Genomic DNA, 57,671 nt, shown 5'->3' on the forward strand with positions numbered 1-57,671 from the left:
CTGAATGCCAGGGATGCAAGCCAAGGCTTCGATAGCCTGCTCGCGGAACTGGTCATTGCGGGAGCTCACGATCAGCTTGTCCCAATCCATCCGTACGCGGGCATCGTCGTCGAAGCGGCGCAGGACGTTGCGGATATTGCCCTGCAGGATCTTGATAAAGCGCTGGCGAACCGACTTGCTCTTGATGGTGATTTCCGGGAACAGCTTGATAATGAACTTCATGGGGGCTCTTTATAATTCCAGTAAAAACAGTGACTTAGGACGCTACTTTGGTAAGATTCTTAGAACGATTCGTACCATGACCAAACTCACATTATCTCACAGTGACCAGATTGTAGCTACCCTAGCCAAGCTCCCGATTAACACGTTTGGCACTCGTAGCACCCGAGACGTAGCCCTTGTGATCGCCAGTTGTCTAAATAAGGCGCAAGACTGGGCGATTACCTTATGCGTCAAAACCATTGCTGCCAAGTCGGCATACTCCCCCCGAACAGTCCAACGCGCACTGAAGAAGCTGGAAGAGATCGACTTCTTCAACGTCTTCCGGCGTAAGCACCCAGAGAACGAGCGATTCAACTTCCCGTCTGTGTATAAGTTGGGGCCTGCTGTGCGTTCTCTTTTTAGCCAACTTGTCACCACCTCCCGTCACGGCTGTCAGGGTAAGTCTTTAAATTCTTTAAATCCTTCAGATCTCTTACATAAACAGAACTACAAGAAAGATCCCGCGCGCGAGAATGTGAATAGTGACAAGAAGAAAAAATCACCAGTTGCAAAGGTCGATACCGCAAGACTGAACCGCACACCGGAGCAGTGGGAAGCTCGTAAGCAAGAGGCTATGGCCCACAACAGCAACGCCTTGGAGGTACTGAAGCGCAGACAGGAAGAGATTCAGCGTCAGGCCCCAGCGCCTATCCCAAAGCCTGCTGTAGCGTCCCCAGTAGCCCTAGAGACCAACCGCAACGCACTGGAAGAACTGAAGCGCAGACAAGCGGAGATACAGCGTCAATTTAATGACCCCTCCCCCGCTGCTGCCTACTGCAACCCGTTTGCGTTAGGTGGTCGGTGATGAACAGTCCCATGAACCCGTTCTATGAGCGCCTGATACGGGAAAAGAAGGCTCTACAGGAACACAGGGCCAAGAAGAGCAAGCAGGTATGGGCTGCCGTCTCCGAGTACCAGAGGCAAGCACTACGGGATGAACTGGATCGGATCGTCAGGCAGAGGGCTGAAGCTGGATTAAAACCACTGTCCAAGGCTGCCTATCAACGTGAGAAGCAGGCCATCGAAGAGAAGCTACGGCGACCTGAGTTTGTCCGACCCATCTTGGCTAGGGCTAATGCTGCCTTGAACGGGACAAGCCCACGGCCACTGTGGATGTTTGGTGAAGGGTTCAACGACAATTGAGAGGCAGTGTGATGAAAGGTGAGCTGGTGTGTGTCTGTGCAGGGCTTGGTATTGAAGCGGGCCAGGTATTTCCCGTGCTGGGAGAGAATGGGTCTGTCTGGGAGATTCTTGTCATTTTCAGAAGACGACTGCACCAGACAACGCGGTTTGAAGGCTGTTGTGCAGCCAGCTCCTGACAGTTCAATATCAGAAGTGATCTGCACCAATCTCGACTATGCTCAATACTCGTGTGCACCAAAGCGAGGTGAGCATGGCGACGGACACCCCACGGATTCCAGAACAAGGCGTGGCCACTCTGCCTGATGAGGCTTGGGAGCGTGCGCGCCGTCGTGCGGAGATCATCAGTCCGTTGGCGCAGTCGGAGACGGTCGGGCACGAAGCGGCCGATATGGCGGCTCAGGCGCTGGGCTTGTCTCGGCGCCAGGTATACGTTCTGATCCGGCGTGCCCGGCAAGGCAGCGGCCTCGTGACGGATCTGGTGCCCGGCCAGTCCGGTGGAGGTAAAGGTAAGGGGCGCTTGCCGGAACCGGTCGAGCGCGTCATCCACGAGCTACTGCAAAAGCGGTTCCTGACCAAGCAGAAGCGCAGCCTAGCGGCCTTTCACCGCGAAGTCACTCAGGTGTGCAAGGCTCAAAAACTGCGAGTGCCGGCGCGCAATACCGTGGCCTTACGGATCGCTAGCCTTGACCCGCGCAAGGTCATCCGCCGGCGGGAAGGCCAGGATGCCGCTCGTGACCTACAAGGTGTGGGCGGCGAGCCTCCTGCCGTGACCGCGCCGCTGGAGCAGGTGCAGATAGACCATACGGTCATCGACCTGATCGTGGTCGATGACCGCGACCGGCAACCTATTGGCCGCCCGTACCTGACCCTCGCCATCGACGTGTTCACCCGCTGCGTGCTCGGCATGGTCGTCACGCTGGAAGCGCCGTCTGCCGTTTCGGTTGGCCTGTGCCTCGTGCATGTCGCCTGCGACAAGCGCCCTTGGCTGGAAGGACTGAACGTGGAAATGGATTGGCAGATGAGCGGCAAGCCCTTGCTGCTCTACCTAGACAACGCGGCCGAGTTCAAGAGCGAGGCCCTGCGCCGGGGTTGCGAGCAGCATGGCATCCGGCTGGACTATCGCCCGCTGGGACAGCCGCACTATGGCGGCATCGTGGAACGGATCATCGGCACGGCGATGCAGATGATTCACGACGAACTGCCGGGAACGACCTTCTCCAACCCTGACCAGCGCGGCGACTACGATTCCGAAAACAAGGCCGCCCTGACGCTGCGCGAGCTAGAGCGCTGGCTCACATTGGCGGTCGGCACCTACCACGGTTCGGTGCACAACGGCCTGCTCCAACCGCCGGCCGCGCGCTGGGCCGAGGCCGTGGCGCGTGTCGGCGTACCGGCCGTCGTCACACGCGCTACTTCGTTCCTGGTCGATTTTCTGCCGATCCTCCGGCGCACGCTGACCCGCACCGGCTTTGTCATCGACCACATCCACTACTACGCCGATGCGCTCAAGCCGTGGATTGCACGGCGTGAACGCTGGCCGTCCTTTCTGATCCGGCGCGATCCGCGCGACATCAGCCGTATCTGGGTCCTGGAACCGGAGGGACAGCATTACCTGGAAATTCCCTACCGTACCTTGTCGCATCCGGCTGTCACCCTCTGGGAACAACGGCAGGCGCTGGCGAAACTGCGGCAGCAAGGGCGCGAACAGGTGGATGAGTCGGCGCTGTTCCGCATGATCGGCCAGATGCGTGAGATTGTGACCAGCGCGCAGAAGGCCACACGCAAGGCGCGGCGTGACGCGGATCGCCGCCAGCACCTCAAGACATCAGCTCGGCCGGACAAGCCCGTTCCGCCGGATACGGATATTGCCGACCCGCAGGCAGACAACTTGCCACCCGCCAAACCGTTCGACCAGATTGAGGAGTGGTAGCCGTGGACGAATATCCCATCATCGACCTGTCCCACCTGCTGCCGGCGGCCCAGGGCTTGGCCCGTCTTCCGGCGGACGAGCGCATCCAGCGCCTTCGCGCCGACCGCTGGATCGGCTATCCGCGCGCAGTCGAGGCGCTGAACCGGCTGGAAGCCCTTTATGCGTGGCCAAACAAGCAACGCATGCCCAACCTGCTGCTGGTTGGCCCGACCAACAATGGCAAGTCGATGATCGTCGAGAAGTTCCGCCGCACCCACCCGGCCAGCTCCGACGCCGACCAGGAGCACATCCCGGTGTTGGTCGTGCAGATGCCGTCCGAGCCGTCCGTGATCCGCTTCTACGTCGCGCTGCTCGCCGCGATGGGCGCGCCGCTGCGCCCACGCCCACGGTTGCCGGAAATGGAGCAACTGGCTCTGGCACTGCTGCGCAAGGTCGGCGTGCGCATGCTGGTGATCGACGAGCTGCACAACGTGCTGGCCGGCAACAGCGTCAACCGCCGGGAATTCCTCAACCTGCTGCGCTTCCTCGGCAACGAACTGCGCATCCCGTTGGTTGGGGTAGGCACGCGCGACGCCTACCTAGCCATCCGCTCCGATGACCAGTTGGAAAATCGCTTCGAGCCGATGATGCTGCCGGTATGGGAGGCCAACGACGATTGCTGCTCACTGCTGGCCAGCTTCGCCGCTTCGCTCCCGCTGCGCCGGCCTTCCCCAATTGCCACGCTGGACATGGCTCGCTACCTGCTCACACGCAGCGAGGGCACCATAGGGGAACTGGCGCACTTGCTGATGGCGGCGGCCATCGTCGCCGTGGAGAGCGGCGAGGAAGCGATCAACCATCGCACACTCAGCATGGCCGTTTACACCGGACCCAGCGAGCGGCGGCGGCAATTCGAGCGGGAACTGATGTGAAGCCTGCGCCGCGCTGGCCGCTGCATCCCGCCCCGAAAGAAGGCGAGGCGCTGTCCTCATGGCTCAACCGCGTGGCCCTTTGCTATCACATGGAGGAGCCCGACCTGCTGGAGCACGATCTTGGTCACGGCCAGGTCGATGACCTGGACACCGCGCCACCACTCTCGCTGCTGGCGTTGCTTTCCCAGCGGAGCGGCATCGAGCTGGACCGGCTGCGCTGTATGAGTTTCGCCGGATGGGTGCCTTGGCTACTGGACAGCCTTGATGACCAGATTCCAGACGCCTTGGAAACCTATGCGTTTCAGCTCTCGGTGTTGCTGCCAAGACTCCGCCGTAAGACGCGATCCATCACGAGCTGGCGTGCCTGGCTGCCCAGCCAGCCGATAAACCGCGCCTGTCCGCTCTGCCTGAGCGATCCGGAGAACCAAGCCGTACTGCTCGCGTGGAAGCTGCCCCTGATGCTGAGCTGCCCGCTGCATGGCTGCTGGCTGGAATCCTATTGGGGCGTGCCAGGGCGGTTTCTCGGCTGGGAGAACGCCGACGCCGAACCGCGCACCGCCAGCGACGCGATTGCGGCGATGGACCAGCGTACCTGGCAGGCACTGACAACCGGTCACGTGGAGCTGCCGCGCCGACGCATCCACGCCGGATTGTGGTTTCGACTTCTTCGCACGCTGCTCGATGAGCTGAACACCCCGCTTTCCGCGTGCGGAACCTGCGCGGGGTATCCCCGCCAAGTCTGGGAAGGCTGCGGGCATCCGCTGCGTGCTGGGCAAAGTCTGTGGCGACCGTATGAAACCCTGAATCCGATAGTACGGTTACAGATGCTGGAGGCGGCGGCAACGGCAATCAGCTTGATTGAGGTGAGGGACATCAGCCCGCCAGGCGAGCAGGCAAAGCTATTCTGGTCCGAGCCCCAAACCGGGTTCACCAGTGGCCTGCCGACGAAAGCGCCGAAGCCCGAGCCCATCAATCACTGGCAGCGTGCAGTCCAGGCCATCGACGAGGCCATCATTGAAGCGCGACACAACCCCGAGACGGCACGCTCGCTGTTCGCGTTGGCTTCCTATGGTCGGCGCGATCCCGCTTCCTTGGAACGGTTGCGCGCCACCTTCGTGAAGGAAGGCATCCCGCCGGAATTTCTGTCACATTACCTGCCTGATGCACCCTTTGCATGTCTTAAACAAAATGACGGGTTAAGTGACAAATTTTGACGGATAGAGCTTTCCGGCTCACACTGTCACATAATCGAACGTATACGTGACGGGTGAAAAGGTGCTGATCGGCTACATGCGGGTATCGAAGGCGGACGGATCCCAGTCCACCAATTTGCAACGCGATGCGCTCATCGCCGCTGGTGTGAGCCTTGCGCACCTTTACGAGGATCTGGCCTCGGGCAGGCGCGATGATCGCCCAGGGTTGGCTGCTTGCCTGAAGGCGCTTCGTGAAGGGGACACGCTGATCGTGTGGAAGCTCGATCGGCTTGGCCGTGATCTGCGCCACCTGATCAACACCGTGCACGACCTAACTGCGCGTAGCGTGGGCCTGAAGGTCCTGACCGGTCACGGTGCGGCGGTCGACACGACGACTGCCGCCGGCAAGCTTGTGTTCGGTATTTTTGCCGCGCTGGCCGAGTTCGAGCGTGAGTTGATTTCCGAGCGAACAGTCGCTGGACTTATCTCGGCGCGCGCTCGCGGCAGGAAAGGGGGGCGCCCCTTCAAGATGACCGCCGCCAAGCTACGCCTGGCGATGGCCAGCATGGGGCAACCGGAAACCAAGGTGGGCGATCTCTGCGAAGAACTCGGGATTACCCGGCAGACGCTCTACCGGCACGTGTCGCCCAAGGGCGAACTGCGGCCAGACGGCGTAAAGCTGCTCTCCCTCGGTTCAGCCGCATAAATGGAGGCGACCTGGAACGGGGCGCTGTTCAGTGCGGCAACGATCCGATTACCGGTGTCGACCCAGAGCAGCCGTAGAGCTTTTGGGAAAGCTGTCGTTCAACACCTGAGTTAAGCCGCGCCGCGAAGCGGCGTCGGCTTGGACGAATTGTTAGGCCGCATATCGCGACCTGAAAGCGGCACGCAAGACCTCAACCTTTTCCGCCCCGAGTGAGGTGCATGCGAGCCTGTAGGACTCTATGTGCTTTGTAGGCCAGTCCACTGGTGGTACTTCATCGGCATAGTAAAAGTAATCCCAGATGATCGCCTCCCAGCTGTTACAACGGACTGGCCGCCCGGCGATGACGCCCTCAGCCGCCTCTGGGCACGAGCCCTGCGGAGCCTCCGCGATTTCATACGCTTCGTCTGCCCACCAAGCAGGTTCGCAGTCAAGTAACTCATCCCCGATCTCCGCTAAGAATCCATAGTCCAACTCCTCCATGACGCGCCCGCCGAGCATTTCAACTATTGCCTCGAGCTCGCCGCGCCTCTCGCCGGGAAACGTCAGATCAATATCATCGTGCTTGCGTGTTACACGCCCTAGCCGTGCATCGATCGCCCAGCCCCCACCGATCCAGAGCGGCAGATTTCGCTCATCTGCCGCAGCTAGAATTTTGTGTATCAATGTGACCTGCGTTGTGTCCATGCGGCCTAACGGTTTGGGCTATGGGCAGTGGCGGTTTGCGTGAGCCTTTCCTGTCAAACCGAGAAAACGCTCGGGCGGGCTACCGACTTTGCAAATTGCACTTCAACCCGCCATTGCCTATGAGCCAGTGTTAGCGGTAGTTTTTTATTTATTCAAATAGTAATTCCACGTTATTTTTGCAATGTCTGAAATAATCTTTTCATTAATTTCCGAAGTTTCTTTGGACTCTGCAACAAATACGCTTATAAAAATTAATTGTCCATTCGGTAAAGTAATTACCCCAACATCATTAGTGGCTGCTGCAATTCCATTATTTATTCCGGAAGTCCCTGTTTTATGAGCAACAATTGTATTCTTTGGTAATTGTCCTTTTAATCGGTTACTTCCTGTTGTTGTTTCTCTCATAATTTTCCAAATAAAATCATAACTTTTTTTAGAAAGTAATTGGTTCTTATTATTATAAGTATCTATTAACAGTTTGTTCATCGCTGTTGGGGTTGCCCAATTTTGATATTGGGTATTCCAATCCTTGTGCATTTGTTCTTCGTTTGCTTTGATTGAAATATCAGTGAAATGATTAGCATTCAAGAATTTTTGAACAGAATCAGTTCCTCCGATTAATTTTAGCAAAATATCACAACCAATATTGTCGCTCTCTGATACTGTATAATTTAGTATTTGTTCAATCGTCAAAGTTGTTCCATTAGGGAATTCCTCTTTAATCGGACTCCACGTTTTAGGCAAAAGGTCTTGAGGGGTAATCTCTATTTTTTGTTCAAAAGAAAGATTCCCTTTATCTATCTCAGACAAAACGGCTAAAGCAATCGGAAATTTCATAACGCTTTGCATCGGGAAATGGAAGTCGTTATTAATCTTCAAAGTATCCTTCTCATTGCTGTTGAATATTGCTACTCCTATTCTGGCATTTTTTGCCTTTAAAACATTCTCAATTTTCAAAGTTAAGTTGTCAGTTTGAGCATTTGAATACACAATTGTAAAAAATAAACTTAACAATACTAATAATATCCTTTTTACGATTTTCATATGTCTGTACTCCTATCTGGTTAAATTACCGCTAACGTCGCTATCAATCGCGGAAAAGGCGTAGTGCGCGAAGCGAACGAAGCTTTTTGCCGTCGATTGCATAGCTTTGTTAACCCTTTTTCCAAATTTGATAGCAATAGTTAATGTTTGAAGTAAAGTGTTGCTCAAAAACAACTTCGAAGGTATTTGGAATACTCGGGAAGAAAACATCCCCCTCTGGCTCGATGTCGATCGTCGATAAGTGGAGCGTAGAGGCCATGGGTAATGTTTCTCGGTAAATTTCTCCGCCACCAGACACTATAACGTGACCGGTGAATTCAGCTAGCCTGTCCATGGCCTCTTCGATTGACTGAAATACAACTACATTGTCATCATTTGATGTCCAACCTGAGCGGGTAACGACCGCGTATTTCCTATTGGGGAGTGCGCCCATAGATTCAAACGTCTTGCGACCCACCAGAAGCCACTGATTGTAGGTCAATGCTTTAAAAAGTAGCTGCTCCCCTTTCGCGGACCAGGGTATGTCTGGACCGCAACCAATCACGCCGTTTTTCGCTTTCGCAGCCATCAATGATACTTTCAAGGTTCTCATCCTGGGTTAACGCTTGAGTTAAGCCGCGCCGCGAAGCGGCGTCGGCTTGAACGAATTGTTAGACATTATTTGCCGACTACCTTGGTGATCTCGCCTTTCACGTAGTGAACAAATTCTTCCAACTGATCTGCGCGCGAGGCCAAGCGATCTTCTTCTTGTCCAAGATAAGCCTGTCTAGCTTCAAGTATGACGGGCTGATACTGGGCCGGCAGGCGCTCCATTGCCCAGTCGGCAGCGACATCCTTCGGCGCGATTTTGCCGGTTACTGCGCTGTACCAAATGCGGGACAACGTAAGCACTACATTTCGCTCATCGCCAGCCCAGTCGGGCGGCGAGTTCCATAGCGTTAAGGTTTCATTTAGCGCCTCAAATAGATCCTGTTCAGGAACCGGATCAAAGAGTTCCTCCGCCGCTGGACCTACCAAGGCAACGCTATGTTCTCTTGCTTTTGTCAGCAAGATAGCCAGATCAATGTCGATCGTGGCTGGCTCGAAGATACCTGCAAGAATGTCATTGCGCTGCCATTCTCCAAATTGCAGTTCGCGCTTAGCTGGATAACGCCACGGAATGATGTCGTCGTGCACAACAATGGTGACTTCTACAGCGCGGAGAATCTCGCTCTCTCCAGGGGAAGCCGAAGTTTCCAAAAGGTCGTTGATCAAAGCTCGCCGCGTTGTTTCATCAAGCCTTACGGTCACCGTAACCAGCAAATCAATATCACTGTGTGGCTTCAGGCCGCCATCCACTGCGGAGCCGTACAAATGTACGGCCAGCAACGTCGGTTCGAGATGGCGCTCGATGACGCCAACTACCTCTGATAGTTGAGTCGATACTTCGGCGATCACCACTTCCCTCATGATGTTTAACTTTGTTTTAGCCACCAATGATGCCCTCACTTTCCATGATTTTGGTGGGAATGGATTTTCTTAGCGGCAACTTACTTTCGTTGTCTATATCCATGTTAAAGGCGAAAAAGTAAACCTCTGTCTCCTTCTCAACCCACCCAACCCACCATGCGACACCAGGATTTGACTCAGTTCCCACACCAGAAAAACCAGTTTTTGAATGCACTAGATATTCAGGTGCCGCCTCCGTTACCAAAGCCTCTTTTACTATTAGCTGGTTTTCTTTAGATGCTGACAATTTATTTAAATATAGAGACTCTAGAAACTCCACTTGATTAACTGCGGAAATTCTAAGCTGGCCTTCCAACCAGAATTTGTCAATGCCACCACTGATATTCTGGTTGCCATAGGAAAATTTTTTAAGGTATTTCTGCATTCTTACTTCGCCAACTTCTCTGGCGATTTGTTGAAATACGGGAACAGCTGAAACTTGTATTGCCCCTCTTAAGGTCAAGTCTCTTTCCCATTGCTTCATGGCTCTTGGCTTTCCGTCCCATTTGAAAACCTGATGCTCATTCTTTATGACACCAGTTTCTAGGCCGATAATTGCGTTGGGGATCTTAAATGTTGATGCTGGAAGATATTCCTTTGATGCACGAGCTAAGTCATTGGTAGCGCAGGATTTACTGCTACTTTTACAAAGCACGAAGACACCATTGACGGCTTCGGCAGAGAACTCTTTGTTCCAAGACGTATTTTCTGTAATTGAACCAGCTAATGCCGTACTCGAAAGACACGCGATAATTACATATGCGGCAAATGTTTTCATGGCACCTTCTTGGTGGCTAACGTTAATTCGACCTCAGAGGCGTTTAAGTCAAAATACCTCTGACGTCTAACATGATTAATCAAAGTCTGATTTTTTAACAAAATCAGAAAGATAGACGCGAAACTTTAAAACAAAGGCGTCAACACTTCAAGTAGCGATCTTTCGCTTCGGCGAGGCCTAACGCCTGAGCTCAGCCGACCGAAACCGCGTAGCGGTTTTGGGTCGGCTGCAGCGATTTGTTGGGCGATAGCTTGCCACATTCTCTCAACGATTGGGATTTGATGTACTTTCCGCACTTTGTAGCGCGACCACATCATGCTCCCCCTGGCCGCGAGAGCCCTTCACTCGGGAAACACAAGACAGACCGAGCACGACTGTTGCAAGGGTCAAACAGTACACGACAACCGGCCAAGCCGTGTTGCGCGGCAACAGCGAAATGATCAACGTTCCGATGCTTCCTAGCAGTACACCGCCCAAGCAGAAGTAGACTGCCGTGACCGTTCCAGCAACATGGTCGAATCCTCGAAGAGCGCCATTGGGCGACACAGATACCGCTGTGGCGACACCAATACCCACTAGCCACATTGGAGCAATAAAGCCTAACACGGACTGCGAAGCCCATATTTCGGTGATGGCAAGCAATACTGCTCCAGCTATCAGGCATCCCATTCCCATTCGCAAGACACTTGGGCTGCCCCACTTGGGTATCACACGCCCCATAAAACGAGCCGTAAACACCATGGCAATTGCCACTGTGGCGAACAGCAGGCTGAAGCCAAGCTGAGACACACCTTGCCTGCCCATCATTAGTCCGGGCGCAATGGAGAAAAAGACGAAGAAGCTACCCATTCCAGCGGCGTAACACAACGTGTACAACCAGAAGTTCAGGCACTTAACGGGGAGTAGCAGCTGCGACCATTGCAAGCCCGCAACTCGTTGCACCCGGGTTTCAGGCCAGAATCGCCACGCTGCTGCAGATGCAGCGATCATGCCCAAACCTAGAAACGCAAAGATAGCCCGCCACCCAAGCCACATGTCGACGAGCGCTCCGAGCAATGGGCCTACCGCCGGGACCATGGCCAGCATGGATCCGAGTATGCCGTAAATGACATTACTTTCCTCGCGACCTGCGTAAATGTCACGTACTGTTGCAAATGTGGAAACAAGGCACGCCGAGGCACCACAAGCCTGAAGAATCCGAAGCCCCAGAAAGACTTCAGCCGATGACGTAAGAGCGAGGCCCATTGACGCCACAACGTAGGCGAGGCCACCTCCCAGTAGAACGGGGCGGCGCCCCAGTCGGTCCGATAGCGGTCCAAACAAGAGCTGACCGGCACCAATCATGACCAAGTACGTTGTCAGCGTAAGCTGAATTGTGCTCGCTGTCGTACCAAGCGCGTTTGGCATAAACGGCACTGCTGGCAAGTACATGTCCATGCCGAGTGATGCCAATAAATCGAACGGTGATAACAACAACACCGTGGCGGCAAGGGAGTACCGCCAACTAAAGTTTTTTGAGCGCACGAAACCATCTCCTTGAACAAAGGATTTGGCGGCGCTCCCGTAGAGCAAAAGGATTCATGAGAACGCCGCAACAACCGAAAAATGAAGGTTGCTGCGGCTTACTTGTCTGCGTTCTTGGAAGTGCTCATCTGCTGACTATCTCATGATTGAATTTGAATCGTAACAACTTTCAAGCAACTCTGCGAGGAGCCTTATTGTGCGCCCAACGCCGCCATAAACGGCGACAGGGTGGCGCGCCTATTGCGCATAAAATGGCGAAGCCATGCGCAACAGGCGCGGAATCTCTGGCGTCCGGTTTGATGGCTTTGTTATGCAAAGGACTAGTCTTCAATGACGTGTAAACCACGGCGCTTTAAGTCCTCTAACGAATCCAACATTCCCCTTATTAATTCAACAGGATGCCCCTCCCAGTCTTCAACAACGCCAACAATTCTCAAGGGTTCGCAGGTTCTATAGGACTGTGTTGGATTACCGGGAAATTTTTTGTTCGTAAGATTCGGATCGTCTTCGAACGGTCCTGTTGGCTCAACTATGTATATGTAGCCGCGACCCTCGAGGCCAGACAGTGACATAGCAAGTTCAGCTCCCCAAACTGCTGGCTCCATCAAGGCTGAAAAGTAGATGTGCTTAAGAATACGACCGTCCTCGAAATGAGAGATGAACCCTGTGGTTAGCAAGTCACCAATCGCCAAATTGGCTTTGGTTCCATGATAGAACGGTCCTTGCACCTGCTTGTAATTATCATGAGAGATGGGAATCCAATCTTTTACCATTTTAAGACCCTTAATTGTTGGGATTTGGCTGCATAACACTTCGCTTAACCTGCGAAGGGCGTTGGCGCGATTTCTGCGTCCAGGATAACTAGCAGAAATCGTGACGGCGCCCTGAGTCAGGTTGAAGCGATTGTTGGGCTGTTCTTCCTAGCTAATATCTTTCCACATCCATATATCTGGTTTTCTTTTTCCATTAGCATTAGGGATTATTCCAACGATCATATAACCACATTTCTTATAAAACTCATATGGATGATTATTAACGTTCTTTATATTCCCGATTTCATCGAAGATATTTCGTTCGTTTATATCAATCATAGACAAACTAGTTTTCTGATATTCGTCATCAGTTCCAAGAGCTATTCCGATAATTCCCCTACTCTTCGCTCTCGTCTCTAGTTCTCTTAGTAGTACTTTCCCAAAACCCTTGCCTTGATATTCAGTTTTTATAACCATGGGATGAAGTTCCCAGGTCTTATCGTACATCGGCCTTAATCCGGTCCATCCAATCAGTTTATCATCCAGACATATTCCCAAGCATATATTTGGATGTTCTATACATTCTTCAACTTCTTCAATAGCATTTTTAATATCTCCCCATGATTCATTTCCAGCATCAAGAAAGCTTTTCTTAAGCATCTTTGCTGCTTCAAGGATTAATTCATTTGATTCAGCTATATCGCATATTGAATAGTTCAAAACAAACTCCAGATAGGTAATGCTAGAACAAACAAATCAATCAGCCCAACTTTGTTTTAGGGCGACTGCCCTGCTGCGTAACATCGTTGCTGCTCCATAACATCAAACATCGACCCACGGCGTAACGCGCTTGCTGCTTGGATGCCCGAGGCATAGACTGTACAAAAAAACAGTCATAACAAGCCATGAAAACCGCCACTGCGCCGTTACCACCGCTGCGTTCGGTCAAGGTTCTGGACCAGTTGCGTGAGCGCATACGCTACTTGCATTACAGCTTACGAACCGAACAGGCTTATGTCCACTGGGTTCGTGCCTTCATCCGTTTCCACGGTGTGCGTCACCCGGCAACCTTGGGCAGCAGCGAAGTCGAGGCATTTCTGTCCTGGCTGGCGAACGAGCGCAAGGTTTCGGTCTCCACGCATCGTCAGGCATTGGCGGCCTTGCTGTTCTTCTACGGCAAGGTGCTGTGCACGGATCTGCCCTGGCTTCAGGAGATCGGAAGACCTCGGCCGTCGCGGCGCTTGCCGGTGGTGCTGACCCCGGATGAAGTGGTTCGCATCCTCGGTTTTCTGGAAGGCGAGCATCGTTTGTTCGCCCAGCTTCTGTATGGAACGGGCATGCGGATCAGTGAGGGTTTGCAACTGCGGGTCAAGGATCTGGATTTCGATCACGGCACGATCATCGTGCGGGAGGGCAAGGGCTCCAAGGATCGGGCCTTGATGTTACCCGAGAGCTTGGCACCCAGCCTGCGCGAGCAGCTGTCGCGTGCACGGGCATGGTGGCTGAAGGACCAGGCCGAGGGCCGCAGCGGCGTTGCGCTTCCCGACGCCCTTGAGCGGAAGTATCCGCGCGCCGGGCATTCCTGGCCGTGGTTCTGGGTTTTTGCGCAGCACACGCATTCGACCGATCCACGGAGCGGTGTCGTGCGTCGCCATCACATGTATGACCAGACCTTTCAGCGCGCCTTCAAACGTGCCGTAGAACAAGCAGGCATCACGAAGCCCGCCACACCGCACACCCTCCGCCACTCGTTCGCGACGGCCTTGCTCCGCAGCGGTTACGACATTCGAACCGTGCAGGATCTGCTCGGCCATTCCGACGTCTCTACGACGATGATTTACACGCATGTGCTGAAAGTTGGCGGTGCCGGAGTGCGCTCACCGCTTGATGCGCTGCCGCCCCTCACTAGTGAGAGGTAGGGCAGCGCAAGTCAATCCTGGCGGATTCACTACCCCTGCGCGAAGGCCATCGGTGCCGCATCGAACGGCCGGTTGCGGAAAGTCCTCCCTGCGTCCGCTGATGGCCGGCAGCAGCCCGTCGTTGCCTGATGGATCCAACCCCTCCGCTGCTATAGTGCAGTCGGCTTCTGACGTTCAGTGCAGCCGTCTTCTGAAAACGACAATTGACCCGTCCATTAAGTGTCTATAAAGTCTGTCCACGTAGGGTCTTAGACTTCTGGTAGACAGTAGCGGGCCTTATGAATGGAGTGATGGCCTCCCCTAGCGCCAACTAGAGGAAGCCTGAGCGATACATCAACACGCTACCTGTGGGGTAAGTATGAAGATTGAAGCACTCGGGTTCGGAATCTACCGATTGTGGATGGACGGATCAAGCTACACCGTTCTGGGATGGAGTAATGTCTGGCGCTTTGCATGGTCAAGAGTTACGGATGGAAGTAATTAACATGATTGATTTGATGATTAAACTCCGGCGATTCAAGACGATGGAATCACTAGACACTGTAGCGGCTCGTATGCTCTCCAAGGCTTCCGCTGCGGGCATCCAAGAGGAATTGAAGGTCATAGCAGCCATAGATCACCGAAGGGCTGAGATAGCGTCTGGAAGGCGATTCGATGTGGGTAAGGTTCCCGCTGCTGCATGGGCTCTAGTGGATTGAGGTAAAGAGAAATGATTGTTGGTTATGCTCGCGTATCTTCTGTAGGTCAGTCGCTTGATGTTCAGCTTGAGAAGCTACATGAAGCTGGGGCTGAGAAGGTCTATCAAGAGAAGGTATCCGGTAAGAGCACCACGAACAGGGCACAGCTTCAGGCCATGCTTGAGTTTGTCCGAGAGGGTGACACCGTGATGATCACCAAGCTAGACCGGATGGGTCGATCACTGGCTGACCTGCTAGAGATTGTGAATGGTCTGGATAAGAAAGGCGTGAGCCTCCGTGTTCTGGATCAGCCATTTGACACAGGGAGCGCACAAGGCCGCCTGATGCTGTCCATGCTGGGAGCCTTTGCTGAGTTCGAGTTAGAGCTACGTCAAGAGAGACAAATGGAAGGGATCGCCAAGGCCAAGACTGATGGCAAGTACATAGGCAGACCAAGGACTCTGGATGAAGCTCCGATACGGGAAGCACTGCTGAAGGGATACAAGAGCCCATCACAGATAGCAAAGGATCTTGGGCTAGGCAGGTCTACGGTCTACAAGGTAGCCAAGGCCATGAGGGAAGCAGGCCAGCTAGAGTAGTAATGAGATAAGAAGTAATTGAGCCCTTGTACCAGCAGGGGCTTTCTTGTTTTTAATAATCTCCACGAAATGAACGAGAAGGCCCCTAGAAGCTCCTGTGAGATCGACTGTGACAAGGCAATGCAATGCCATTCATGCAGCCTAGGATGATCTGAGAGGCGCATAGGCGGGCTCTGGTGGCTGAATCTCTTGCTGTCCATCTGCAAGCCCCTGTTTGGTCAACTCGAAGCTCTCCAATAGTTACCAAGAAGCTCTCCAACCGCTCACCTATCAACAAGCCTTCCCGAGCACACTTTTCACCAGCACTGTCAGAAAGTGCGTTCCTCTTCCGTCCCTCCTCCTTCCGTCCCATCACCTGATTGACCTGGATGCTCCAATTTCCCCTGAGCAACCCGATAGACCAATCCAAGAACAAACCACATGACCGCACAACCAACCATTCAATCCAACATTCAACCCAGTACAACTCTCCATTCCCTTCCCGCACTCATCGAGCCAGCCAAAAGACCAAGAGGCCGTCCGCCTATCACCTTCAACAATACATTCGTTCGCCTCTGGCTACTCCGGCAGGTCAAGCAGGAAGAGATAGATGAAGACGATGCCTTGCCCCCTCTCAATTCCCGTCACTCAATCTACAGCTATGCAGGCTGGGTCAATGATGTGGTTACTGGTGCTGCACGGCTGAACAACTCAGAGAAATACACAGGGCTACCCATGAGCACCAGCCTTGTCCTCAAGATCCTGCTATCCCTTCCTACGATAACCAATGCAGCAGTAAAGCAATGGGTCGCACCTTGGATGGGAGGAACTGTTAGCAGGCAGTACGTGAACCAATTGACCAATGCGGCGATTGCTGCGGGTAAGTCCATTGACTATCAACTTGAGAAGCGGGAGGTCTGGGATGGTAATAATTGAGACTCGTATGAATTTTTGCTGACATTCTTTATAGAGGCCGCAGGACTCTCCTTTGGACAACCAAAAGATCTTTCCAAGAGATCTCCAAGATAATGAACATTGGTAATAACAATTAAAATAAAACAGGTAGAGATCTTGTAGACAGAATCAGACAACACAAAGGCCCGAGATCTTTGGGTAAACCTGATTGACATTCTCCAAGACCATTCCTTTTGTTTTATCAACATTATTAATAACCAAGATCATCCCCAGCAGAAGAAGCACAAGAGGCAAGATGGGTCTTAAAGAAGGTCAGCCAGATTTACCGTGCAGGTTATCTTGCTGATTGTCCCGCTGGGTTCACTTTGGCTACTCCATTTTTGGTCGTTGACCTTTTTTGGAGTAAACGAATGGGGCTCACCTATCAACAATTAAATAGGGATAAGAATGGAACGGCCAGAAATGGCGAGTCGCCAAAAATGGCCATCCCAAATGGAAATACCTGATCGCCTCTTAATAATTACAATTCAACCACCACTTTTTGAGTAGTAAATTCTATCCAAAATTTACCACTGAGGTTTTTTCTTATCATGGCAACTTATCACGATCGCTCTATTGCACCTCTGGCTATCAATAAAATCGACACCACTGCTGGTACTCAATACCGTGTAGCTACAGATAAAGAAGTAATTGAAGACATGGAGGATCTGATTGAACGTGGTGTCACGTTTAAGACCCCCATGAAGATTGCTCTTTTTGAGGGGCATTATTATCTGGTAGACGGGTTCCATCGTTACGCTGCCTACATGAATAAGCAGATTCCAGAGGTTCCCGCTGGTCAGTGGGAATGTATTGAAGTATCCACGTTTGAAGAGATCCGCTTGCTTGCAATGGGGGCCAATGTGGCTCACGGCAAGAGCAATACTGAAGCTGATTATTACTACATCATTAAGAAGTTGATGGAGCTGAAGTCTGATAAGTACATGAAGAATGTATTTGAACCTGATGTGAAGAAGATCGCTGAAGCTATCGGGGCTCCTGTTCCAAGAATCCGCGCTGGCTATAGTAATTATTTTGGTAAAGATAACGACAAGCACCAGTCACTATCCCAAGTATGTAAGGGGAAGCGTGATGCAGCAATAATGCAGGAGTATGAAGACGGCACCAGTGATGGGGAGATTGCACGACTGTTCAAAATGGAGCGGCAAACAGTGTCTAGGATTCGTGCGTTACTCGCACAAAATGGGGATTCCCCAAAATGTGCCACCCCAAACGACACCACTATTATCGAAACCCTCCCAACTTCTACCCCAGATGAAACCAAAATCGAAGATGCAGGCTCATACTTGTCTTCTATTACAGAGGAAGTGATGAATAAAGAACCTGTAGAAGAAGATGTAGAAGAGGAAGTTTATTTTTGGGAAGACCACGAAGAGGATTATGACCTTATTGATCCTAATGCTCCTGCCCCTATTGATTTGACTGGTCTTGATTACCAGCCTAATAAGCCACGCTCACAGGTAAAACCAGATGTAGAGAATCCAGAGCAGAAGACTCCCCCCTATTTTCTGGCTCAAGTCCAAGGCGAACATAAAGAGAAGCTGGATAAGCTGAAAATGGCTATGGTAACTGCTGGGTTCTCTGAGACAGAAGCAGCGATCTATGCGGGCCAAGTAGTGCAGCGCCAGACATTGAGCATTGCAGGAAAACAGAGTAGGGAATTCTTGAAGATCAACAAAGGGTGATAATCCTTGGGGTGGCTGGGAGTGGCCACCTCATTTGCTGCCCCATGCAAATTAACGACTCGCGATAATGTATGACCCCAGATGAAACATGGGACAAGAATGGGACATTCCCGATTTCCCCGATTCGGGATTTTCGGGCAGGCCAAACGACCCCTCATGCAAAATGCCATTTTGGCGGAATGCATGACCCCAGATGGCACTCACACCAAATCCCCAAAAGGGAAAATGTGTGGGGAGCAAACGACCCCTAGTGCAAATTAACGACTCGCGAAAATGCACCACCCCAGCCGAGCCTGTTGCAAAATGGGGAATCCCCAAAATGCAACACCTTCCCCATGCTCCATTCCCTCCCTAAACCACCAATAGAATAAACCCTGACTATAGAAGAGACGAACCTTTGCTCTCTCTTTCTAACCTTCTCTATCAATTTCCATCACCATCCTTGTAATAGAGTGAAAACATAATGCAATTCCTCAAGCGCCTATTCTCAACCAACACAGAAGAAAACCTCCAATCTGAAATAGATTCATTGAAAGATCGTCTGGCTCAAACAGAGCGTGAGAATGAGCGCCTACAAGCTCGCCTATCAACACAGCCTCTCACTCCTAATAAACGTTGGGAAGCATACAAAGAGCTGTCGAATGGTTCACCTAATTACCTTGTCCGTAAATACCTGAAAGAAACAGCAAGTAAGAACGGTGCATACTTTACAAAGAAACCACAAGTGCCTGTTAGCCGCTCCTATTACCCTGATGAAGTTCAGCGAGTTCTTGGTGAGCCTAACGCTTGGAATAATGTGGTCTACCTGCTTTTGTGGAACCTAGACATTATCCATGAAGCTGCTGTAACTGCTCTACTCAGGGAGATTAATGGTAAGGACTACAAACCTTATTACATTACGCACATTACCAGAGCAGCACGTTACGCAAGCATGGTTATCTACAAGTACATAAAGGTGAACAATTTGGATGAGTAATCGAGAGGTAGAGAACACAACAAACAAACCTTGAAGGGCTCACTGGATTCAGTGGGCCTTTTCTTTTACCTGCAATAATAAAGAAAATAAACATAACAACAATAAATAATAAGAAGAAAGAAAATTGAATAACTATAACAACGATAATTTCCCTATCCAACAAACACCAAGTTTCCCAGGTCAAAACAATGGAACTGGAGACACCCGATTTTTGTACCGTAAATTGTTCGCTGGTGAAGTGCTGACATGTTTCCAAGAACACTGCTTTGCTCTAAGCACTATTAACAAGCGTACCCTGCGAAATGGTAAATCATTTGACTTCCCGATGATTAGCTTTTCACGAGGAGCTAAGTATCACACTGTAGGTGAACTGATTAAAGCTGCTGAACTTAAACATACCACACGCTCAATTACTGTAGATGGTGTTCTTGCTTCCAATCTATTCGTTTCTGAGGTTGATTCTGACCTAAACCATTACGATGTTCGTGCTCCTTATACCAAAGCAGCGGCCTATGAAATGGCTAATGGTCTGGATAAGAACGTAATGCGTATCATCGCTAAGGCTGCATTTATTACTGATAAGGCAGCAGCAGAGAAAGTATTTGGGGTAGGCAATGTTCTGGACGATGAAGTATTTACAAATAACGTAACTCTTGCTCAATACGGAACTGATGGTTCTAAACTGACACGCGGCCAGCAGATCGTAGATGCTATTCATAAAGCTCGCACAGAGCTTGTGAAAAAGAATGTTCCAAACATCGACACAGCAGTTTGTATTCTGACTCCTGATGATTATGAAGCTCTTGTAAACGCTGCACAGGACATTAACAAAATGCCTTGGATGAACAAGCAGTTTCAAGGTCTAGTGAGCTTTGATGAAAAGCTGGATGCTTCAGGCGATAACCCTATTACTGGTCTGAAGATTGCCGGTATCCAGATTTATGAAACTAACCACTTGCCAAATCAGAACGAGCTGAATGGTCTTATTGGTCAAGACGAACCTCTCCCTGTGGAAGAAGGTGGTTCTGGCCGTACTGATGCTTATCGGGCTGACTTCACAGGTCTAGCGGGTCTTGTATACACCAAGGATTGCGCGGCGGCTGTTATTGTGAAGGATGTGAGTTCCCGAGTTGTGGAAGAACCTACCCGACTCGGTATGAACATTCTGACTCAAATGCACGTAGGTACTAACATCCTGCGTCCTGCATGTGCTATCGCATTGTTTGAATCCAAGACAGACACCGTTAATGAGCGTCTGCCGTCATTCATTGCACAGAACATGAAGAAGCTAAAGAAGCAGAAGAAGTAATTGAATTTAAGCTGCTGGGTATCTATCCGGCAGCATTATAAATCTGAGAATAATAACAATGAGAGATAACAAGAAAGATGGAACAACTATGTCCATCACCAAAGCTACGCTACAAATGCTAGATGAAGAACGAGTACGGCACGGTAAAAATACTGGGAAACCTATGTCCCGTTCAGAAATGGCACGACTCCTTATTGCAGAGAGTATTTGCCGAAGAGTTAATTGTGAAGGTAATCGAGTATCAGACCCGTACACGCTCATCAAATTGAAGACTGAGCAACTGCAAACTGAAATTAATGCTCTTGTAGATACTGCTGAGAAAATGAGTAAGGAGGTTAAAGCAAATGAGCCTATCTGATGACATTAATGATTTTAGCCATGCTCCCATGCGTGGTGACATTGAAGTTGATTCCTACAATTTGCCTGAATACTCAGTAGGTATGAATGATAATGGTGAAGCCCTCTATTCATTCAATGGTCTGGAAATGACAGAAGCACAGCGGGATTCTCTATTTGGAGTCTCTGAAGAAACATGCACCATTGAGCAAGAGCATAACCTAGACACCTACGTTGAAAGCACAGAGAACGATGAAAGCAATCAACACCCAATTTATTCAAAGCTGGACACCATTAATAAAGCAAGCGGTGACGTAGGCCAATTCTATTCTGATGCTCTATTCAACAATGACCATGAAGCTATGGCCTCTGTGTCTAATGCAACTGGTATGGAGCAGGATGAAATCAATTCTTATGCCTACGCTGTTCTAGCCGACATTTCAAATGAGCTTGGCGCTGATTATAACCAGATGGTTGAAATGCTTGAGCAAGACATTTCCCACATTAAATCTACTAGGTCAGAGGCCGGATACAAAGTCCTAGACTCTGCAATTAAGAAAGCATTCAAAGGCGATTACCAAGGGGCTATGAGTCTCTGGGATGGCTACCGTAAAATTATCTATAAGAACAAATAAGACCTATCAACATGAACACCAAAAAGATTACTAAAGAAGACCTCTCCCTTGAGCTGTTTGACGAAATTAACGCACTCAAGGCCCAAATCCGATTCCTTGCACAACATAGCTCCGCTCCAATGGCAGCATTCGCAGCAGCAGGTTATAAGGCATCTGTAGCTTATCAAGAGGAACAGCAGCAGAATGCTTATGATCGTAAGCTCGATAAGCAGTATGAAGAAGACATTAAGGCCCTCAAAGCATGGGCACAGGATTACTATTTCTGCTTTGCCAATGCAGAGGATGCGGAAAAGTATGTAGATGAACAATGGGAATACATCTGCAAGGCCCGTAACAGTGAACATGGCCGCAATCATTATTACCAATACCAAGAACCAAGCTATGAGCAACTGTTCAAAGCAATGAAGGACATGGCATACACAGCCGGTAATCTGGATGCTTCAGATAAAGATAAGAGTATCGCAATGGCTGCCCTGCCTGTTATCCGTGAGAAAATGAAGGCATTCATCGAGCAAGAAACAAAGGTGGAATAACCATGTACGTCACTCAGAATCAGTACACCTTGTTTAAGCGTATTCAGGAACATGCAACTCTAGTCCTTGGTGAGCGCCCACAGAAATTCCAATTGAAAGATAAGCTGTTGGGCCATTACCTATCAACGCTTGAGCTGAACACCTCAGAACAAATCATGGCTCTGGTTCGTGAGCTATTCCCTGCAAAAGTAAAAGAAGAAGAGAACGAGGGGGAGTAATCCCTCTCTTTATTGAATTATGAAAAGCAAAGAACGACAACTATTTGAAGAAATCCAAGCAGCATTTAATACAACCCCATTGCTGAAGGATGAAGTTAAGCACCTCTATTTCAAGGCTGGTGTGCAAGAAGTATTGGATTTTATGGCTCATAAAGTCTCTCAGATGGAGCGTGAGCATGTGTCTTAATAGTCATGTTCCAGATCCCCCTAAGCCGCCAGCTCCACCTCCTGCACCAGCAGAAGCCGCAGAAGTGCAAACTGGTGTTAGTGATAAAGGTGTAAAGCGTAAAGCCAAACAGGCTCAATCTGTGTTCTACCGGAATAACAATGGAATTTCTATTGGTGGTAACACAGGTTCAGGGATGAACATTGGAGTAAGTAATTGAAGCAATCAGTAAGTGGTATTTATCAAAAACTAAAAGGTACTCGGGAAGCCTATGTAACCAGAGCAAAGAGCTGTGCAAAACTAACTATCCCGTCTCTATTTCCAGAAACAGATAGTAATGGTGAGACATTGTATGTCCCTTATCAGGGAATTGGCGCAAGGGCTTTGAAGAGTCTTGCATCCAAGATTCAGCTATCTCTATTCCCGCCGGAAAACTCATTCTTTCGTCTTACCGTTGAACCGACCGAACGTGAAAAGCTAGGTGTAGATTCACAAGGTAAACTAGACCAAGCATTGACCCGCCTTGAACGGATGGTGAATGATTATCTTGAATTGAAGAACATTAAGAACACAGCCTTTGAAGCAATCAAGCAGCTTATTGTTTCTGGTAATGCTCTTATTTACATGGGCAAAGAGTCATTCAAAATGTTCAGGCTAGATAAGTATGTAGTTCAGCGGGACATGATGGGAGAGGTAGAGCTAATTATTGTGGAAGAACCTGTATTTAAAGCTGACCTCCCCAAGTCAATTCAAAAGCTGATTACTGATGATGATCCCAAACAGAAAACAGTGAAGGTCTACACCTGTGTTCGCCGTCAGAAAGGTAAATGGGTATCAGACCAATACTTGGAAGATGTATTGATTCCCAGCTCTCACGCTGAATACGCTATTGGCCGTTGCCCTTGGATTCCCCTTCGCATGGTACAAGTCAGCGGTGAAGATTATGGCCGTTCCTATGTGGAAGAACACATTGGCGATCTCTCTTCCCTTGAGACACTTTCTAAAAGTATGTCCGAGTCAGCAAAAGCAGCCGCTCGGATTGTCTGGCTGGTACGTCCCAACGGGATTACAGATTTGAATGCGCTGAACAGAGCGAGGAACGGGGCCTATGTAGCGGGCAACCCTGAAGACCTTGTATGCCTGCAATTTAATAAGCAAGCAGACATGGCTATTACCAAGACTGAAGCAGACGAGATCCGGCGTGGTATCTCTCAAGCCTTCCTGATGCAAAGCTCCCTACAGCGTTCTGGTGAGCGAGTAACAGCAGAAGAGATCCGAACTCTGGCTAGTGAGCTGGAACAGGTTCTAGGCGGTGTCTATTCGCTCCTGAGTATGGAACTGCAAATGCCTATCGTCAGTGTCGCTATTGGTAGGCTTGAAGCTGATGGAGTGATCCCGTCATTCCCCAAGGGCACATTCAAACCGTCCATCGTCACTGGTGTAGATGCTTTGGGCCGTGGGCAGGACTACCAACGCCTTGTAACAGCTATGAACACGATGGCCCCTATGGGTGAAGCAGCAATGACGGCTGTAGACATGGGCGAGCTCTGGAGTCGTGTTCTAGCAAGTCTCAATGTCCCAGAGCGTGGCCTTATCAAGTCAGCCGAACAACTGGATAGCGAGAGGAAGCAAGAGCAAGCAGCACAGCTTATGCAGGTTATGGGGCCTCAAGCTCTACAGATGCAGGCACAACAGCAGTAAACACACGCTCCTACGTGAAATCTTCAGGGGGATTACCTTATCCATTCTGGAAATCTCGCGTAGGAGCGCGTTATAGATGGCCTGTTGACCTGGCTACGACCTCAAATCCCAAAGACACACCGAATAACCCCTTACCCAAGAATGAGCCAATCCCTTTGGCTACAACATCACACGCTTCTTTATGTCGTGCCTTTTCTGCTGCTCTTGCTTGCCTATTGGTTTAAGCGTGTGAGGCAGTAAGAGAAGGGACGGCAGGAGAGGCACAACATAAAGGAAACCAATAAATGAAAACTAAAAACACCCAAACTGTAGAACTGTGCTCCACCGTAGTTGAAGTCCGTATTTTTGATGGCATGTATTACCTGAATGATCTTCACCGTGCCTACTGCAAATTGAAAGGTATTACTAACCGTAAAGCAGCTCCCTTCGATTGGTATTCATGGCACGTTGATACTCTCGGGGCTGAACTCATTGAACTGGACACTATCAAGTCAGGGAATGAGAAGCCTATGGGTACTTATACTAACCTGCTTGGCCTTGCTGCTTATGCCTATTACCTTGACAACAAATCTTATGTGTCTGGCACTGATTACGACATTGGTGAATTTACATTGGCCCCTAGCTATGAATACTACAAAGATTACGAGAAAGCATCTGAGCAACTGGATCACGCCGTAGAAATGGCAGACAAGAATAAAGCCTACAAGCAAGAAATTATGGACGCTATTTATGATCTTGTTGGTGCAGGTGAAATCTGGGACGTTATTGATGAAGGTAATACTGAATTGGTAGCCATGCTGATTAGCTGGGCATCATTTAAGGTACGCTCCCGTAAGAGTGCAGAATACATTATCAAGAATCTCCCCAAGGCTTGCACAAACTTCCGTGAGCTTCTGGGTAAAACACAAGCGTAAGAAATAGAATCTGGGGCTAGGAAGGTGATTCCTCTTGGCCCCTATCAAGGATGAACATGAACCTACATCATAAAATTTACCTCATGTTCCCATCTCACTTATAAAAACAAAGGAAATAAATAAATGAAAAAAGACATGCTTGAGAAGAAGCTACAAGAGCTGCACAGCGAATTGATTGAAGTAACCACTGAATGTATTCGTGATCCAGATGTTCGCAAACCAGCACATTTACAAGTGGCTTTGAACCTGCTGAAGCACAACAACATCATGCTTGCCGCTGGTGCTAATACCAGTGAGTTTGACAAGCTAGTTAATTCCCTTCCTGACTTCACAGAAATTCCCACTTACCAATAAAAAGGAACGTCCCCACTCAAGGATGAACATAAACAATGAACATTAAATTTAACAACAAAGATTATTCTATCCGTCAGAATGAAGACGGGCTTTATTCCCTAAACGACATTGAACAAGCATGGCTTGCTGAAGGTGGTACAGGCGGGCAACTGCGCCACTGGAAGGACACACCAGAGGTTCACGACATGATTGCAGATTCCGAAATTCGGATAGTTGTAAAAATGGGCGGAAAAGATACGCCATGCCGAGGGACATGGGGTTGTGAAGAGGCTGTAATTGAATACGCTTCCTATTGCTCCAAGGAGTTCCGCCGAGCAGTACGTAAGGCATTTATTGAGCTGACCAAGGGAAACATCTATAAAGCTGCTGCTATTGCTGAATCTGTAGCTGTGTCTCCTGAACTGCTGGATAAGTACGAGAAGACACGACAGGAAATGAACGATACGATTAAGGAATGCGGAGGTTCTATGGGCCGCCATGCCTTCAGTAATTACCACCGTTTGGCCTGTAAGGGAGCTACTGGTTATGTCCCATCCGTCCTGACTGGTAAGAATGGGTCAACTAAGGATTATTTGGCTGAAGCTGAATGCCCTGAAGCTCTCACTGCTGTTATTGCTTCTATGGACATGGTTAAGATAGGGCTTAAAGTTGGCCTTGATTATCACCAGATTGCAGCAATGCTCCACGTTGAGACTACTAAGAACACAAATTACCTTGCTTAGGGACTCGCCATGAATAACCCCTGACTATAGAATAAGATTCTATAAGAGGGTCATTTGCTCTACTCATAGATAACATTACTACTATGGCTGGATGAATCTATTAGACTGTCCAGCAGAGTAATGTAAATAATAATAAATGTAGATCATCCAACGTTGTTAACCTTCCAAGACCTTATTCATGTTTCCTTTGGTCTTCTTGGTATCTTTCTATTCGATAGCCCCAGAGCGTATCTAGGGCATCGAGATTTCTTCCCCTTGGGTCTACAGGTTCTTCCTGTAGGTCTGAGGGTTTTTTACGGTCATTTTTTCTACCGTTGTTAACAGTGAATCCTATTCGGTGAACAGGGTCAGGAATTGCTGCATGTCGGGAGAGGCTATCATGGTCTCTACTGCCTGAAGCTGGTGCTTGTAGTCGTACCCAGAGGAATAGAGGCCATACGACATGGTGAGCCCCTTCTTGCTGTGGCCTACGATAGCGGCTGTAACATCCTCTGGAACACCTGCACGGTGATAAGCGGTGATAGCCATTCCACGAAAGCTGTGAAAGCCCTTTGTCCGGTCACGGTTTCCAAGAGCTTTCCCCTTGAGCCGTCCGAACTTGTGAGACCATACTCCAGCGGCTTTACTGCCTCTGCTACCAACCCAGACACCTGCAATCACTATCTCTTTCAGCTCTGCCCAAATAGCAGCAGGAAATGGGATAGCACGAATTGAGTTAGTGGTTTTGCCTTTCCTGATTCTGACAAGGTGAACCCCATTGTTAACCTCAAAATCGTCAGCCGTCAGAGCAACCAGCTCCCCTATCCGGCAACCAGTCAGTAGACCAAATTTGCTTAGGATCTTCAGAGGATAATCGGCATGTTTCAGGATCTTAACCATTTCCTCAACGGTGAAATCCACATACGACTGTGATCCACCTGTAGAGCGCACATTGGCATTCTTGAATGGATTATCCCCTGATGCGTTCTTGCGTAAGTAACACCATTCCCATAACAGGGATAACGCGCTGAGGTAGCCTACACGGGTGCTGTCGCTCTTGGCATCTTCCAATGACTGAAGCCATAGGGTAACGTCTCGGCGTTCAATGGCGGAGATTCTGGGGTCTTTCTTGCGCATGAATGAACAGAGACTATCAGCCCCATTGCGCATCTTACTGAGAGTTGCCTTTGCCTTACGCTTGGCTGGGTCTTGCTTGTTATCGAAGTCGAGGTAAGCATTCACTGCCTCTTTCAGCGTTATCTCATACTTGGCTGCAATAACCTTCTCGCCTCCGAGTACATACCGGATCGCGTCCGCTTCAACTTCATCACCCCGAGCCAATGAGTTCTCAACGTCATAGGCATCATAGAGGTCTTCATGGATGATCTCGGCCCTCTCGTTACCCTGCCAGATAGTTGTAGGGAGCTTCTGCTGGGATTCGCGTACAGCCTCCTGAATCTCTTCAATCATGGCGTTGAAGCGTGACCTCTTAGGCTCTTGGGCCATCTGGTCAGCAAGTAGTTTGAACTGGGCTAGAGCGGCATCCCGCTTGATGATGGCTTCCCTGAGATCTGAGGTCTCTAGGGTCTTAACGTAGACAGTCTTGCCCCTGAAGAAGGGATGGTTATGAAGAATTTTAGGCACATGCCAGTGAATGAACCAACGCCCAGCGCGGCTTGTAAGAGCGTAAGTTGTACTACGGCTTTTCATACGGTCTCCCCCTGTGCTAGAGTGCGAACCGTACCATAAACCGGACAAAGCGGCGAACATAAACCACTGATTAATAAGGGATTCAGAGAGTTAGAACACCACGAAGAAGATAATGAACTTCATGGTAATGACTCGGGTGACCTTGATTTAAGGGCGCGAATTATATCAGAACTTTGTGGCCAGCGCCTACTGGATGAGCGTTTGCTCACATTCCCCCACGCAGTGTTTGCTGTGCAGCGCCAATCTTGCGTATATTCCCGACCCTGCACCCCGGCACCACTTCTGGCGACAGACCGATACGATGAAGACCTATATCTACTACCCCGGCATGGAGGTACGTGACGAGCTCTGGCTCAAGTTTGCCCTGCTCTATCTGGAGCGGCTCGCCTTTGTCTTCACCGTCAGCGAAAAGAGCGGTCTCACCGCCCTGCAGCAAACCCTCGAGCAAGAGACCGATCTGCTGGCCGAGCGACCCGATGCCGCCTTCTTTGCCGCCATCACTCCGCAACTCGAAAGCCAGTTAAGCGGTTTGCTTGCCCCCAATTTTGTCCGTCACAAGGTGTTTGGCAACAAGGAGCTGGTCACCCGCTGGCGTCAGGGGGCCAACCACGACTGCTTCTGCCCGGATCAGTCGGGACTGGAGCGGCTGCACGGCTTTTGCCTCAACCATGGTTTTGCCAGTCGGGATCAGGGGGGGATCAGAATGGCACGGCGCTTTGCCAATCTGCTCTCCATGCGTCTCGCCCGTGAGTGGGCACTCGCCAATGACGGGGCGCTCATTACCGATCACGACTATTTGGACCGCCTGCTCCATCTGCTCGAATCCCGCTACCACAATCGCGGCGGTCAGGATTGCTTCCACCTCGAGATCCCGTTGCAAGTGCCCACTCACCTAGCCGACATTCCGTTTGCAGAGCTGATTGCCCTGCGCGGGCGCAGCGGCTTTCGCCAACAGCTGGCCGAATTTCATCTGGCCCTCGACAACCTGCTCGCCATGCTGGGTAGCGGCTATGCCGACCCGGCGGCCCTGACCCGCTTTGAGCAGGCTCAGCAAGGGCTCAATCAACTGCTCGGGCCCGAGACCCTCAGCATGCCACTCACCACCCTGGTCAGCACCAGCCTGCCCGCCGTAGCGATGCTCCACCAGTTAAAAGCGAGTCACCCCGAAAGCAACCTCATCTTCCATCCCATCAAGAAGAGCCACTTTCACCAGCGCAAGAGCCAGCACTTCTTCACCCGGCTCGGCCATCTGCGCCAACCGGGCTGAACCGGCGGAATGAAAAAGGGGTTGGCATCTGCCAACCCCTCTCGTTATCTGCGGCCTACCAATCATCACCACGGTGATTGGCCCGCTCTTGCGCCTTCCTGCGCGCCTCCATCGCCCTGTCACGGCGGATATTGGAAGGGGTACAGGCAAACTGTTTCTGATAACAACGTACAAAACTCTCGGAAGCGGGTTCGAAAGGTGAATAGAACCCGGTACGTTCAGGAGAAACATGGTGATCACCATGATTGGTAGTGGCACAGCCCGAACTCATCAGCACCAGCAAGGGACACAGAACACGCAGCAAAAGAGAACTCCCGATTGGATTTGAATGAACTCGCAATTATTCAAAAATTAATTCATCCAATCAAATATTGATGCATTTCAAATAGTTAATTACATTCACCTCAATGGCTGTCGGCAAAACGATCAACGGGTGATGGTGCTGGCATCACCGTCAGGATGCACCACGCGAAACTCGATGCGATCGCTGTTGCCTGCTTCATCCACCACCACCAGCTGATAACGACCCGCCACACTCAGCACCTGATCCCCGTCCCAGCGCAGTCGCTGGCCGTTGAGAAACCAGGCCGACTTGCCGACACCGCCCAGCACCTTGGGCTGCAACCGATAGCGCTGGCTGCGGATAAGGTTGCCCTCCCCCAGCGCCACGATACGAATGGGGGCCTGCAGCTCGGCGCTCTGCCCTTCCCCAGCACAACCACTGGCAAGCAGCGCCTGACGCCGCTCGCCGGGGGACCGCCACGGCTCCAGCGACAATGGCCAGAGGGCCCGAAAGCCGGATTGCGCCGCATCGGGGCAACGGGCCAAGGTCGGCTTGCCCGCGGCGGTCAGTGCGACCTGGCGCAGCGGCGAGGGCCAGTCCATGGGATCCGGCAAGGTGGGAGGATCACGCCCTTCCAGCAACCAGGCACTCTGACGCTGCAAACAGGCTTCAGGCAGGGTCGCGCTGGCCTTGCGTCCCAGCGGCCAGCAGATCTCGGCTTCGCTCACCGTGTTGGGTTGTGCCGGCAGAGAGCTGTTGTCAGCCAGCCGTGAGTAGACAGAGAGCAGCAGCGGCACAGCTGCACTCTGACCGTAAAAACCGGGCATGGGGGTACCATCGGGGCGTCCCAGCCAGACGCCGATAGTCCAGCGACCGGAGACCCCCATCGCCCAGCTGTCGCGATAGCCATAGCTGGTGCCGGTCTTCCAGGCCAGTCGATTGACCCGGCCGGTCGCCTCACTGGCAAAAGGCTGATCAGCCCGTCCCTGCGCGCTCAATATTTGCCAGATGATCCAGGCAGCCCCTGGGCTCAGCAGGGGGCGCGACACCGCCTGCTGCCCCGCCAGCCAGACCGGCATCGCCACCTGCCCCTGCCGGGTAAGCGCACTGTAGAGCGCCACCAGCTGCTCAAGCCGGATCCCCGCTGCTCCCAGCGCAATGGCCGGATTGGGTTTGTCGGAGAGCGCCAGCCGCACTCCGGCGTTGTCGAGGCGGCTGACCAGTTTATCCGGCCCGAGCGCCTCCAGCACCTGCACCGCCGGCACGTTGAGGGATTGCTGCAGCGCCTGGGCCAGGGTCACCGGCCCCTGAAAGGCGCCGGAGAAATTGGCGGGGCGGTACTCCGAGCCCAGCCTTGGCGCATCGGAGAGCAAGGAGGCCGAGTGCACCAACCCTTCATCCATGGCCAGACCGTAGATGAAGGGCTTGAGGGTAGAGCCGGGGGAGCGGATCGCCTGCACCATGTCGAGGTAACCGTGGCGGCGCAAATTGCCATACTCGGCGCTGCCCACATAGGCGCGCACCGCCATGGTTTTGTTATCTACCAAGAGCAACGCCGCTGAGGTCTGCTCAGGGAAGCGCCGGATATAGCTCGCCACCCGCCCCTCCAACCAGCGCTGCAGATCGCCGTCTATGGTGGTGTGCACCAGCGCCCCGGCCTGATTGTCCGCGGCGAGACGGGCAAACAGCGGCGCCTCCATCGGCGTGAAGTGGCCGCGAGCCAGTACCGGCTCGATACGCCCCTCCAGCCACACCTGTTCGGGCCAGACGCCTTGCGCTACCAGCCGCTGCATCACCTTGTCACGGGCGGTGCGGGCCCGCTCGGGATGGCGGTCCGGCCGGTTGCGGCTGGGAGCCTGCGGCAACACCGCCAACAACGCCGCCTCGGCATAGGTCAGCTTGGCGGCGCTCTTGCCGAGATAGGCAAAACTTGCCGCCTGCACCCCCTCCAGATTGCCGCCAAAGGGCGCCCGGTTGAGGTAGACGGTGAGCAGGGTGCGCTTGTCGAAGTGCCACTCCAGTTGCAGCGCGCGCGCCATCTGGCGCAGCTTGCCGGGCACGCTCCTGTGGTAGGGCTCGATAAGGCGCGCCACCTGCATGGTGAGGGTCGAGCCGCCCGACACGGCCCGCCCGTATCGCAGCCACTGCCAGACCCCGCGCACCATGGCCACCGGATTAACCCCGGGATGACGCCAGAAGTAGCGATCCTCGTAACCCAGCAACGCCTCGATATAGCGGGGGGAGACCTGCTCCAGGGTCACGGGGTAGCGCCACACGCCGCTGGTATCGGCAAAGGCGCGCAGCGGCCGCCCTTTCATGTCGAGCACCACCCGTGCGTAGGCGGGGTCGAGTGGCGGCGGCGGGAAAATCCGATCCAGCGCCAGCAATGACAGCAGCAGTGCGACAACTCCCAGCACCGAGACACGCAGCCAGCGTGGCAAACGACCAAGCCAGCGCCAGCCAGCGCGGCCAGTGCGACCCAATTTCAGCCAGCCACGCTGCCAGAAAGTGAGCGGGCGAACCCGCTCAAGGGAGGGTTTGTTACTCAGAGATACGCACCTCGTGGATATCCTCACCCACAGCCCGCAGTTCAGGCCGGTACATATCCTCCACCTGGGTCGGTGGCACCTGATAGCGACCCGGCGTCACCGCCCGCATCAGGTAGACCAGCAGCTGGTTGCTCCCCTCACTCAGATCCAGCGCCGCCGTATAGCGGTCGTCGCGAAACTCCTGATGCTTGAGATAGTCGTTCCATTCGCTCTGCCACGCCGGTTTCCCCTCAATGGAGAGCTCTTCGAGCTTGATGCTGTTGCCAAGGGCCGGGTTCTCCAGCTCGAAGCCTGCGGGCACCATCTCCACCAGCAGGGCATCGGGCACCGCGGATTCGCTGCTGACGTTGAGTCGCACCACCACCAGATCGCCCACCTTCACTTTGGCCGGGTCAAAACGCTGACCGTCGCTGTTGAACCAGCTGCGGGTCACACTCATCCCCTTGCTAATCCGTGCTGGCGCCTGTTCGGGGTAGCCGACCAGAGTGCGCTGCACATAGAGGGATCCCTTGCCCTCGTTGGTGACGGTGCTCGCCGCCAGTGCCTCGGGGGCACCCTGCTGTAGCGGAGCCGAACCGCTCAGGAATTCACTGCCAAGAGAGGAAGTTACCTTGGCCTGCCAGTCGACGGCCGGATCGAAACGGGCCAGTCGCAACAGAGCGAGCCGCTCCTGAGTGCTGAGCCACTGACGATGGGCCAGGGTATCGGCTACCTTGGCGCTGAGATCAGGCCAGCGCTCCGCAGCCAGCTTGTGCTGACGAAGCAAGGAGAGCTCAAGGGCCTGATCGCGCAGCGGTGAGCCGTAATCCCCCAGATAGTCATCCCCGCGTTCGGTCGCCAATGCCCGGCTGAGGGCCTTCGCTGCGTTCTGCTCATCCCCCATGGCCGAGAGCGCCAGCGAGAGGTGGAGCAGCGGCAAACCGGAGCGAGCGTGATCAGCCTGCTGCTCCCAGATAAGTCGCAGGGTAGCGAGCGGTGCCTTGCCCACCCGGGCCAGCACATAGGCGCTGTAGGCCTGATAGGCCAGCCGGCTGTGCTCGGGGGCACTGCTCCAGCGCTCGCCGTACTGGCTGTCGGTGAGATAGCTTTGCAACCTGTTCAGCGCCTGATTGAGCATGGCCTCCGGCACTGCGTCGCCCGCCTCCTTGCGCGCCAGCAGGTAGTCGGCGGCATAGGCGGTGAGCCACTGCTCCTCGTCGGAGCGACCATCCCAGAGACCAAAACCGCCGCTGGGCAGTTGCAACCGCTGTAGCCGCTGCAGCAGGGCGCGTTGCACATCCGCCTCGCTCGCCGCTTTCTTGTCCTCTGCGGGTTTGCTCCAGGCGGCCCGCTCATCCGCCGTTGTCAACAAGTAAGGCCAGGCACGGGACAGGGTCTGTTCCAGACAGGCGTAGGGGTAGTCGGCCAGAGCCTGCCACTGGGCTGCCGGATCCCAGGGGGGAGTGCCGGAGAGGCTGAACAGCCCCTGCAGGTTGGCGCGATCCAGCCCGGTTAGCTCAGCTGGCGTGAAGCTCATCTGCTGACCGGGGGCCAGCATCTGGTAACGCTGGCGAGTCTCGGCAGGCCAGGGGGAGCGCAGCGGCAAAGTCCAGTCGCGGCTGATGGCAAAATCCTTGCCGCTGGCCGCCAACTGCAGGCTTGCCACGCCGCTCGCCCCGGTCACGGTGAGCGGCAGGGTCAACCACTGCTCCTCACCATTTTTAAGGGACAGAGTGCCGGGCAGCTCGCCATTTGCCTTGAGCCCGCCATTGAGGGTCCAGACAAGGGAGAGGGTCTGATCCTCACCGCTCATGTTGCGCAGCTGCACCAGCGCCCGGGTCTCATCCCCTCTGGCGCCAAAGCGCGGCCAGCCAATCTCGGCCACCAAGGGCGCCACCACCTTGACGGCGCGCTCGGCCTCCCCGACTTGCTGTTCGTTCCAGGCCAGCGCCATCAGCGCCAGTTCGCCGTTGAAGTTGGGCAAATCGAGCGGGATCACCGCCTTGCCCTGCTGGTCAAAACTCACCTCGCCGCTCCACAGTGCGGCGATCTCGACCCGACTCTCCAGCGCGCCACCCTTTTTCAGCGGCGCCCGGTCACCCCCATAATTGAGGCGGGCCAGCTTGCCATCCTGCGGCGGGATCACCTGGCCGTAGTTGTCGAACAAATCTTGGGCGAAGCGCTTGCGACCAAAGAAGATCTCGAACGGGTCGAGAGGTTGGTAGTCGCTGATATTGAGCACGCCCCGATCCACCGCAGCCAGCACCACCCGTCCCTGACTGTTGGGGATGGAGGTGGCGGTCACTTCCAGCCGGGTAAGCGGCACCGCTTTATCAGGCGCGCTCAGGGTGAGCGGCAGACGGCGCGCTTCCCGGTCCAGGGTGAGCGGCACCAGCCCGACCGAGCGCAGGCTCTGCCCCTGCTGGCCGCTGACCGGTTTGGAGGCGCTGTCTGGCGCGGCGATCTGGGCCGAGATATGCAAGTCATGACGCTGCCACTCGGGGCTGACCGGGATCTCGAACTCGCCGCGGGCATCCTTGGCATCGCCACCGGCCCCCTTGAGCTCGATGCGCTGCCACCAGCGCAGGCCGTCGCCATCTTCCACCAGCAGCAAGCCCTTACCGGGGCGCGGGGCCACCAGCATCACTTTTGCCTTGTCACCCGCCTGATAGGCGCGTTTGTCGAGGGTGATGGCAATCTTGTCAGGCCGCGCCTGCTCGCCACCGCCACCCCAGGCGTAACTGCCTATTTCCACCCGCAGGCTGGATTGATGGCCCTGACTGTTCTCCACCTCCAATCGATACCAGCCCGCCGCCAGTTGCAGCGTGAGCGGGGTCGGCCCCTTGCCATCCAGCTGCAGGGTCTGCTCCTGTTCCAGATAGGGCTGGCTGTTGAACTCGTACTTCCACCCCTCCCCATCGGCGTAATGCCAGTAGTAGTCGCGGTACTCGTTGATAAGGCGCACCTTCACCGCCCCCGCCACCGGCTGGCCTTGCTCATCAAGGTTGAGGATCTGGAAGGGGAGCGGCTTACCCCCCTCTACCCGATCCGCCACGAAGTCGGCCTTGAGCGCCGGCCACTGGCTGCCCGCGGGCCAGCCATACTGGGTGCGGCTGCGATTGACGGCGCGGCCACCGGGCTCGGAGAGCGACACCCGATAGGCCACCTCCAACGGCCCGAGACCGCGCACCCCATCGAGCTCATCAGCTAACGAAAAAGTCCCCTGCCCCTGCGCATCGAGGGTGAGATTGAGAGGCTCGAGATCCTTGGCCTGCTCGGCAAGCAGCACGTCACCCAGAGTGAACTCCTGCCACTGGGTAAAGGGCATGGTGGCGCGGCTGATCTTTACCTCCGCCTTCGCCTTGGTGGCGCTCGCCGGCGCGCCGTAGAGATAGTCCCCTTGCAGTGGCAGCGTCAGGGCAGCGTCCAGACTCGTGACTTCCCCATCCGGCCCCTTGCCAAGCTGCAGTTTCAGCCGTTCCGGCAAAAACTCCTCCACCAGGAAAGGCCACTCGAAGCGGCTGCCGGCGGCGGTCTTGAGGTTGATGGTCCAGCGCCCGAGCGGCGCATCGTCCGGCAGGCGCAGACCGTAGTGGGCCGCGCCAAGATTGTCCGGTAGCAGCCGCTTTTGTTCGAGCAGCTGACCATCCGGCTGTTTCACCTCCAGCTCCACTGCCATACCGGGCAGCAGCTGGCCATCCTGCCCCTTGAGCAGGATCTCGCTGTCGAGCCGCTCGCCGGGGCGATAAAGGTCGCGCCCGCTAAAGAGATACAACTGCTGGGCCTGCCAGGGCTGGGTACCGAGATCGAAGGTGGAGAGATCGAGTGCAGCCCCATCGAGGCGCAGCACCGCCAGATGGTTGCCCTGTTCGGCCAGCAGCAAGCGAGCCCCCTGCACCTGATCAAAGCGGCGATGACCCTGTGGATCCGTGGTTTGCACCTGCAACCGGTTGCCCTTCTCATCGAGCAGGGAGAGCTGCACATCCTTGAGCGGGTCGGCGCTGGCCAGGGAGCTGACAAACACCTCCAGCTGATCGCGGTAACGGCGGGCACTGAGCCCCATGTCGCTCACCGCGAAATAGGTGGTCTCCTTGCGCCAGTCGTAGTTGCCAAGGGGCGACATCACCGCAAAATAGACGCCAGCCTCCGCCAGCTGCGGCTCTTTCACATTAATGAGGCGGGTCTCGCGCCGGTTGGCATCGAGCTCCAGCGCATAGCGGCCGCTGAACACCCGCTTGGCCCGCTTGGTGATCTGCTCAAGCTCCCAGTTACCCATGCCGGCACCGGGGCGATATTCCGCCAGAAAACGGGGCAGATACTCCGCATCGACCCGAAAGAAATCGATATTGACCTCATCCACGTTGACCGCGCTGATGGGCAAGCGAAGTTCCTGACGCAGCGGCAATACCATGCCGCTCGCGGTAAAGGAGGCCCCCGCCTCCAGCGGCCGGGTCTTGAGAGTCCAGCTCTGGGGGGATGGGCCCAGCCCCGCCTTGAGGCTCACCTCGTAGCTTTTGTCGGGCTGAACGTTCGGGAAATAGAGGGTGCGACCATCGTCGGCGAGGATCCACTCCCCCTGCACCTGCTTGCCCCCCTCACTGACCCCGAGCCAGCTCTGCCAGTTTGCCTTGGGCGCCAATTGGCCGGAGAAGACCAGCGCCAGCGCCGGGGCATCCCGATATTGGCGGGCATTGGCCTGCACTACAGAAGTTGGCGCCCCGGCCTCCTGCTGGGCTGTGGATTCTGTGGTCGATATTTGGCTGGCGGGCTTGTCAGGGCCGCAACCAGACAGCAAACCGACCACTCCGCAAAGCAGCAGGGCCGAGCAGCAGCGGCGCAGAGCGCCGGTTCCAGCGGTAGAGCGGTGAAAAGCAGAGGGAGAGTCGAAGAGGCGCATAGGTTCCATCCCGAGTTGGAGCGCTGCAAACGCAGCGTGGCTGGAAACAGGATAAGGCATCCTGCTCACCCGACACAAAGCTCATTACCCGAATGGGCACAATTCCGCGCCCCTGCAGCACGAGAACCCCCTTGCCCACTGATTCCGTGCGGCAAGGGTTGTCATCTAGTCGTGGCTGGTCTCGTTTTTTGCTCCGCCTTTTAACCAGCGAAACAGGATGGCCATGACGGCCGCCAGAAACAGCACCAGCGAGGTAATCAGCAGGGCCCGGGTCAACAGTTCGCTGTGGTGGAGGAAGAAGGGGGTATTCATCGCCAGCTTGCCCACCAAACTGAGGCAGAGCGCCCACATAAAGGCACTGGCAAAGCTGGCCACGCACATCCGCAGCACGCTCAGGCGGCCAATCCCCATCAGCATGGGGGTCAGCACCCGCACGAACGGGATAAAACGGGAGGAGAACATCGCCAGAAAACCGTACTTTTTCAGCAACCGGGTCGCCTTGGGCAGGCTGTCGGGAGGCAACATCCGTTCGATATGATCCATAAAGCGGGTGCGCTGCAGGGCCCGTCCCTGCCAGTAGGCGAGCACGGAACCTATGCCAGCAGCCAACGGCAGATAGACAAGAGTTACTTCGGGGCCAAACACCCCCATGCCCACCAACCCACCGGCCAGCAGTACCAGGCTGTCCCCCGGCAGGGGCAGAAAGACGAATGCGGACTCCAGCAGCAATACCAGCATCAGGCAACTGATCAGCAGGGGTACCGCCTGCATCTGAACCAGGGCGTCAAAATCCTGATGCCAAATGGCCATCAGCATATCCAGCATGTCACTCTCCCTACTACACGGTTCATCATGAACGAGGCAGGGGTTATAGCACCCATCCCCTGAACAAAACGTTAATTTTGTCCGGGTGTGTCTGTCGGGGTCAAACATGGTGATGCTCCTGCCGACGCGCACAAAGCCCCCTGGCTCCAATCTTGCCGATGTCTAGTCCTGAAATAGGTTTACACATTTTCAACTAGCATTTCTCTACTCAGACCCCCCGATGTACCGCATCGGGGGGTCTGTATTTCAACGCATGATGCGGCCGCTCCACGTTGTAAATATCCACCGCCTCATGCACCATTTCCCGCGCTTGCGTCAAATCCTGCGGGCTTTGCAACAACAACTCTCCTTTCAAAATCCCGTTCACCCGCTCCGCCAACCCATTCTGGTAACAGTCATACCCATCCGTCATCGAGCATTTCACCCCGTACCGTTCATGTAGTGACTGATACAGCCCCGAGCAATACTGCACGCCGCGGTCCGAGTGATGGATGAGTTCACTGCCGCCACACCGTTGCTTCAGCGCTTTCTTGAACGCCATCGCCACCGACTCGGCGTGCATCCCTTCGTGTACGTGATGGCCCACTATCTTGCGTGAGTAGGCATCCGTCACCAGGCTCAGGTACAGTGGCCCGCTCCTGGCTGGCAGATAGGTGATATCTGCGACCCAGACCTGCTCCGGGGCCACCGGTGTGACCTGCTCTGGCCCCGCCTTGAGCAAGTTGGGATGACGGTAGAAACGGTGAAAACTGTGAGTGGTCTTGTGATACGCCCGTCTGGGCTGCACCAGCAGGCGGTGCTCGGCCAATATCTGAAACAGCCTGTCCCGCCCGACCTTGAGCCCGTCATCATCCTGACCCTGCAGCAGATAATGCAGCTTGCGAGTGCCCACCCGAGGTTGTCGCAGTCGAACTTGACGCACAAAGCGCACCACCTGCAATCCCTGAGCATGGCGCTCGTCGGCGACCCGATTGCGCTTGTAGTAAGCCTGCCGGCTTATCCCCAGAAACAGGCAAGCCCTGACAATGGTCGGCCTCTCGACTTGCCGCTGCGAGAGGACTTGCCGGGTCGCATTTTTACGATGGAGACGCCGTAGTCGTTCTTCAGTACATCGACGACGGCCTCAAAGAACTGGGCTTTCTGACTCATCAGCGCCAGTTGCTGCTCGAGTTCCTTGATGCGCTGTTCGGGCGTCTGGTTGTCGGGGTCAGGCATGGTGATGCTCCTGCCGGCGCGTACAGAAGCCCCCTGGCTCCAATCTTGCCGACCATGTTTACGCAACCATACCAGAACGGTGGAGCTGCCCTGAATGCCATAACGCACCTGAGCCTGTTTGTAGGTGAGCTCGCCTTTTTCAATCTGCTCGACCAGTGTCAGTTTAAAAGTCAGCGAGTAATCGCGCTGTGTCCGTTTCACACCTTGTCCCATCGGGTTCTCCATTTATTGGGGGGAAAGGTGTAAACCATATTCAGGACGGGACATGGCGATCAAAAAAGCCCGTCACCAAGGTGACGGGCTTTTTCATGGCATAGAGCCAGAGCACAAGGCAATGCGATTACAGCACCTTGGCGATCGCCTCGCACAGGGGATCGATGTTGGCGCGGGTGATCCCGGCCACGCTGATCCGGCCTGAGCCGACGATGTAGATGGCAAATTCGCTCTTGAGGCGCTCAACCTGATCCTTGGAGAGACCGGAGAAGGAGAACATGCCGTTCTGCTCGCGGATAAAGCTGAAATCCTGGCTCACGCCGAGGGCAGCCAGCTTCTCTACCAGCAGTTCGCGCATCTCGCGAATACGCACCCGCATGGCCGCAACTTCTTCGACCCACTCGGCATAGAGAGCCGGATCGCTCACCACGGCGGTGACCACAGCGGCGCCGTGTGACGGCGGGTTGGAGTAGTTGGCACGAATGACGGTCTTGACCTGGGTGAAGGCCACATCGGCGATCTCTTTGGTCGCGCTCACCAGCGTGAAGGCGCCGACCCGCTCGTTGTAGAGGCCGAAGTTCTTGGAGAAAGAGCTCGCCACCAGCAGCTCGTCATGGCACTCGGCGAAGATACGCAGGCCTTCAGCATCCTCTTCGATACCACGGGCAAAACCCTGATAGGCGAAGTCAAACAGCGGCAACCAGCCGGCAGCAGCACTCTGCTTGGCCAGCGCGCGCCACTGATCGCTAGTGGGATCGATACCGGTCGGGTTGTGGCAGCAACCGTGCAGCAGCACCAGCTCACCCGGCTGCACTTCGGCCAGCGAGGCCTGCATGGCGGCAAAGTCGAGTCCCTTGGTGGCGGCGTCGTAGTACTTGTACCACTTGACGGTCAGGCCCGCGGCCTGGAATACGCTTACGTGGTTGGCCCAGGTGGGATCGGAGATCCAGATGGTCTTGGCCAGACCGTTGCGCACCACAAATTCGGCCGCGATACGCAGGGCACCGGTACCGCCCGGCGCTTGCGCGGTCTTGGCGCGGCCACTGGCAACCAGCGCAGAGTGCTGCCCGAACAGCAGTTGCTGCACGATGCGGCCATATTCGATATTGCCTTCAATACCGAGGTAGTTCTTGGTCTTCTCGTCGGTCAGCAGCTTCTGCTCGGCTTTCTTGACGCAGTGAAGAATTGGGGTGGCACCGGACTCGTCCTTGTAGATCCCTACGCCCAGATTGATCTTGTGGCTGCGAGAGTCAGCGCGGAAGGCTTCGGTCAGGCCCAGGATCGGATCCGCTGGGGCGGCAACAACCTTTTCAAACATGGTATTCCCTGTATTCCGTTGAGTTCGTTGGGTGGCAAAGCGGCTTGATAAACAAAAGCGCTCATCTGGCGAGCGCTTCGTCAACTCTTTATATCATCGCGTTCAATGGGGGAAAACCGCTTTTTGGCTCGCTTTCAGGCCAATTTCAACCAACGGCATGCCACGCTGGCGCCAGCGCGCACACCTCGGCCGACAAGCCACCATTGGACTCAACCAAACCGCTACAAACTGCTAACAATGACTTGGGGATCCGGCTCGGCTCCCAGTGCCTAGCCTCAGTCAAAGGTTGGGCATACGCACTGAGAATGGGGGCCAGATCACGAGGCAGCCACCAGCTGGCCGGACGGCCCAAGCGCTGGGCCAACGCCTGCAGCCGATCCACCCCGGCAGGGTCGAGGGCGGTGAGATGACTCCACAACACATTGGGGGGCAAGGCGGCAACTACCTGCTGCAAGGCTAGAGGAGCCGATGGGGGAGCCCACACCAGCAAGGTGCCAGCATCAAGGGGCAACTCGGCAAAGGCGCCGACGCTATCTGTGGTGATCACCCGCTCGATACTCCCCTCCCCCCACAGGATCTTGCCAAGACCCGCCAGGGTGCGCTCGGGCAGCGCCACCTCCCCCAGCGCCTGCAACCAGGGGGCGGCGTCGATCAGGGTGCCGCCGCTGAAAAAGAGGCTGAACGGCTGGGCGGCGCGCAAGCGCAACAGCTGATCGGCACAGAGCCGGATCCCCTTGTCCTCGAAATCAATCTGCTCGTTGGGGGTGAAGTTCACTTCGCTCTTGCGATAGAGCGCCGCCAGCACCCGTTCGTTGACCAGCTCCCCCAATTGCCAGCCCTGAGCATGCAACCACTCCTCGGGCTCGGGGGGCGCGGTGGCGATCTCGGCCAGCATCAGCTCGCGGGTGAGATAGCGGCGTCCGGCCGGGGTGAGCTCATAGCTGTGGCTGCCATGGGCGAGCAGCAGCTGGTTATCCTTGAGCAGGCCCACCAGCGGTTGCCACTGGCGGCCACGGATCACCACAGGTGAGTGGCTCAGCAACTGCTGCGCCAGCGCCCGCCATTCGGGGTGACTAAAGTCGATCAATTACAATCCATCCCTGTCAGTGCTCAATCGGATAAACAAACAGCCTGAAAAGGTACCGTTACAGACCGATGACGCCAAGCCTCCCACGCCAATTACGTGACTTCGCTCCCTGCAATTTTCCCCCAACAGAAGAGCCCACCGTGGGGTGGGCTCTTCCTTGGATAACACTCGACGCTTATTCGACGTTGAGGCGCAGTTCGGCATCGTGCCAACCCAGTGGCAGGGTCAGCAGCTGATCGATCAGCTCCCGGCGATCGGATTTCTCCAGATAGGCGAGATAGAGCGGACGGCTCAGCGGCTGGCCCCCCTCCACCAGATGGAGCGCCCCCTTTTCGAGGAAGGGGCTGACCATCCGCCGTGGCAGATAGGCGGCACCGCCGTTGGCCAGCACAAATTGCAGCGCCATGCTGGCAGAGCTGGAGTGCAGCACCGGGGTCTTTTGCAGGCTCTGCAAGCGGCTGGGTTGCGGCTCGAAGCTGGTACCCCAGTCGAGGTGGATGTGCGGCATCTGCATCAGGTTGTCGGCATTGGCGGCCGGATCCCGGCTCACCAGCTCGAACACCAGCTCACCGATAGGATGCAGGGCGATCTCGTCGATCTTGGTGGGCTCGGAGAGCAGAGCCAAATCGAGGGAGCGCTCCAGCAACTGGCGGCAAAGGTGCTCGCGGGAAGCTGTTTCCAGCCGCACCGCCAAACCGGGCGCCAGCGCATAGATGTGATTGAGCCAGTCGTTGAAATCGAGCTCCCAGAACACAGCGGGCGCGCCGATAGCCAACTGCTGGCTGAATCCTGGCGAGAGCGCCACATCCTGCTTGGCGCGACCAAGGGTGTGCAAGATGGCGTCTGCGTAGGGCAGCAGACGCTCACCGGAGGCGGTCAGGCGGATGTTGTTTCGATGACGGGCAAACAGACTGACACCCAGTTGCTGCTCTAGCTGGCGGATCCGGAAACTCACCGCCGACTGGGTCAGGTAGAGATTTTCAGCAGCCCGGCCAAAATGCCGGGTCTTGCTCACCTCGATAAAGGTCCGAAGCAGCTCGGTATCCATTAATCGATGGACTCGTCACTGCCACCACCGCTGCCACCACCGACATCAAAGCTGCCGCCACCGCTGCTCTCTTCGCTGGCGCCGCCAACGACGGTGCAGAGGCGATGAACGCGCTTGGGACCGATCACCTTGAGGTATTTGAACCACACCTTGGCATGGGGGTTGGCACCGGCTGCGCCGGATTTAACCTGCTCGACGAAGGCGGACTCGACATCGTCACGGGGTGCAAGGTTGCCCTGGTAGAGTGCCAGCATGGCGGTGCCATACTTTTCCAGACTGTCCGCTTCGGCCACAGTGAATTCACCACTGCGACGCAGGCCACGGGGAAAATGTTTGAAGTCGTTGAAACGCTTGTCTGATTCGAAGCTCATAGTGCTCTTTTTTCTGGTTAGTTTGACCTTTGCGGGCAAGTATCATCAGGCCATCGCCGAGTGCAAAATCAATTTTCTCACTATGTTAATAAATATCTTTTATCGAAGTCACTTTGCTTCATCGTTGACGCCGATTTTGTGGCATAACACACAAAAAACGTTGATAAATAATAAACTTATGTAAACGTGCAGCCAATTTGCACGTCACTTTTTGGACTGTGCAGGCAAAAATAAAGCGCCATACGGCGCTTTATTTGTCACATCATTTGTCACATCAGGTGAACCAGCTGAACCTTTGGTTCAAACATGCTTACTCAATCATGGCCGGTTGGGCCAGGTTGTCGGCACGCCACAGACGGTAGCGCACTTCATACTCCTGCGGCACGTAAATCACGAACGGCAGTTTTGAGTTGTAGTTCACGAAGAAGCCCTGACCGTAGATCTGGACGAAGGTCTCTTTCTGCTGGTTATCCGGGCACATCATCAGGGTGCTGATGGGGTCGGAGACTTTGCCCAGTTTCAGGTAGTTGTAGCCCCAGCCTTTGACGCTGTGCTGTTCCAGGTTGCCTGCAAAACGCGGTACGTTGCAATCAACCATCATCTTTTTGCCGACCTGCAGCTCGACCATCATGTCGGCTTCTTTCTCGACTTCAGGCAGGCGGATCACCACACGTTCCTGATTCACGTCAGCGGCTGGGAACATGCTGATATCAAATTTTTTCGGCTCGGCGGCGAAGGCATGGCCACCCAGCAACAAGGCGCCCAGCAGGCTAAAACGCAATACGGTTTTCATCTGTACCTCATGGGGTTGGTTCAACGCCGCTAGACTAACCGCTCTGCCGATTTCATGCCAGCGATCTGCTACGTAAAAACTGCGTAAAATGATGCAGATCCGGCACACCATGACGTGATCTGGCTATTTTCTGACAGGGCGCACACTCCCGTTGCGGGAACCTGAAACAAAAAGCGAGGCCAATTGGCCTCGCTTTGCATTCAAATGGCGCCAGAGTGCTATTTGGCCGCCTCTTGATGGGCCTTGATGACGGCCACCGCCTTGTCGGGGAAGTCGCTGAACACCCCATCCACATCGGCCTGATAGAGGAAGATGTTAAGGAGATCGGTGAAGTCCTTGGCATAGGCCGGGATCTGCCCCTCATCCTGACGGAAGGTATAGGGGTGAACTTTCAGGCCCGCCGCGTGGGCTTCTTTTACCATGCCGGTTAAGACCGGCTTGCCCAAAGTGCCCGGCTCGGTGACGATCATCGGTTTCCACGGGCCAATCCCTTCGGCATAGCTGGCGATGGTTTTCATCGCTCCCGGCTTGAACATCCAGTCATAGTTGTAGGGGGTCGCCTTGCCCTTGGCGTCGTAGACCATGGTCTCGTTCCAGTCGGTCTCGGCCATCAGTTGCACCAGTTTCAGATCCATACCCATGGCGGGCATCAGCTCGCTGTTGATGCGCTTGAGTTCATCGGCATCGAAGCACTGCAGATAGACCTTGTCATCCTTCCCGGTGTAGCCGTACTCCTTGAGCACCTTCAGCACCGCCTTGGAGATATCCTTGCCTTCGTGACGGAACAGCCAGGGCGCTTTGATCTCCGGATAGATCCCGATGTTCTTGCCGGTGCTCTTGTTGAGCCCCTGGATCATTTCGATCTCCTCCTGGAAGGTGTGGATCTTGAAGTCTGACTTCCAGAGCGGGAAGCGGGCCGGATAGACCGGCACCTGCTTGCCATCCACCAGCTGGAACGGCTCGGTCATGCGCAGGGAACGCACCTCGTCCAGGGTGAAATCCACCACATAGTAACGGCCGTCCGGACGGGCACGGCCGGGGAAGCGCGCCGCCACATCGGTGATACCGTCGAGGAAGTGATCGTGCATCACCACCAGCTGATCATCCTTGGTCATCACCAGATCCTGCTCCAGATAGTCAGCCCCCATGCCATAGGCCAGCGCCTTGGACTCCAGGGTATGCTCGGGCAGGTAGCCGGAAGCGCCACGGTGGGCGATCACCACCTTGCCTTCATCGGCAGCCAACACGGGTAATGAGAGGGAGGCCCCAAGGCTCAAGGCGATGAGGGAAACGGCGAGTTTTTTCATATGTGATGCTCTTTATTATTGTGTGTAGGTAATTGTTCTATCAGAGGTTTGTTTCATATTTACGGTGGGCAGCAGCGCACTGCCCACCGTCACTCATCAGCTCGCCTTGCGCAGAGCCTGATGGTATTGGTCGAGCCAGATCTGCAGCATTTGCTGCTCTGAGTCGTTCAGGCGCAGTCCCAGCTTGCTGCGGCGCCAGAGGATATCATCCAGTGAACAGGCCCACTCCCGCTCGATGAGATAACGCACTTCCGACTCGTACAGGCCGCCACCGAAGTGAATGCCGCGATCCTCTTTCAGCCAGAGACGGGCATGGGCACCATAGGCCTCGGCAATGCGCAGGGCGCTGCGATCATCGAGCCAGTCAAACTCCAGCGCAAAGGCGCGGGCCAGCTCGCGTACCGAGCAGTCAAACTCGCCGCCGGGCAGACGGCTGGTCGCAGTCCAGTCATCCCCCATCTGGCTAAACCAGGGCTTGAGCTTGTTGCAGGCGGCCTGCGCCAGCTTGCGATAGGTGGTGAGCTTGCCGCCAAACACCGACAAGAGCGGCGCACCGTCAGACTCGCCAGAAAGTTCGAGGGTGTAGTCGCGGGTCACCGCCTGCGGCGAGTCTGACTCGTCGTCACAGAGCGGACGCACCCCGGCGTAAGTCCAGATCACATCTTTCGGCGCAATTTGGCGAGTGAAGTGGGCGTTGACCACCTTGCACAGGTAGGTAATTTCGGCCTCGCTGATCTTCGCTTCCCGCGGGCTGCCGTGGTGCTCCACATCGGTGGTGCCGATGAGGGAGTAGTCCTGCTGATACGGGATGACGAAGACGATACGGTTATCTTCGTTTTGCAGGATATAGGCCTCTTCGCGCTCATGGATGCGCGGCACTATCATGTGGCTGCCTTTAATAAGGCGAATACCACGGGGTGATTTCTCGTGCAGGCTCTCGTCGTAGAAGGTCTTGACCCAGGGGCCCGCCGCATTGACCAAACCACGGCAGGTGACGGTGAACTGCTCGCCCCCTTCCCGCTCCAAAGTAAGCGTCCAGTGTTTGGATCCACGCACCGCCTTGATGCAGCGAGTGCGGGTCTGCACATCGGCCCCCTTGTCACGGGCCATCATGGCGTTGAGTACCACCAGCCGGGCGTCGTCGACCCAGGCATCGGAATATTCAAACCCCTTATTGATCCCTGCGGTCAACCCATCTTGCGGCAGGAAGCGCACGCCACAGCTCCCCTTGAGCTTGTCGCGCTTGGCCAGATTGTCATAGAGGAACAGACCGGCGCGGATCATCCAGGCCGGACGCAGGTGTGGACGGTGCGGCAGGCGAAAACGCATGGGACGAGCGATGTGAGGCGCCATACCGAGCAGCACCTCACGCTCCGCCAACGCCTCTTTCACCAGCCGGAATTCGTAATGCTCGAGATAGCGCAAACCGCCGTGGATCAGCTTGCTGGAGTTGGACGAGGTGGCAGAGGCGAGATCTTGCGCCTCAAACAGGGCAACCTTCAGACCCCGTCCTGCCGCATCGGCTGCGATGCCGACCCCGTTGATGCCGCCACCGACGACGACCAGATCATAATGTTCGCTCATGTTCACCTACTTTCATTTTTATGATTGCTATAACAACAATGTTTGATTTCGCTCATTTTAGAACATGAAAATACAACAAACGAACATTTTATGGTGAAAGTGTGATCGCCACAGCCCGCCAGAGGTGGCAAAGGGGACAGGTCAGCTGAGCAAATGGCGTCGGGCCGAAATCAGCGGGTTAATAGCCAAAAAAACCAGATTGAATAGTAGTTTTGGCAATACCCATAAAGGGGTGAGATGACTCAGGAACGGGAGAGAGAAAGGAGGCCGCCCTGACGGGCGACCGGCACAGCCTTGGCGTGTTTCGCCGTCAGCAGATGTGGCAGGCGATCTGGTGTTGCGCCATCAATCGCGTCAGCTTTTCCGGTGGCTCCTGATCGGTAAAGAGGGCGTGGATCTGGCTTAGATTGCCCAGATTGACCATGGCATTGCGACCGAACTTGGTGTGGTCGGCGGCCAGGAACACCTGACGGGAGTGAGCGATAATGGCCTGGGCGATCTTCACCTCGTGATAGTCGAAATCGAGCAGGGAGCCGTCGTTGTCGATCCCCGAAATCCCGATGACGCCATAGTCCATGCGAAACTGACCGATAAAGTCGCGGGTCGCCTCCCCCACGATGCCGCCATCGCGGTTGCGGATCTCGCCACCGGCAATGATGACGGTGAAGTCATCCTTCGCCGTCAAAATGCTGGCCACGTTGAGGTTGTTGGTGACGATGCGCAGCTCGCGGTGATCGAGCAGGGCGCGGGCAATGGCTTCGGTGGTGGTACCTATGTCGATAAAGAGCGATGAGCCGTCGGGAATATTGGCCGCTACCTCGCGGGCGATGCGCTCTTTCTCCTTGAGTTGCATCACTTTACGGGCGCTATAGGCGGTATTGACGGTACTCGAATGCAGGGAGGCACCGCCATGATGGCGCCGGATCTTGTTCTGTTCGGCGAGATCGTTCAGATCCCGGCGAATGGTCTGGGGGCTGACGTCAAAGTGGGTCACCAGATCGTCGGTCGAGACAAATCCCTGCCGCGTCAGGACGTCCAGGATCTCCAGATGTCGTTGGGTTTGCTTCACGCTTGCACTCCGATGATGAGACAAAAAAAGGCCCCGGCAGATGCGGGGCCTTTTGGCAGTTTACCTGATCCCCTTTGGGATCAATAAGCTGAGGATCACGTTTTATGCCTTATGGGCAGCCGCTTTCTTGGCCGCAACGGCAATGTTCTCATGCTTGAGGGTCATCGCCAGCAGGATGATGGAGAGCACGCAGGAGACGGTCAGCACCATGAAGCCGCCATCCCAACCGAAGTGGTCAACGGTATAACCCAGCATGGCGTTGGCAGCCACGGCGCCGCCCAGATAACCGAACAGACCGGTGAAACCTGCCGCAGTACCGGCTGCTTTCTTCGGTGCCAGCTCAAGAGCATAGAGGCCGATCAGCATGACAGGGCCGTAGATCAGGAAGCCGATAGCCACCAGCGCCATCATGTCGATGGTCGGGTTGCCGGCCGGGTTGAACCAGTAAACCAGCACAGCCAGGGTCACCAGCACCATGAACAGGATACCTGCCGGGGCACGGCGGCCCTGGAACATCTTGTCAGAGATCCAGCCACACAGCAGGGTGCCCGGAATACCGGCCCACTCGTAGAGGAAGTAAGCCCAAGAGGAGTTGTCGACGGTGAAGTGCTTGGCCTCTTTCAGGTAAGTTGGCGCCCAGTCCAGCACACCGTAACGAATGAGGTAAACGAAAGCGTTGGCGATCGCGATGTACCACAGCAGTTTGTTGTGCAACACGTACTTGACGAAGATCTCCTTGGCGGAGAACTCCTGCTCGTGGCTCTCGTTGTAATCCTTCGGATAGTCGTTCTTGTACTCCTCGATAGGAGGCAGACCGACCGATTGCGGGGTATCACGCATCACGAAGAAGGCGATCACCGCGATGGCGGCCGCCGCTGCCGCAGGCACATAGAAGGCGCTGCGCCAGTCGTTGAACCAGCCCATCCCGAGGATAAACAGCGGGCCAATCATGCCGCCACCCACGTTGTGTGCCACGTTCCAGACCGCAACCACTTCGCCGCGCTCTTTCTGTGACCACCAGTGCACCATGGTGCGACCGCAAGGCGGCCAGCCCATGCCCTGTGCCCAACCGTTCAGGAACAACAGCACAAACATGATGGCAATGCTGGAGGTGGCCCAGTGCATGGTACCCATCATGAACATGATGGCAGCCGAGAGCAGCAGACCGGCGGAGAGGAAGTAACGAGCGTTGGAACGGTCAGAGACGTTCCCCATCAGGAACTTGGACAAACCGTAAGCGATGGAGACCCCGGAGAGCGCGAAACCGAGATCACCACGGGAGAAGCCCTGCTCGATCAGATAGGGCATCGCCAGACTGAAGTTTTTCCGTACCAGATAGTAGCCGGCGTAACCGAAGAAGATCCCGAAAAACACCTGCCAACGCATGCGTTTGTAGAAGGGGTCGACCTTGTCAGCCGGGAGCCTGTCGATGTGCGCCGCAGGCCTGAAGAGACTAAGCATGTTCTGCTTCCTTATTGTTGTTATGGGCGGTTGAGGATGCCCTGACCATTCCGACGAATCATGTGAGTCCACTGATTCGTAAGCGAGCCTATTGTGCTCATATGCGCTCATTTAATCTGTGATGCATGCTCAAATATTGCAGTTTTATTACAAATAAAAGCTCCAAATGAGAAACCACTCAGCAAGCGCCAGCCCTTGTGTGGCAAGGGTTGCAAGCTACCACCTAAGTGGTAACTGGCGGTAATCAAGATGCTTTACGTCACATTTTCTTAGCAATGAGTGGGATCTTGTCCACATTTCCTATGGAGGGGGGATGGTGAAATTATTGGGAAGGGTTATTTTCTGTCACGACCGATAACGAGCGCAAACGAGCATAACGTTTGCGCAAGACGCAAAAACAACAAAGAAACGTTTTCGGCAGCAACGGATAGACACAAAAAGATAAAACGGAACATCAAACCTCTACGGGTGGATATAAGGAACAAAAGTATGAGCATACAAAGACCCAATACCCTGCTTGGCGAGTGCATCGCCGAGTTTATCGGAACCGGCCTGCTGATATTTTTCGGCGTCGGATGTGTGGCGGCACTGGTGCTGGCTGGCGCCAACTTCGGGCAGTGGGAAATCTCCATTACCTGGGGTCTGGGTGTGGCCATCGCCATCTATGTGGCCGGCGGCATTTCAGGTGCTCACCTGAACCCGGCTGTAACCCTGGCGCTGATGACCTTCTGCGGGTTCGACAAGCGCAAGGTGGTACCCTACATCATCGCCCAGATGGCCGGTGCCTTCTGCTTCGCAGCCCTTGTCTACTTCCTTTATGGTAACCTTTTCACCCAGTGGGAAGTGACCCATAACGTGGTGCGCGGCAGCGTCGAGAGCCTCGGCACCGCCGGGATCTTCTCCACCTACCCCAATGCCCTGCTGACCAACATGCAAGCTTTTGCCGTCGAGCTGGTGATCACCGCCGTCCTGATGCTGGGCATCATGGCGCTGGGTGACAACAACAACGGCGCTCCCAAAGGTTTCGCCGCCGCTCTGCTGATCGGTATCCTGATCGCGGTGATCGGTGCCTCCCTTGGCCCGTTAACCGGTTTTGCCATGAACCCGGCCCGTGACTTTGGTCCGAAACTGTTCGCGTTCTTTGCTGGCTGGGGTGATGTTGCCCTGACCGGTGGTCGTGACAACCCCTACTTCTGGGTTCCGATCCTTGGCCCCATCGTTGGCGCCCAGATTGGTACCGCTCTGTATGTCAAAGTGCTGGCTCCCTGCGTCCCGGGCAACCGTGTCGTCACCACCGAGCAAGCGACCCAAACCGCCAAAGAAGAGGCTGCCGCATAAGAGCGGCCCCCTCCAACGTATAAAAACGTGGAAAATAGAAACGTGGAGAACATCATGTCTGCTGAAAAGAAATATGTCGTCGCTCTGGACCAGGGAACCACCTCTTCCCGCGCCATCGTGTTTGATCAGGATGCCAACATTGTCGGTACCTCCCAGCGCGAATTCACCCAGCACTACCCGAAAGCGGGCTGGGTAGAGCACGACCCGATGGAGATCTGGGCGACCCAATCCTCCGTCTTTACCGAAGTGCTGGCCAAGACCGGCCTGCGCAGCGAAGAGATCGCCGCCATCGGTATCACCAACCAGCGTGAAACCACCGTTGTCTGGGAAAAGGCCACCGGCAAGCCCATCTACAACGCCATCGTCTGGCAGTGCCGCCGCACCGCCGCCATCTGTGAAGAGCTGAAAGCTCGCGGTCTAGAAGAGTACGTTCGCGAGAACACAGGTCTGGTGCTGGATGCCTACTTCTCCGGTACCAAGGTGAAGTGGATCCTCGACAACGTGGAAGGTGCCCGCGAGAAGGCGATGAACGGCGAGCTGCTGTTCGGCACCATCGATACCTGGCTGGTCTGGAAGATGACCAATGGCGAAGTGCACGTCACCGACCCGACCAACGCCTCCCGTACCATGCTCTACAACATCCGTGAGCTGAAGTGGGACGAGAAGATGCTGGACGAGCTGGGCATCCCCATGTCCATGCTACCGGAAGTGAAACCCTCTTCCGAAGTGTACGGCTACACCACCCGTGGCGGCGGCTCCCGCATCCCCATCGCCGGTATTGCCGGTGACCAGCAGTCTGCCCTGTTCGGCCAGCTCTGCTTTGAAAAAGGGATGGCCAAGAACACCTACGGCACCGGCTGCTTCATGCTGATGAACACCGGCACCGAGCCGGTTCGCTCCAGCAACGGCCTGCTGACTACCGTTGCCATCGGCCCGAAAGGGGAAGTGAACTACGCGCTGGAAGGTGCGGTGTTTATGGGTGGCGCCACCATCCAGTGGCTGCGTGACGAGCTGAAGATCATTCACGATGCCCGCGACACCGACTACTTCGCCTCCAAGGTGGGTGACACCAACGGCGTCTATCTGGTGCCGGCCTTCGTCGGTCTGGGTGCGCCCTACTGGGATCCGTATGCTCGTGGCACCATGGTCGGCCTGACCCGTGGCGCCAACCGCAACCACATCATCCGTGCAGCGCTGGAATCCATCGCCTATCAGAGCCGCGATGTGCTGGATGCCATGCAGCAGGACTCCGGTATCAAGCTGGCAGCGCTGAAAGTAGACGGCGGCGCCGTAGCCAACGACTTCCTGATGCAGTTCCAGGCTGACATGATGCACACCCCGGTGGTACGTCCGACCCGCATCGAGACTACCGCCATGGGCGCCGCCTTCCTGGCTGGTCTGGCAGTCGGCTTCTGGAAGAGCTCGGACGAGCTGGAAGACAAGTTCAGCGTGGACCGCGAGTTCATCCCGCAGATGGACAGAGACGATCGCGCCAAACGTTACAGCGGCTGGCAAAAAGCGGTTGAACGTTCACGCCGTTGGGCTGAAGAGGATTGATCGGGCACCCGACATTCCGTTGAGATAAACACCCAAGAGGCCGACCGCAATGTCGGCCTCTCTTTTTATGCTTTCCCTTGCCGCTTTCTGCCCAATTCCCCGCTAACTGCTCCCTCCTGTTTTTCTGCCGCCCTCTGTTGTCACCATCCGCCACAACGCAATTGAGTTATCTATCTATAATCATCATCTGGGTCGCATATGCGACCTTATTTATGAGGAGAGCGATATGGAGAGGGCGATACACCGTTTTACACTGCAATCACTCTGGTCAGGGCTCGGGATCCGCACCCGGATCCTCGCTGGCGTGGCGATACTGATGGCCATCGCCATCAGCTGCATCACCTTGATCCTCGAGCAGATATCCCACAGTCAGGCCCAGCAGCGGGTCGAACGCTACGAGCTGCCAAGCAGCGTGGATCGCATTGCCAACCAGCTGACCGCCCAGCTTATCCAGCACCTGACCGAGGCGCAGGCGCTGGCCAGCAACCGTTTTGTCATCGACTGGCTGACCGCTGGCATGCCAGAGCAAGAGTGGCCCGCCATGGAGCGTTACTTTCAGGATCTGCAACGGCGGATCGGCGGCAACGTCTTTATCGCCCCCCGCCAGAGCAACACCCTGATCAACTTCAGCGGCGGCCCCACCGCCCAGAAATCGCTGAGCGAATCAGACCCGAAAGATGGGTGGTTTTTCGGCTTTCTCAAACGCAGCAAACCCTATGAGCTGAACCTCGACATCTCCGATTTTGACAAGCGCGCATCCCTCTATATCAACACCGCCGTCACCCACGAGGGCAAGACCCTGGCAGTGGCAGGCACCTCCATCGACATGAGCGCCCTGAGCAAGCTCATCAGCGGCTACCGGATCGGCAAGAGTGGTCAGGTCTATCTGGCGGACATGGCGGGCAATATCGAGATCCACCCCGAGCAGGAGGTTGAGGGGGCCGCCCACCACCAGCAATCCTTCCTCGATACCGTCAAGCGGCTTATTCCCAATGCCCGGGAACAGGTGGCCGTAGAGGCGCTAACACTGGAGGGGCAAACCTACCTCATCGCGGTACGTTACATCCCCACCCTCAACCGGCTGCTGATTGGCGAGATCAACAGCGCCGAGCTGGAAGAGGGACTGCTGGAATCCCGCCAGCTCATTATCATGGTGTCGCTCGCCATCGGCGGGATCGCCATGCTGGCATCCGCCTGGCTGGCTCACTCCATCAGTCGCCCCATTCGTCAGGCAGCCGATGGCATGCATCACATCACCGCCGATCGGGATCTGGCTACCCGTCTCGATTTCTCTGACGAGTCGGAGCTGGGCATGATGGCCCAGAGTTTCAATCAGCTGATCCAGAGCCTGAACCAGAGCTTCTCCCGGTTCCAGCAGTCAGGCAGCGCCCTCTCTGCGCAGTCGTCCCAATCCATGCAGCAGGCCCAGGCACTGGCAGGAGAAGCGTGCCAGCAGGCCCAGAGCATTCAGGAGCTGACCACTGTGGTCACCACCATCGGCGACAACGCCGAGCAGATCGCCAGCCGCTCTGAAGGGGTCAACGACGTAACCCAACGCATCGCCAACCATATGCTCAGCATCGAGCAGGATGTGACCCAGAGCGCCGCGCAACTCGACACCTTGCGCAGCAGCATCGGCAGCTCCTCGGCCCTGCTCGATGAGGTAGTGAAAGACAGCAACAACATCACCCAGATCATGAACCTCATCCGCGATGTCTCGAACCAGACCAACCTGCTGGCCCTCAATGCGGCCATCGAAGCGGCCCGGGCAGGGGATATGGGACGGGGCTTTGCGGTGGTGGCCGACGAGGTACGCCAGCTGGCGGTGCGTACCCAGACCGCCACCAAGGATGTGCAGGATCTTATCTTGCGCCTGCAGGAGGGAACGCGGCAGGCCAGCAGCTCGATGGCAGACTCCCGCAACCTGAGCGAAGAGGGATACAACCGGATGAATCAGGCCAGAGAGGTGCTGGTTGATGCCACCAGCCAGATCAACCAGACCGCCCTCGAGATCAACGAGATCAGTGCGCTGGCGCAGGCGCAGAATCAACAGATGGGGCAAGCCAGAACGGCGCTCGACGAGTTGGCCATGGTGGCCGAACACCAGCGGGAACACGCGCAGGAGAGCAATGCCGCCAGCCGCGAACTGTTCGAACTGGCCAAGGCCATCGACGAGCAGATCCGCCAATACCGGATTGGCTAGGCCCGGTGCTTCCCCCTCTCCCTCTCAATAACCAAGACGCCACCGCAGGGTGGCGTTTTCATTTTGCAAATCATTTTGCCTGCCCTCTCGAAACGGGAATGACGACAAAACTCGCAAGCCATTGATAATTAACATGAAAAAATGTGGAACGGCCATTGCTTAGTGATATCAGACTCAACAGAGGGATATCGCCATGAAACCGACCACCAATCAAGCGCCCGTAGCCCACGTCGCCACTCAAAAAGAGACCCTGACCCCCCGCGAAGGCACCTTCCTGATGATGGTGGCCCAACTGGTGGTGCTCACCTGCATCGTACTGGCCGCCACCGTCGGCGGCCTCTCATGGCAGTGGAACCTGCTGCTGGCCATTCCGCCGGTGATCGGTGGCGCTCTGCTCAGCCGGGTATGGGGCAAACTGCCACGGTAACTGCGCTTCACCTCATACACCTTCCCGAACCGGCGGCCAACCCTCGAGTTGGCCGTCTGTTTATCTGCCGCCTGGCTCATGCTGATTGGCCGCAACGAAGGCGCGCCTTGTTCTTAGCCAAACAAACCGCAACGACTAACCGTTCAAACAAACCGCACAAACCAACCTGAACTACAGGGTATGGCTGCCCAGCTGCTCCTTGAGAAAATCGAGCCAGACCCGCAGTCGGATATCCCGCTGGGCATCGGAGTAGAAGACTGCATTGATGGGGCGCGAGGCGCCACTGTTGCTGCGGGCCAGCACCTCCACCAGCGCGCCGCTCTCCCGATCCGGCCCGGTCATAAAATCCGACAGACAGACGATCCCCTGCCCCGCCAGCGCCAGCTGACGCAAGGTTTCGCCGCTGCTGGCACGCAGACTGGGGGTGATGGCAAAGCGATCCCCCTGCTCGGCACTGAGCAGCGGCCAGTGGTTGAGGTGATCGGGATGCAAAAAACCAAGCAGCTCGTGACCGCTCAGCAGATCCGCCGGTTGGCGCGGGGTGCCGCGCTCGCTCAAATAAGTGGGGGAGGCCAGCAGCCGCAGCCGCGAACGGCCAAGGGGCAGCGCACGCAGGGAGGAGTCGGTCAGCTCGCCGATGCGGATGGCCATGTCCACACGCCGCTCCATCAGATTGATAAAGCCCTCCGAGCTGTGCAGCTGTAGCTCGATGGCGGGGTAGCTGCGGCGAAACTCGCCGATGATCGGCACCAGCCGGTGCAGAATAAAGGGGGTAGCGGCATCTACTCTCAACACCCCTTCGGGTTGTTCCCGGCGCATCAACAGATGCCCCTCCGCCTCGCTCATCTCGGTCAGGATCTTCACCGCCCGCTGATAGAACCAGCTCCCCTCCTCGGTCAGGCTGACCCGGCGGGTGGTGCGATTGAGCAGCACGGTAGAGAGCTTCTCCTCCAGCCGCTTGATGCCACGGCTCACCACCGAGTTATCCATGCCGAGGTTCTCCGCCGCCTGGCGAAAACTGCCCGCCTCCACCACCGCCACAAACAGGGTCAGTTCATCAGAATGGGTCTTCATTGCTGTTATCCGGACAAGAGTAATGGGCCTTTATAGGCGCAGCCGCTGTGGATTGGCAAGCGTGCGGTGAGGCCAGTTCTTTTTTTCTACAGAGAAAGAACGTGACCGCGAGCCCACATCATACCCGCGATTTGTCAGTACAATTCAGCCAGAAAAGCACCGTATGGCACCTTTTATTTCACAAGGATCAATACCATGACATTTGAAGAGCGGCTGGCCGCCGCCCATCAGGAACTGGCAAGCAAAGGGGTATGGCACGCCAACTACAATCCCCCGCTGTGCAGGCTGCTGCGCAGGTTCGGTTATCCAGTTAAACCGCCTCACTATGAGGGCTGGCTAACCAATGTTCTGGCATTCGGTATCAGCGTTGGTCTTGTCTGGGGCATGATGATGTGGTTTTTCAGCTGGCACCCCATGGGGATAGATCCGCTATTTGCCCTGCGCCAAACAGCCCTGTTTGCGGGATTCTTCGGCCTGATCATGGCATCTTGGCTCTGGCTACGGCGCAAGCAGCTTAAACTGACCCCGTGGGAGCAACTTGCTGAGCCCAGCGATGCTGATGATGAGGGAGACGAACTGAATGAAAGCCCATGAAAAACTGAACTATGTGGAGTTTGCGGCCAAGGATCTCGCCGCGACTAAAGCCTTCTTTCAGGCCGTATTTGGCTGGCAGTTTGTTGATTACGGCCCCGACTACAGCGCCTTTGCCGATGAGGGGCTGGATGGCGGATTCTATCGGGCGGATCAGTGCAATCAGACAGCTCAGGGTGGCGCCCTGCTGGTGTTCTACAGCGCGGATATTGAAGCGACTCAAGCCAAGGTGAGCCAACACGGTGGCACCATCAGTCGCCCACTATTCGACTTCCCCGGTGGACGCCGTTTCCACTTCGTTGAGCCCAGCGGTAATGAGTTTGCTGTCTGGTCAGAGCCGCACAACATCTAACCCCTATAGGGAAGTAAGTCAGCATTTTTCACCTGCTTATTCTAAGCAATATCATGCTATTATATTTCGACGCTAATACTATTACAGGATGACACTGAAGTATGATGTTCCCAACAGAATTTGAACGTTCTCATAAATTGTGTTTATACATTCACGATATCATGGTGGAATTTATTAAATCTGGGGAGATGCATGATGTTTTCAGTCAGTCTATAAACATAACCGAAGAGGAAGGTTTTTCTTTAGAAAAGACCGACCAGCATATCTTGGATTGGCTTGAAGAAAACAACAAAAGTGAACAAAGAAATTTAGTAATACGAACAGTTGTTCTGCCAGCAGTCTTATCCGACATGTTACATTGTATTTTTGAAGGCCTATCTGCATCCAAAAAAGGTAAAATGGCAGTTTCCTTTATGTTATTGCGAAAACCATTACAGGAAAGCTTATATCTGCTTGAGTCAATGGCGATCGACAAAAACTCATTTGTAGAACATTTATCTAAAGACCCATTATTTCTCAGACCTAAAAATGGTGGTGGACCATTAGGCCATACTCAACGAATAGACATTGTTTTAGGTAAGATGGGTTTAAGAAAAATATTCAGCAGTCAATATATTTCTGAATTACGATATGATAAAAAGAGCTATGATAGCTTCGATAGGGTTTGTAATCATGCTATGCATCTTTTTACCGAACACTCATCGATAAAAACAGACTTATTGAACATAAACTTTATTTTTTCAGGTGTTGAACAAATTTATAGTCAGCAAAGATATTTATATACAAGGCTTCCATATTTACTTTATTACATTTATTGTCTTTTTGAATATATCGCCAGCGATATTGCCCCAACGACTGCAGAATATATAGAGAATATCAATCGTAGAATATCTGCATACTTTTTAATGGCTTATATCGATATGGACAATGAATTCATTACTGATGAGGTTCATAGTTTAGCTAATCTTTTTAGGTGCGCATTAAAAATAGACCGGGCGCAATCGTTGAATTCATCCTCAATTATCAAAAAACTGGTTCATATTGCAGAAACAGGGTCGTTGA

General features: G+C 54.7%; 54 protein-coding genes and 1 pseudogene (2 of these 55 only partly in view). 31 read left to right on the forward strand and 24 right to left on the reverse strand.

The features are described from left to right. Positions 1-222, reverse strand: the beginning of a protein-coding gene (thiI, locus tag I6L34_RS02260; protein ID WP_075115166.1) for a tRNA uracil 4-sulfurtransferase ThiI. 1,227 nt of this gene lie to the left of the window's left edge; the window shows 222 of its 1,449 coding nt (coding positions 1-222); its start codon is at positions 220-222; its stop codon lies beyond the left edge, outside the window. Positions 223-298: 76 nt separating this feature from the next. Here thiI and I6L34_RS02265 point away from each other — a divergent pair, with 76 nt between their 5' ends. From I6L34_RS02265 to I6L34_RS02290, 6 genes are all read left to right on the forward strand, one after another. Further along, complete coding sequence (locus tag I6L34_RS02265; protein WP_216955492.1) at positions 299-1,066, forward strand: helix-turn-helix domain-containing protein; 768 nt, start codon at positions 299-301, stop codon at positions 1,064-1,066. An 11-nt stretch (positions 1,067-1,077) separates the two neighbouring features. Then, a complete protein-coding gene (locus I6L34_RS02270; protein WP_216955495.1) occupies positions 1,078-1,404 on the forward strand; it encodes a hypothetical protein in 327 nt (108 codons plus the stop codon). 250 nt (positions 1,405-1,654) lie between these two features. Next, a complete protein-coding gene (locus I6L34_RS02275; RefSeq protein ID WP_000179844.1) occupies positions 1,655-3,334 on the forward strand; it encodes a Mu transposase C-terminal domain-containing protein in 1,680 nt (559 codons plus the stop codon). A 2-nt stretch (positions 3,335-3,336) separates the two neighbouring features. Further along, positions 3,337-4,245, forward strand: a complete 909-nt coding sequence (locus I6L34_RS02280; RefSeq protein ID WP_003155746.1) for a TniB family NTP-binding protein — start codon at positions 3,337-3,339, stop codon at positions 4,243-4,245. Beyond that, on the forward strand, positions 4,242-5,459 hold the full coding sequence (locus I6L34_RS02285) for a TniQ family protein (protein WP_006122485.1): 1,218 nt from the start codon (positions 4,242-4,244) through the stop codon (positions 5,457-5,459). The genes I6L34_RS02280 and I6L34_RS02285 overlap by 4 nt, the downstream gene beginning before the upstream one ends. A gap of 61 nt (positions 5,460-5,520) precedes the next feature. After that, the gene (locus tag I6L34_RS02290; protein WP_003155741.1) at positions 5,521-6,144 is read left to right on the forward strand and encodes a recombinase family protein; all 624 of its coding nucleotides are present in this window, start codon (positions 5,521-5,523) and stop codon (positions 6,142-6,144) included. Positions 6,145-6,294: 150 nt separating this feature from the next. Here I6L34_RS02290 and aadB read toward each other — a convergent pair whose 3' ends face one another. The 8 genes and pseudogenes from aadB to I6L34_RS02330 form a co-directional block, all read right to left on the reverse strand. Continuing rightward, positions 6,295-6,828, reverse strand: a complete 534-nt coding sequence (gene aadB, locus I6L34_RS02295) for an aminoglycoside nucleotidyltransferase ANT(2'')-Ia (RefSeq protein ID WP_000381802.1) — start codon at positions 6,826-6,828, stop codon at positions 6,295-6,297. A gap of 144 nt (positions 6,829-6,972) precedes the next feature. Then, positions 6,973-7,872, reverse strand: a complete 900-nt coding sequence (locus tag I6L34_RS02300; RefSeq protein ID WP_000706731.1) for an extended-spectrum class A beta-lactamase VEB-1 — start codon at positions 7,870-7,872, stop codon at positions 6,973-6,975. A 109-nt stretch (positions 7,873-7,981) separates the two neighbouring features. Next, positions 7,982-8,455, reverse strand: a complete 474-nt coding sequence (gene dfrA14 / locus I6L34_RS02305) for a trimethoprim-resistant dihydrofolate reductase DfrA14 (protein ID WP_004201280.1) — start codon at positions 8,453-8,455, stop codon at positions 7,982-7,984. A 27-nt stretch (positions 8,456-8,482) separates the two neighbouring features. Further along, positions 8,483-9,321 (reverse strand): annotated as a pseudogene (gene aadA1 / locus I6L34_RS02310) (ANT(3'')-Ia family aminoglycoside nucleotidyltransferase AadA1). 16 nt (positions 9,322-9,337) lie between these two features. Beyond that, the gene (locus I6L34_RS02315; RefSeq protein WP_000846390.1) at positions 9,338-10,138 is read right to left on the reverse strand and encodes an oxacillin-hydrolyzing class D beta-lactamase OXA-10; all 801 of its coding nucleotides are present in this window, start codon (positions 10,136-10,138) and stop codon (positions 9,338-9,340) included. A gap of 264 nt (positions 10,139-10,402) precedes the next feature. Beyond that, positions 10,403-11,662: a chloramphenicol efflux MFS transporter CmlA5 gene (locus tag I6L34_RS02320; protein WP_012300772.1), complete on the reverse strand. Its 1,260-nt coding sequence runs from the start codon at positions 11,660-11,662 to the stop codon at positions 10,403-10,405. A gap of 320 nt (positions 11,663-11,982) precedes the next feature. Then, positions 11,983-12,435 carry an NAD(+)--rifampin ADP-ribosyltransferase Arr-2 gene (locus I6L34_RS02325; protein ID WP_000237816.1) on the reverse strand — a complete coding sequence of 151 codons (453 nt, stop codon included), beginning with the start codon at positions 12,433-12,435 and terminating at the stop codon, positions 11,983-11,985. A gap of 147 nt (positions 12,436-12,582) precedes the next feature. Continuing rightward, on the reverse strand, positions 12,583-13,134 hold the full coding sequence (locus I6L34_RS02330; RefSeq protein ID WP_001109644.1) for an AAC(6')-Ia family aminoglycoside 6'-N-acetyltransferase AacA16: 552 nt from the start codon (positions 13,132-13,134) through the stop codon (positions 12,583-12,585). Positions 13,135-13,319: 185 nt separating this feature from the next. On the opposite strand from I6L34_RS02330, the gene intI1 reads away from it, so the two are divergent. The 17 genes from intI1 to I6L34_RS02415 all read left to right on the forward strand — a co-directional run bounded on the left by intI1 (position 13,320) and on the right by I6L34_RS02415 (position 26,112). After that, a complete protein-coding gene (intI1, locus tag I6L34_RS02335) occupies positions 13,320-14,333 on the forward strand; it encodes a class 1 integron integrase IntI1 (RefSeq protein ID WP_000845048.1) in 1,014 nt (337 codons plus the stop codon). 470 nt (positions 14,334-14,803) lie between these two features. Then, positions 14,804-15,031 (forward strand): Hha/YmoA family nucleoid-associated regulatory protein, encoded by a 228-nt coding sequence (locus tag I6L34_RS02340; protein WP_235633904.1) that lies wholly within the window; start codon positions 14,804-14,806, stop codon positions 15,029-15,031. An 11-nt stretch (positions 15,032-15,042) separates the two neighbouring features. After that, positions 15,043-15,609, forward strand: coding sequence for a recombinase family protein (locus tag I6L34_RS02345; protein ID WP_216955497.1), 567 nt, complete (start codon positions 15,043-15,045; stop codon positions 15,607-15,609). A gap of 420 nt (positions 15,610-16,029) precedes the next feature. Continuing rightward, positions 16,030-16,524, forward strand: a complete 495-nt coding sequence (locus I6L34_RS02350) for a hypothetical protein (RefSeq protein WP_019446053.1) — start codon at positions 16,030-16,032, stop codon at positions 16,522-16,524. Between the two features lie 569 nt (positions 16,525-17,093). Continuing rightward, positions 17,094-18,248, forward strand: coding sequence for a helix-turn-helix domain containing protein (locus I6L34_RS02355; protein WP_216955498.1), 1,155 nt, complete (start codon positions 17,094-17,096; stop codon positions 18,246-18,248). A 463-nt stretch (positions 18,249-18,711) separates the two neighbouring features. Further along, positions 18,712-19,224, forward strand: a complete 513-nt coding sequence (locus tag I6L34_RS02360; RefSeq protein WP_216955499.1) for a hypothetical protein — start codon at positions 18,712-18,714, stop codon at positions 19,222-19,224. A gap of 124 nt (positions 19,225-19,348) precedes the next feature. Then, positions 19,349-20,533, forward strand: coding sequence for a capsid protein (locus I6L34_RS02365; RefSeq protein WP_254202920.1), 1,185 nt, complete (start codon positions 19,349-19,351; stop codon positions 20,531-20,533). An 88-nt stretch (positions 20,534-20,621) separates the two neighbouring features. Continuing rightward, a complete protein-coding gene (locus tag I6L34_RS02370; RefSeq protein ID WP_216955500.1) occupies positions 20,622-20,891 on the forward strand; it encodes a hypothetical protein in 270 nt (89 codons plus the stop codon). Beyond that, entirely contained in the window at positions 20,878-21,504 is a 627-nt protein-coding gene (locus tag I6L34_RS02375) for a hypothetical protein (protein WP_216955501.1), read from the forward strand. Before I6L34_RS02370 ends, I6L34_RS02375 begins: the two co-directional genes overlap by 14 nt. A gap of 11 nt (positions 21,505-21,515) precedes the next feature. Next, a complete protein-coding gene (locus I6L34_RS02380) occupies positions 21,516-22,037 on the forward strand; it encodes a hypothetical protein (protein ID WP_216955502.1) in 522 nt (173 codons plus the stop codon). 2 nt (positions 22,038-22,039) lie between these two features. Further along, positions 22,040-22,255, forward strand: coding sequence for a hypothetical protein (locus I6L34_RS02385; RefSeq protein ID WP_216955503.1), 216 nt, complete (start codon positions 22,040-22,042; stop codon positions 22,253-22,255). Positions 22,256-22,274: 19 nt separating this feature from the next. After that, on the forward strand, positions 22,275-22,442 hold the full coding sequence (locus tag I6L34_RS02390; RefSeq protein ID WP_216955505.1) for a hypothetical protein: 168 nt from the start codon (positions 22,275-22,277) through the stop codon (positions 22,440-22,442). After that, positions 22,432-22,641, forward strand: coding sequence for a hypothetical protein (locus I6L34_RS02395; RefSeq protein WP_216955507.1), 210 nt, complete (start codon positions 22,432-22,434; stop codon positions 22,639-22,641). Before I6L34_RS02390 ends, I6L34_RS02395 begins: the two co-directional genes overlap by 11 nt. Then, positions 22,638-24,122: a portal protein gene (locus tag I6L34_RS02400; protein WP_216955509.1), complete on the forward strand. Its 1,485-nt coding sequence runs from the start codon at positions 22,638-22,640 to the stop codon at positions 24,120-24,122. Before I6L34_RS02395 ends, I6L34_RS02400 begins: the two co-directional genes overlap by 4 nt. A 284-nt stretch (positions 24,123-24,406) precedes the next feature. Further along, a complete protein-coding gene (locus I6L34_RS02405; RefSeq protein WP_216955511.1) occupies positions 24,407-25,036 on the forward strand; it encodes a hypothetical protein in 630 nt (209 codons plus the stop codon). Positions 25,037-25,159: 123 nt separating this feature from the next. Further along, positions 25,160-25,390 carry a hypothetical protein gene (locus I6L34_RS02410; RefSeq protein WP_216955512.1) on the forward strand — a complete coding sequence of 77 codons (231 nt, stop codon included), beginning with the start codon at positions 25,160-25,162 and terminating at the stop codon, positions 25,388-25,390. A 35-nt stretch (positions 25,391-25,425) separates the two neighbouring features. Next, positions 25,426-26,112 carry a KilA-N domain-containing protein gene (locus I6L34_RS02415; protein ID WP_216955514.1) on the forward strand — a complete coding sequence of 229 codons (687 nt, stop codon included), beginning with the start codon at positions 25,426-25,428 and terminating at the stop codon, positions 26,110-26,112. Positions 26,113-26,442: 330 nt separating this feature from the next. Here the strand turns inward: I6L34_RS02415 and I6L34_RS02420 are convergent, their stop codons facing one another. Beyond that, positions 26,443-27,801, reverse strand: coding sequence for a tyrosine-type recombinase/integrase (locus I6L34_RS02420; RefSeq protein WP_216955516.1), 1,359 nt, complete (start codon positions 27,799-27,801; stop codon positions 26,443-26,445). Between the two features lie 301 nt (positions 27,802-28,102). Here I6L34_RS02420 and I6L34_RS02425 point away from each other — a divergent pair, with 301 nt between their 5' ends. Continuing rightward, positions 28,103-29,068, forward strand: a complete 966-nt coding sequence (locus tag I6L34_RS02425) for a hypothetical protein (protein ID WP_151286302.1) — start codon at positions 28,103-28,105, stop codon at positions 29,066-29,068. Between the two features lie 426 nt (positions 29,069-29,494). Here I6L34_RS02425 and pbpC read toward each other — a convergent pair whose 3' ends face one another. The 13 genes from pbpC to glpT form a co-directional block, all read right to left on the reverse strand. Continuing rightward, a complete protein-coding gene (gene pbpC, locus I6L34_RS02430; protein WP_254202959.1) occupies positions 29,495-31,840 on the reverse strand; it encodes a penicillin-binding protein 1C in 2,346 nt (781 codons plus the stop codon). 52 nt (positions 31,841-31,892) lie between these two features. Continuing rightward, a complete protein-coding gene (locus tag I6L34_RS02435) occupies positions 31,893-36,776 on the reverse strand; it encodes an alpha-2-macroglobulin (RefSeq protein ID WP_216955521.1) in 4,884 nt (1,627 codons plus the stop codon). Positions 36,777-36,941: 165 nt separating this feature from the next. Continuing rightward, positions 36,942-37,601, reverse strand: coding sequence for a DedA family protein (locus I6L34_RS02440; protein WP_058057019.1), 660 nt, complete (start codon positions 37,599-37,601; stop codon positions 36,942-36,944). A gap of 208 nt (positions 37,602-37,809) precedes the next feature. Beyond that, positions 37,810-39,029, reverse strand: a protein-coding gene (locus I6L34_RS02445; protein WP_205635543.1) for an IS3 family transposase whose coding sequence is annotated in 2 segments (ribosomal slippage) — positions 37,810-38,675 and positions 38,675-39,029 — 1,221 coding nt in all. Because the reading frame shifts where the segments join, the coding sequence is not laid out codon by codon here. A gap of 127 nt (positions 39,030-39,156) precedes the next feature. Further along, positions 39,157-40,347 carry an amino acid aminotransferase gene (locus tag I6L34_RS02450; protein WP_005347039.1) on the reverse strand — a complete coding sequence of 397 codons (1,191 nt, stop codon included), beginning with the start codon at positions 40,345-40,347 and terminating at the stop codon, positions 39,157-39,159. Positions 40,348-40,492: 145 nt separating this feature from the next. Beyond that, positions 40,493-41,434 (reverse strand): hypothetical protein, encoded by a 942-nt coding sequence (locus tag I6L34_RS02455; RefSeq protein WP_058055945.1) that lies wholly within the window; start codon positions 41,432-41,434, stop codon positions 40,493-40,495. A 175-nt stretch (positions 41,435-41,609) separates the two neighbouring features. Further along, entirely contained in the window at positions 41,610-42,482 is an 873-nt protein-coding gene (gene hdfR / locus I6L34_RS02460) for an HTH-type transcriptional regulator HdfR (RefSeq protein WP_005337525.1), read from the reverse strand. After that, positions 42,482-42,853: a DUF413 domain-containing protein gene (maoP, locus tag I6L34_RS02465; RefSeq protein WP_005337527.1), complete on the reverse strand. Its 372-nt coding sequence runs from the start codon at positions 42,851-42,853 to the stop codon at positions 42,482-42,484. Before maoP ends, hdfR begins: the two co-directional genes overlap by 1 nt. A gap of 310 nt (positions 42,854-43,163) precedes the next feature. Next, entirely contained in the window at positions 43,164-43,646 is a 483-nt protein-coding gene (gene eco / locus I6L34_RS02470; protein WP_005337529.1) for a serine protease inhibitor ecotin, read from the reverse strand. Positions 43,647-43,864: 218 nt separating this feature from the next. Further along, entirely contained in the window at positions 43,865-44,953 is a 1,089-nt protein-coding gene (gene glpQ / locus I6L34_RS02475; protein ID WP_216955523.1) for a glycerophosphodiester phosphodiesterase, read from the reverse strand. Positions 44,954-45,049: 96 nt separating this feature from the next. Beyond that, the gene (gene glpD, locus I6L34_RS02480; protein WP_103251020.1) at positions 45,050-46,537 is read right to left on the reverse strand and encodes a glycerol-3-phosphate dehydrogenase; all 1,488 of its coding nucleotides are present in this window, start codon (positions 46,535-46,537) and stop codon (positions 45,050-45,052) included. 310 nt (positions 46,538-46,847) lie between these two features. Continuing rightward, on the reverse strand, positions 46,848-47,606 hold the full coding sequence (locus I6L34_RS02485) for a DeoR/GlpR family transcriptional regulator (protein WP_005347045.1): 759 nt from the start codon (positions 47,604-47,606) through the stop codon (positions 46,848-46,850). Between the two features lie 102 nt (positions 47,607-47,708). After that, a complete protein-coding gene (gene glpT, locus I6L34_RS02490; RefSeq protein WP_005337540.1) occupies positions 47,709-49,067 on the reverse strand; it encodes a glycerol-3-phosphate transporter in 1,359 nt (452 codons plus the stop codon). Between the two features lie 489 nt (positions 49,068-49,556). Here glpT and I6L34_RS02495 point away from each other — a divergent pair, with 489 nt between their 5' ends. The 4 genes from I6L34_RS02495 to I6L34_RS02510 all read left to right on the forward strand — a co-directional run bounded on the left by I6L34_RS02495 (position 49,557) and on the right by I6L34_RS02510 (position 54,592). Continuing rightward, on the forward strand, positions 49,557-50,405 hold the full coding sequence (locus I6L34_RS02495) for an MIP/aquaporin family protein (RefSeq protein ID WP_216955525.1): 849 nt from the start codon (positions 49,557-49,559) through the stop codon (positions 50,403-50,405). Positions 50,406-50,459: 54 nt separating this feature from the next. Next, positions 50,460-51,962, forward strand: coding sequence for a glycerol kinase GlpK (gene glpK, locus I6L34_RS02500; protein ID WP_005337546.1), 1,503 nt, complete (start codon positions 50,460-50,462; stop codon positions 51,960-51,962). A gap of 226 nt (positions 51,963-52,188) precedes the next feature. Continuing rightward, complete coding sequence (locus I6L34_RS02505) at positions 52,189-54,165, forward strand: methyl-accepting chemotaxis protein (RefSeq protein ID WP_216955527.1); 1,977 nt, start codon at positions 52,189-52,191, stop codon at positions 54,163-54,165. 193 nt (positions 54,166-54,358) lie between these two features. Then, the gene (locus I6L34_RS02510) at positions 54,359-54,592 is read left to right on the forward strand and encodes a hypothetical protein (protein WP_216955530.1); all 234 of its coding nucleotides are present in this window, start codon (positions 54,359-54,361) and stop codon (positions 54,590-54,592) included. A gap of 171 nt (positions 54,593-54,763) precedes the next feature. Here the strand turns inward: I6L34_RS02510 and I6L34_RS02515 are convergent, their stop codons facing one another. Then, on the reverse strand, positions 54,764-55,666 hold the full coding sequence (locus tag I6L34_RS02515) for a LysR substrate-binding domain-containing protein (RefSeq protein ID WP_216955532.1): 903 nt from the start codon (positions 55,664-55,666) through the stop codon (positions 54,764-54,766). A 195-nt stretch (positions 55,667-55,861) separates the two neighbouring features. Here I6L34_RS02515 and I6L34_RS02520 point away from each other — a divergent pair, with 195 nt between their 5' ends. The 3 genes from I6L34_RS02520 to I6L34_RS02530 all read left to right on the forward strand — a co-directional run. Beyond that, positions 55,862-56,260 carry a DUF6404 family protein gene (locus I6L34_RS02520; protein ID WP_216955534.1) on the forward strand — a complete coding sequence of 133 codons (399 nt, stop codon included), beginning with the start codon at positions 55,862-55,864 and terminating at the stop codon, positions 56,258-56,260. Beyond that, on the forward strand, positions 56,247-56,609 hold the full coding sequence (locus tag I6L34_RS02525) for a VOC family protein (protein WP_216955535.1): 363 nt from the start codon (positions 56,247-56,249) through the stop codon (positions 56,607-56,609). Before I6L34_RS02520 ends, I6L34_RS02525 begins: the two co-directional genes overlap by 14 nt. Before the next feature lie 101 nt (positions 56,610-56,710). Then, positions 56,711-57,671, forward strand: the 5' portion of a protein-coding gene (locus I6L34_RS02530; protein ID WP_216955537.1) for a hypothetical protein. Its footprint extends 26 nt past the window's final position; only the first 961 of its 987 coding nucleotides appear in the window; it begins with the start codon at positions 56,711-56,713; the stop codon falls past the right edge of the window.

It is taken from the genome of Aeromonas sp. FDAARGOS 1404 (assembly GCF_019047085.1).
Classification (GTDB): domain Bacteria; phylum Pseudomonadota; class Gammaproteobacteria; order Enterobacterales; family Aeromonadaceae; genus Aeromonas; species Aeromonas veronii.

Bases quoted from the DNA above. Each gene is read 5' to 3' on its own strand.
- I6L34_RS02510 (WP_216955530.1), top strand. From the start codon at position 54,359: ATGAAACCGACCACCAATCAAGCGCCCGTAGCCCACGTCGCCACTCAA.
- I6L34_RS02275 (WP_000179844.1), top strand. From the start codon at position 1,655: ATGGCGACGGACACCCCACGGATTCCAGAACAAGGCGTGGCCACTCTG.
- I6L34_RS02355 (WP_216955498.1), top strand. From the start codon at position 17,094: ATGGCAACTTATCACGATCGCTCTATTGCACCTCTGGCTATCAATAAA.
- glpT (WP_005337540.1), bottom strand. From the start codon at position 49,067: ATGCTTAGTCTCTTCAGGCCTGCGGCGCACATCGACAGGCTCCCGGCT.
- I6L34_RS02300 (WP_000706731.1), bottom strand. From the start codon at position 7,872: ATGAAAATCGTAAAAAGGATATTATTAGTATTGTTAAGTTTATTTTTT.
- I6L34_RS02325 (WP_000237816.1), bottom strand. From the start codon at position 12,435: ATGGTAAAAGATTGGATTCCCATCTCTCATGATAATTACAAGCAGGTG.
- glpK (WP_005337546.1), top strand. From the start codon at position 50,460: ATGTCTGCTGAAAAGAAATATGTCGTCGCTCTGGACCAGGGAACCACC.
- maoP (WP_005337527.1), bottom strand. From the start codon at position 42,853: ATGAGCTTCGAATCAGACAAGCGTTTCAACGACTTCAAACATTTTCCC.
- I6L34_RS02315 (WP_000846390.1), bottom strand. From the start codon at position 10,138: ATGAAAACATTTGCCGCATATGTAATTATCGCGTGTCTTTCGAGTACG.
- I6L34_RS02360 (WP_216955499.1), top strand. From the start codon at position 18,712: ATGCAATTCCTCAAGCGCCTATTCTCAACCAACACAGAAGAAAACCTC.
- I6L34_RS02425 (WP_151286302.1), top strand. From the start codon at position 28,103: ATGAAGACCTATATCTACTACCCCGGCATGGAGGTACGTGACGAGCTC.
- I6L34_RS02420 (WP_216955516.1), bottom strand. From the start codon at position 27,801: ATGAAAAGCCGTAGTACAACTTACGCTCTTACAAGCCGCGCTGGGCGT.
- I6L34_RS02345 (WP_216955497.1), top strand. From the start codon at position 15,043: ATGATTGTTGGTTATGCTCGCGTATCTTCTGTAGGTCAGTCGCTTGAT.
- I6L34_RS02405 (WP_216955511.1), top strand. From the start codon at position 24,407: ATGAAAACTAAAAACACCCAAACTGTAGAACTGTGCTCCACCGTAGTT.
- hdfR (WP_005337525.1), bottom strand. From the start codon at position 42,482: ATGGATACCGAGCTGCTTCGGACCTTTATCGAGGTGAGCAAGACCCGG.
- I6L34_RS02410 (WP_216955512.1), top strand. From the start codon at position 25,160: ATGAAAAAAGACATGCTTGAGAAGAAGCTACAAGAGCTGCACAGCGAA.
- I6L34_RS02385 (WP_216955503.1), top strand. From the start codon at position 22,040: ATGTACGTCACTCAGAATCAGTACACCTTGTTTAAGCGTATTCAGGAA.
- I6L34_RS02505 (WP_216955527.1), top strand. From the start codon at position 52,189: ATGGAGAGGGCGATACACCGTTTTACACTGCAATCACTCTGGTCAGGG.
- glpD (WP_103251020.1), bottom strand. From the start codon at position 46,537: ATGAGCGAACATTATGATCTGGTCGTCGTCGGTGGCGGCATCAACGGG.
- I6L34_RS02340 (WP_235633904.1), top strand. From the start codon at position 14,804: ATGGAAGTAATTAACATGATTGATTTGATGATTAAACTCCGGCGATTC.
- eco (WP_005337529.1), bottom strand. From the start codon at position 43,646: ATGAAAACCGTATTGCGTTTTAGCCTGCTGGGCGCCTTGTTGCTGGGT.
- I6L34_RS02395 (WP_216955507.1), top strand. From the start codon at position 22,432: ATGTGTCTTAATAGTCATGTTCCAGATCCCCCTAAGCCGCCAGCTCCA.
- I6L34_RS02380 (WP_216955502.1), top strand. From the start codon at position 21,516: ATGAACACCAAAAAGATTACTAAAGAAGACCTCTCCCTTGAGCTGTTT.
- I6L34_RS02435 (WP_216955521.1), bottom strand. From the start codon at position 36,776: ATGCGCCTCTTCGACTCTCCCTCTGCTTTTCACCGCTCTACCGCTGGA.
- I6L34_RS02515 (WP_216955532.1), bottom strand. From the start codon at position 55,666: ATGAAGACCCATTCTGATGAACTGACCCTGTTTGTGGCGGTGGTGGAG.
- I6L34_RS02450 (WP_005347039.1), bottom strand. From the start codon at position 40,347: ATGTTTGAAAAGGTTGTTGCCGCCCCAGCGGATCCGATCCTGGGCCTG.
- I6L34_RS02350 (WP_019446053.1), top strand. From the start codon at position 16,030: ATGACCGCACAACCAACCATTCAATCCAACATTCAACCCAGTACAACT.
- I6L34_RS02495 (WP_216955525.1), top strand. From the start codon at position 49,557: ATGAGCATACAAAGACCCAATACCCTGCTTGGCGAGTGCATCGCCGAG.
- I6L34_RS02265 (WP_216955492.1), top strand. From the start codon at position 299: ATGACCAAACTCACATTATCTCACAGTGACCAGATTGTAGCTACCCTA.
- aadB (WP_000381802.1), bottom strand. From the start codon at position 6,828: ATGGACACAACGCAGGTCACATTGATACACAAAATTCTAGCTGCGGCA.
- intI1 (WP_000845048.1), top strand. From the start codon at position 13,320: ATGAAAACCGCCACTGCGCCGTTACCACCGCTGCGTTCGGTCAAGGTT.
- I6L34_RS02390 (WP_216955505.1), top strand. From the start codon at position 22,275: ATGAAAAGCAAAGAACGACAACTATTTGAAGAAATCCAAGCAGCATTT.
- I6L34_RS02415 (WP_216955514.1), top strand. From the start codon at position 25,426: ATGAACATTAAATTTAACAACAAAGATTATTCTATCCGTCAGAATGAA.
- glpQ (WP_216955523.1), bottom strand. From the start codon at position 44,953: ATGAAAAAACTCGCCGTTTCCCTCATCGCCTTGAGCCTTGGGGCCTCC.
- I6L34_RS02440 (WP_058057019.1), bottom strand. From the start codon at position 37,601: ATGCTGGATATGCTGATGGCCATTTGGCATCAGGATTTTGACGCCCTG.
- I6L34_RS02525 (WP_216955535.1), top strand. From the start codon at position 56,247: ATGAAAGCCCATGAAAAACTGAACTATGTGGAGTTTGCGGCCAAGGAT.
- I6L34_RS02520 (WP_216955534.1), top strand. From the start codon at position 55,862: ATGACATTTGAAGAGCGGCTGGCCGCCGCCCATCAGGAACTGGCAAGC.
- I6L34_RS02375 (WP_216955501.1), top strand. From the start codon at position 20,878: ATGAGCCTATCTGATGACATTAATGATTTTAGCCATGCTCCCATGCGT.
- I6L34_RS02370 (WP_216955500.1), top strand. From the start codon at position 20,622: ATGTCCATCACCAAAGCTACGCTACAAATGCTAGATGAAGAACGAGTA.
- I6L34_RS02270 (WP_216955495.1), top strand. From the start codon at position 1,078: ATGAACCCGTTCTATGAGCGCCTGATACGGGAAAAGAAGGCTCTACAG.